Source organism: Paraburkholderia sp. J67 (genome assembly GCF_905220265.1).
Lineage (GTDB): Bacteria > Pseudomonadota > Gammaproteobacteria > Burkholderiales > Burkholderiaceae > Paraburkholderia.
In genome coordinates, this window is record NZ_CAJMZK010000003.1 from 56,600 (window position 1) to 113,609 (window position 57,010).

General features: G+C 64.4%; 49 protein-coding genes, 2 tRNA genes and 1 pseudogene (1 of these 52 only partly in view). 31 read left to right on the forward strand and 21 right to left on the reverse strand.

The annotated features are described in order from the left end of the window. Positions 1 to 1,291, reverse strand: the 5' end (the start) of a protein-coding gene (locus U5782_RS07190; RefSeq protein WP_322043145.1) for a valine--tRNA ligase. The gene continues 1,577 nt to the left of window position 1, outside the view; the window shows 1,291 of its 2,868 coding nt (coding positions 1-1,291); it begins with the start codon at positions 1,289 to 1,291; its stop codon lies beyond the left edge, outside the window. 173 nt (positions 1,292 to 1,464) lie between these two features. On the opposite strand from U5782_RS07190, the gene U5782_RS07195 reads away from it, so the two are divergent. Together U5782_RS07195 and U5782_RS07200 are read left to right on the forward strand one after the other, a co-directional pair. Then, positions 1,465 to 3,846: a UvrD-helicase domain-containing protein gene (locus U5782_RS07195; RefSeq protein ID WP_322043146.1), complete on the forward strand. Its 2,382-nt coding sequence runs from the start codon at positions 1,465 to 1,467 to the stop codon at positions 3,844 to 3,846. A gap of 44 nt (positions 3,847 to 3,890) precedes the next feature. Further along, complete coding sequence (locus U5782_RS07200) at positions 3,891 to 4,688, forward strand: 5'-methylthioadenosine/adenosylhomocysteine nucleosidase (protein WP_322043147.1); 798 nt, start codon at positions 3,891 to 3,893, stop codon at positions 4,686 to 4,688. Between the two features lie 48 nt (positions 4,689 to 4,736). Here U5782_RS07200 and U5782_RS07205 read toward each other — a convergent pair whose 3' ends face one another. The 6 genes from U5782_RS07205 to U5782_RS07230 all read right to left on the reverse strand — a co-directional run bounded on the left by U5782_RS07205 (position 4,737) and on the right by U5782_RS07230 (position 12,729). Next, the gene (locus tag U5782_RS07205) at positions 4,737 to 6,791 is read right to left on the reverse strand and encodes a propionate--CoA ligase (protein ID WP_415914282.1); all 2,055 of its coding nucleotides are present in this window, start codon (positions 6,789 to 6,791) and stop codon (positions 4,737 to 4,739) included. 42 nt (positions 6,792 to 6,833) lie between these two features. Next, entirely contained in the window at positions 6,834 to 7,427 is a 594-nt protein-coding gene (locus U5782_RS07210) for a hydrogenase maturation protease (RefSeq protein WP_322043149.1), read from the reverse strand. Positions 7,428 to 7,750: 323 nt separating this feature from the next. Then, on the reverse strand, positions 7,751 to 8,614 hold the full coding sequence (locus U5782_RS07215; protein ID WP_322043150.1) for an HlyD family secretion protein: 864 nt from the start codon (positions 8,612 to 8,614) through the stop codon (positions 7,751 to 7,753). A 29-nt stretch (positions 8,615 to 8,643) separates the two neighbouring features. Next, complete coding sequence (locus U5782_RS07220) at positions 8,644 to 8,844, reverse strand: DUF1656 domain-containing protein (protein WP_167056474.1); 201 nt, start codon at positions 8,842 to 8,844, stop codon at positions 8,644 to 8,646. After that, positions 8,834 to 11,137, reverse strand: a complete 2,304-nt coding sequence (locus U5782_RS07225; protein ID WP_322043151.1) for an FUSC family protein — start codon at positions 11,135 to 11,137, stop codon at positions 8,834 to 8,836. Before U5782_RS07225 ends, U5782_RS07220 begins: the two co-directional genes overlap by 11 nt. An 11-nt stretch (positions 11,138 to 11,148) precedes the next feature. Then, positions 11,149 to 12,729 carry an efflux transporter outer membrane subunit gene (locus U5782_RS07230; protein ID WP_322043152.1) on the reverse strand — a complete coding sequence of 527 codons (1,581 nt, stop codon included), beginning with the start codon at positions 12,727 to 12,729 and terminating at the stop codon, positions 11,149 to 11,151. A 155-nt stretch (positions 12,730 to 12,884) separates the two neighbouring features. Between U5782_RS07230 and U5782_RS07235 the strand changes: the two genes are divergently transcribed. Both U5782_RS07235 and U5782_RS07240 read left to right on the forward strand, forming a co-directional pair. Continuing rightward, positions 12,885 to 13,823: a LysR family transcriptional regulator gene (locus U5782_RS07235; RefSeq protein ID WP_322043153.1), complete on the forward strand. Its 939-nt coding sequence runs from the start codon at positions 12,885 to 12,887 to the stop codon at positions 13,821 to 13,823. Between the two features lie 203 nt (positions 13,824 to 14,026). Then, positions 14,027 to 14,167 carry a hypothetical protein gene (locus tag U5782_RS07240; protein ID WP_322043154.1) on the forward strand — a complete coding sequence of 47 codons (141 nt, stop codon included), beginning with the start codon at positions 14,027 to 14,029 and terminating at the stop codon, positions 14,165 to 14,167. Positions 14,168 to 14,216: 49 nt separating this feature from the next. On the opposite strand, the gene U5782_RS07245 is transcribed toward U5782_RS07240, so the two are convergent. The 4 genes from U5782_RS07245 to wrbA all read right to left on the reverse strand — a co-directional run bounded on the left by U5782_RS07245 (position 14,217) and on the right by wrbA (position 17,858). Beyond that, entirely contained in the window at positions 14,217 to 15,038 is an 822-nt protein-coding gene (locus U5782_RS07245) for a metallophosphoesterase (RefSeq protein WP_322043155.1), read from the reverse strand. Between the two features lie 40 nt (positions 15,039 to 15,078). After that, positions 15,079 to 16,518: an FAD-binding oxidoreductase gene (locus U5782_RS07250; RefSeq protein WP_322043156.1), complete on the reverse strand. Its 1,440-nt coding sequence runs from the start codon at positions 16,516 to 16,518 to the stop codon at positions 15,079 to 15,081. Between the two features lie 153 nt (positions 16,519 to 16,671). Continuing rightward, a complete protein-coding gene (locus U5782_RS07255; RefSeq protein WP_322043557.1) occupies positions 16,672 to 17,004 on the reverse strand; it encodes a DUF2069 domain-containing protein in 333 nt (110 codons plus the stop codon). A 245-nt stretch (positions 17,005 to 17,249) separates the two neighbouring features. Continuing rightward, positions 17,250 to 17,858, reverse strand: a complete 609-nt coding sequence (gene wrbA, locus U5782_RS07260) for an NAD(P)H:quinone oxidoreductase (RefSeq protein WP_322043157.1) — start codon at positions 17,856 to 17,858, stop codon at positions 17,250 to 17,252. 91 nt (positions 17,859 to 17,949) lie between these two features. On the opposite strand from wrbA, the gene U5782_RS07265 reads away from it, so the two are divergent. Beyond that, entirely contained in the window at positions 17,950 to 19,257 is a 1,308-nt protein-coding gene (locus tag U5782_RS07265; RefSeq protein WP_322043158.1) for a YihY family inner membrane protein, read from the forward strand. A gap of 52 nt (positions 19,258 to 19,309) precedes the next feature. Here U5782_RS07265 and U5782_RS07270 read toward each other — a convergent pair whose 3' ends face one another. The 3 genes from U5782_RS07270 to U5782_RS07280 form a co-directional block, all read right to left on the reverse strand. Next, the gene (locus U5782_RS07270; protein WP_322043159.1) at positions 19,310 to 19,636 is read right to left on the reverse strand and encodes a DUF962 domain-containing protein; all 327 of its coding nucleotides are present in this window, start codon (positions 19,634 to 19,636) and stop codon (positions 19,310 to 19,312) included. Between the two features lie 155 nt (positions 19,637 to 19,791). Further along, positions 19,792 to 20,619, reverse strand: a complete 828-nt coding sequence (locus U5782_RS07275) for an alpha/beta hydrolase (RefSeq protein ID WP_322043160.1) — start codon at positions 20,617 to 20,619, stop codon at positions 19,792 to 19,794. Continuing rightward, positions 20,616 to 21,941, reverse strand: coding sequence for an O-acetylhomoserine aminocarboxypropyltransferase (locus tag U5782_RS07280; protein WP_322043161.1), 1,326 nt, complete (start codon positions 21,939 to 21,941; stop codon positions 20,616 to 20,618). The genes U5782_RS07275 and U5782_RS07280 overlap by 4 nt, the downstream gene beginning before the upstream one ends. Before the next feature lie 373 nt (positions 21,942 to 22,314). On the opposite strand from U5782_RS07280, the gene U5782_RS07285 reads away from it, so the two are divergent. The 4 genes from U5782_RS07285 to U5782_RS07300 all read left to right on the forward strand — a co-directional run bounded on the left by U5782_RS07285 (position 22,315) and on the right by U5782_RS07300 (position 27,935). After that, positions 22,315 to 22,770: a CBS domain-containing protein gene (locus tag U5782_RS07285; RefSeq protein WP_183731290.1), complete on the forward strand. Its 456-nt coding sequence runs from the start codon at positions 22,315 to 22,317 to the stop codon at positions 22,768 to 22,770. Between the two features lie 124 nt (positions 22,771 to 22,894). Then, on the forward strand, positions 22,895 to 24,859 hold the full coding sequence (locus U5782_RS07290; protein WP_322043162.1) for an MFS transporter: 1,965 nt from the start codon (positions 22,895 to 22,897) through the stop codon (positions 24,857 to 24,859). A 106-nt stretch (positions 24,860 to 24,965) separates the two neighbouring features. Next, the gene (gene aroC / locus U5782_RS07295; RefSeq protein ID WP_322043163.1) at positions 24,966 to 26,066 is read left to right on the forward strand and encodes a chorismate synthase; all 1,101 of its coding nucleotides are present in this window, start codon (positions 24,966 to 24,968) and stop codon (positions 26,064 to 26,066) included. Positions 26,067 to 26,210: 144 nt separating this feature from the next. Beyond that, positions 26,211 to 27,935: a tetratricopeptide repeat-containing glycosyltransferase family protein gene (locus tag U5782_RS07300; protein WP_322043164.1), complete on the forward strand. Its 1,725-nt coding sequence runs from the start codon at positions 26,211 to 26,213 to the stop codon at positions 27,933 to 27,935. 51 nt (positions 27,936 to 27,986) lie between these two features. On the opposite strand, the gene U5782_RS07305 is transcribed toward U5782_RS07300, so the two are convergent. After that, a complete protein-coding gene (locus tag U5782_RS07305; RefSeq protein WP_322043165.1) occupies positions 27,987 to 29,660 on the reverse strand; it encodes an electron transfer flavoprotein-ubiquinone oxidoreductase in 1,674 nt (557 codons plus the stop codon). Between the two features lie 177 nt (positions 29,661 to 29,837). Between U5782_RS07305 and U5782_RS07310 the strand changes: the two genes are divergently transcribed. Further along, positions 29,838 to 30,617, forward strand: a complete 780-nt coding sequence (locus tag U5782_RS07310; RefSeq protein WP_322043166.1) for an SDR family oxidoreductase — start codon at positions 29,838 to 29,840, stop codon at positions 30,615 to 30,617. Between the two features lie 49 nt (positions 30,618 to 30,666). Next, the gene (locus U5782_RS07315; RefSeq protein ID WP_322043167.1) at positions 30,667 to 31,107 is read left to right on the forward strand and encodes a thioesterase family protein; all 441 of its coding nucleotides are present in this window, start codon (positions 30,667 to 30,669) and stop codon (positions 31,105 to 31,107) included. Positions 31,108 to 31,168: 61 nt separating this feature from the next. Here U5782_RS07315 and U5782_RS07320 read toward each other — a convergent pair whose 3' ends face one another. Continuing rightward, a complete protein-coding gene (locus U5782_RS07320) occupies positions 31,169 to 31,759 on the reverse strand; it encodes a LuxR C-terminal-related transcriptional regulator (protein WP_322043168.1) in 591 nt (196 codons plus the stop codon). 239 nt (positions 31,760 to 31,998) lie between these two features. Here U5782_RS07320 and U5782_RS07325 point away from each other — a divergent pair, with 239 nt between their 5' ends. The 15 genes from U5782_RS07325 (at position 31,999) to U5782_RS07395 (ending at position 46,332) form a co-directional block, all read left to right on the forward strand. Then, positions 31,999 to 32,706 carry a CoA transferase subunit A gene (locus tag U5782_RS07325; protein ID WP_322043169.1) on the forward strand — a complete coding sequence of 236 codons (708 nt, stop codon included), beginning with the start codon at positions 31,999 to 32,001 and terminating at the stop codon, positions 32,704 to 32,706. 15 nt (positions 32,707 to 32,721) lie between these two features. Then, positions 32,722 to 33,363 (forward strand): CoA transferase subunit B, encoded by a 642-nt coding sequence (locus U5782_RS07330; protein ID WP_322043170.1) that lies wholly within the window; start codon positions 32,722 to 32,724, stop codon positions 33,361 to 33,363. Between the two features lie 302 nt (positions 33,364 to 33,665). Beyond that, a complete protein-coding gene (locus U5782_RS07335) occupies positions 33,666 to 34,541 on the forward strand; it encodes an alpha/beta hydrolase (RefSeq protein WP_322043171.1) in 876 nt (291 codons plus the stop codon). A 100-nt stretch (positions 34,542 to 34,641) separates the two neighbouring features. Continuing rightward, the gene (locus U5782_RS07340) at positions 34,642 to 34,995 is read left to right on the forward strand and encodes a RidA family protein (protein WP_322043172.1); all 354 of its coding nucleotides are present in this window, start codon (positions 34,642 to 34,644) and stop codon (positions 34,993 to 34,995) included. A 168-nt stretch (positions 34,996 to 35,163) separates the two neighbouring features. Continuing rightward, the gene (locus U5782_RS07345) at positions 35,164 to 37,416 is read left to right on the forward strand and encodes a bifunctional (p)ppGpp synthetase/guanosine-3',5'-bis(diphosphate) 3'-pyrophosphohydrolase (RefSeq protein WP_322043173.1); all 2,253 of its coding nucleotides are present in this window, start codon (positions 35,164 to 35,166) and stop codon (positions 37,414 to 37,416) included. Positions 37,417 to 37,502: 86 nt separating this feature from the next. Continuing rightward, positions 37,503 to 37,579 (forward strand) — tRNA-Val (locus tag U5782_RS07350). A gap of 289 nt (positions 37,580 to 37,868) precedes the next feature. Next, positions 37,869 to 39,776, forward strand: a complete 1,908-nt coding sequence (gene thrS / locus U5782_RS07355) for a threonine--tRNA ligase (RefSeq protein WP_322043174.1) — start codon at positions 37,869 to 37,871, stop codon at positions 39,774 to 39,776. A 49-nt stretch (positions 39,777 to 39,825) separates the two neighbouring features. Continuing rightward, on the forward strand, positions 39,826 to 40,347 hold the full coding sequence (infC, locus tag U5782_RS07360; protein ID WP_322043558.1) for a translation initiation factor IF-3: 522 nt from the start codon (positions 39,826 to 39,828) through the stop codon (positions 40,345 to 40,347). A gap of 302 nt (positions 40,348 to 40,649) precedes the next feature. After that, on the forward strand, positions 40,650 to 40,847 hold the full coding sequence (gene rpmI, locus U5782_RS07365; RefSeq protein ID WP_027793434.1) for a 50S ribosomal protein L35: 198 nt from the start codon (positions 40,650 to 40,652) through the stop codon (positions 40,845 to 40,847). Positions 40,848 to 40,877: 30 nt separating this feature from the next. Further along, positions 40,878 to 41,237 (forward strand): 50S ribosomal protein L20, encoded by a 360-nt coding sequence (gene rplT, locus U5782_RS07370; RefSeq protein ID WP_004192938.1) that lies wholly within the window; start codon positions 40,878 to 40,880, stop codon positions 41,235 to 41,237. A 283-nt stretch (positions 41,238 to 41,520) separates the two neighbouring features. Beyond that, a complete protein-coding gene (gene pheS / locus U5782_RS07375; RefSeq protein ID WP_322043175.1) occupies positions 41,521 to 42,534 on the forward strand; it encodes a phenylalanine--tRNA ligase subunit alpha in 1,014 nt (337 codons plus the stop codon). Positions 42,535 to 42,655: 121 nt separating this feature from the next. Then, positions 42,656 to 45,100: a phenylalanine--tRNA ligase subunit beta gene (gene pheT, locus U5782_RS07380; RefSeq protein ID WP_322043176.1), complete on the forward strand. Its 2,445-nt coding sequence runs from the start codon at positions 42,656 to 42,658 to the stop codon at positions 45,098 to 45,100. An 82-nt stretch (positions 45,101 to 45,182) separates the two neighbouring features. After that, positions 45,183 to 45,593, forward strand: a complete 411-nt coding sequence (locus tag U5782_RS07385; RefSeq protein ID WP_322043177.1) for an integration host factor subunit alpha — start codon at positions 45,183 to 45,185, stop codon at positions 45,591 to 45,593. A gap of 133 nt (positions 45,594 to 45,726) precedes the next feature. Continuing rightward, positions 45,727 to 46,125, forward strand: a complete 399-nt coding sequence (locus U5782_RS07390; protein ID WP_322043178.1) for a MerR family transcriptional regulator — start codon at positions 45,727 to 45,729, stop codon at positions 46,123 to 46,125. A 130-nt stretch (positions 46,126 to 46,255) separates the two neighbouring features. Beyond that, a tRNA-Pro gene (locus U5782_RS07395) sits at positions 46,256 to 46,332 on the forward strand. A 103-nt stretch (positions 46,333 to 46,435) separates the two neighbouring features. On the opposite strand, the gene U5782_RS07400 is transcribed toward U5782_RS07395, so the two are convergent. The 3 genes and pseudogenes from U5782_RS07400 to U5782_RS07410 form a co-directional block, all read right to left on the reverse strand. Further along, positions 46,436 to 46,768 (reverse strand): helix-turn-helix transcriptional regulator, encoded by a 333-nt coding sequence (locus tag U5782_RS07400; RefSeq protein WP_322043179.1) that lies wholly within the window; start codon positions 46,766 to 46,768, stop codon positions 46,436 to 46,438. Then, positions 46,761 to 47,088 (reverse strand): annotated as a pseudogene (locus U5782_RS07405) (type II toxin-antitoxin system RelE/ParE family toxin). Before U5782_RS07405 ends, U5782_RS07400 begins: the two are co-directional and overlap by 8 nt. A gap of 184 nt (positions 47,089 to 47,272) precedes the next feature. Then, positions 47,273 to 47,653, reverse strand: a complete 381-nt coding sequence (locus U5782_RS07410) for a hypothetical protein (RefSeq protein WP_322043180.1) — start codon at positions 47,651 to 47,653, stop codon at positions 47,273 to 47,275. 495 nt (positions 47,654 to 48,148) lie between these two features. Between U5782_RS07410 and U5782_RS07415 the strand changes: the two genes are divergently transcribed. The 3 genes from U5782_RS07415 to U5782_RS07425 all read left to right on the forward strand — a co-directional run bounded on the left by U5782_RS07415 (position 48,149) and on the right by U5782_RS07425 (position 51,192). Beyond that, positions 48,149 to 49,087, forward strand: a complete 939-nt coding sequence (locus tag U5782_RS07415; protein ID WP_322043181.1) for a DMT family transporter — start codon at positions 48,149 to 48,151, stop codon at positions 49,085 to 49,087. 503 nt (positions 49,088 to 49,590) lie between these two features. Next, a complete protein-coding gene (locus tag U5782_RS07420) occupies positions 49,591 to 50,157 on the forward strand; it encodes an acyloxyacyl hydrolase (protein WP_322043182.1) in 567 nt (188 codons plus the stop codon). A 177-nt stretch (positions 50,158 to 50,334) separates the two neighbouring features. Beyond that, entirely contained in the window at positions 50,335 to 51,192 is an 858-nt protein-coding gene (locus U5782_RS07425) for a 3-hydroxybutyryl-CoA dehydrogenase (protein WP_322043183.1), read from the forward strand. A 48-nt stretch (positions 51,193 to 51,240) separates the two neighbouring features. Here U5782_RS07425 and U5782_RS07430 read toward each other — a convergent pair whose 3' ends face one another. Both U5782_RS07430 and U5782_RS07435 read right to left on the reverse strand, forming a co-directional pair. Next, positions 51,241 to 52,326, reverse strand: a complete 1,086-nt coding sequence (locus U5782_RS07430) for an aldose epimerase family protein (RefSeq protein ID WP_322043184.1) — start codon at positions 52,324 to 52,326, stop codon at positions 51,241 to 51,243. Positions 52,327 to 52,369: 43 nt separating this feature from the next. Next, complete coding sequence (locus tag U5782_RS07435) at positions 52,370 to 53,632, reverse strand: DNA-binding transcriptional regulator (RefSeq protein ID WP_322043559.1); 1,263 nt, start codon at positions 53,630 to 53,632, stop codon at positions 52,370 to 52,372. Positions 53,633 to 53,945: 313 nt separating this feature from the next. On the opposite strand from U5782_RS07435, the gene xylA reads away from it, so the two are divergent. Continuing rightward, on the forward strand, positions 53,946 to 55,268 hold the full coding sequence (gene xylA / locus U5782_RS07440; RefSeq protein WP_322043185.1) for a xylose isomerase: 1,323 nt from the start codon (positions 53,946 to 53,948) through the stop codon (positions 55,266 to 55,268). 68 nt (positions 55,269 to 55,336) lie between these two features. After that, complete coding sequence (gene xylB / locus U5782_RS07445) at positions 55,337 to 56,827, forward strand: xylulokinase (protein WP_322043186.1); 1,491 nt, start codon at positions 55,337 to 55,339, stop codon at positions 56,825 to 56,827. Positions 56,828 to 57,010 lie beyond the last annotated feature (183 nt).

A 57,010-nucleotide genomic window follows, 5' to 3' on the forward strand; every position in this document is an offset into this window, starting at 1 on the left:
ACGCCGGGATCTGGTGGCCCCACCAGAGCTGGCGCGAGATGCACCAGTCCTGGATGTTCTCCAGCCACTGGTAATAAGTGGTCGTCCAGTTTTCCGGCACGAACTTGATCTGGCCGCTGCGCACCACGTCGAGCGAGGTTTCGGTGATCGACTTGCCCGGATTGAACGTGCCTTCCGGAGCGGGCTTCGTCATGGCGACGAACCACTGGTCGGTCAGCATCGGCTCGATCACGACGCCCGTGCGGTCGCCGCGCGGCACCATCAGCTTGTGCGGCTGCACCGAGTCGAGCAGGCCGAGCGCCTCGAAATCGGCGACCACCTGCTTGCGGGCCTCGAAGCGGTCGAGGCCACGGTATTTTTCCGGCGCGTTGTCGTTGATCTTCGCGTCGAGCGTGAGGATCTCGATCATCGGCAGGCCGTGACGCTGGCCGACCTGATAGTCGTTGAAGTCATGCGCGGGCGTGACCTTCACGACGCCCGTGCCGAATTCGCGGTCGACGTATTCGTCGGCGATCACCGGGATTTCGCGGTCGGTGAGCGGCAGCTTGACCATCTTGCCGATCAGGTGCGCGTAGCGCTCGTCTTCCGGGTGCACCATCACGGCCGTGTCGCCGAGCATGGTTTCCGGACGCGTGGTGGCGACGGTCAGCGTGGCCGAGCCGTCCGCGAGCGGGTAGCGCAGATGCCAGAGATGGCCGTTTTCTTCTTCGCTCGCGACTTCGAGGTCGGACACCGCGGTGAGCAGCACCGGGTCCCAGTTCACGAGGCGCTTGCCGCGATAGATCAGGCCCTGTTCATAGAGGCGCACGAACACGTCGCGCACGGCGGCCGACATCTTGTCGTCCATCGTGAAGTATTCGCGCGACCAGTCGATCGAGGCGCCCAGACGGCGCACCTGGCCCGTGATGGTCGAGCCCGACTTCTGCTTCCATTCCCACACGCGCTCGACGAATTTTTCGCGGCCGAGGTCATGGCGCGAGACCTTCTGCGCGTCGAGCTGGCGCTCCACGACGATCTGCGTGGCGATGCCCGCGTGGTCGGTGCCGGGCACCCACAGGGTGTTCTCGCCGAGCATGCGGTGGTAGCGCGCGAGGCCGTCCATGATCGTCTGGTTGAACGCGTGCCCCATGTGCAGCGTACCGGTGACGTTGGGAGGCGGCAACTGGATCGAGAAGTTCTTGCGGCCGGGCTCGAAGGTCGCGGCGGCGTAGCCTCGACGCTCCCATTCGGGGCCCCATTGGGCCTCGATGGTCTGGGGCTCGAAGCTTTTCGCTAGCGTGCTGTCGCTCATGGGTGGAATCTGCCGAAAAAAGGATGCGGAAACCTTTGATTATAAGGGTAAGCGCTGCCACGCCGGGCCGCCTAGCGGTTCTTGGGGCCGCTCCGGGGCCAGGCCGGACGATCGGCCGCTGGCATTTATAATGGCGGTCTACTCCGCAGCCCCACACGAAGTCCGCCGCTCCCATGCCCGAATTGCTCGCCAATCTCAACCCCGAACAACACGCCGCCGTCACCTTGCCGAACGAACCGGCGCTCATTCTGGCGGGCGCCGGCAGCGGCAAGACGCGCGTGCTGATCACGCGCATTGCGTGGCTGATCCAGCAGGGCCTCGCCTCGCCGATGACGATCCTCGCCGTGACCTTCACGAACAAGGCCGCGCGCGAAATGGTGGCGCGTCTGCAGGCGCTCCTGCCCATCGACACGCGCGGCATGTGGATCGGCACCTTCCACGGCCTGTGCAACCGCATGCTGCGCGCGCACTATCGCGATGCCGGTCTGCCGCAGACGTTCCAGATCCTCGATACGGCCGACCAACTGTCGGCCATCAAGCGTCTGATGAAGGGTCTGAACATCGACGACGAAAAGTATCCGCCGAAGAACCTTCAGTACTTCATCAACAACGCGAAAGAGCAGGGCCTGCGTCCGAAGGACGTCGACGTCACCGACGACTTCAACCGCAAGTTCGTCGAGCTCTACGAAGCGTACGACCAGCAATGCCAGCGCGAAGGCGTGGTCGATTTCGCCGAGCTGCTGTTGCGCTGCTACGAGCTGCTCTCGTACAACCCGCCGCTGCGCGCGCATTATCAGGCGCGCTTTCGCGACATCCTCGTCGACGAGTTTCAGGACACCAACAAGCTCCAGTACGCGTGGCTCAAGCTGCTGGCGGGTCCGGGCAACGCGATTTTTGCGGTGGGCGACGACGACCAGTCGATCTACGCGTTCCGTGGCGCGAACGTCGGCAACATGCGCGACTTCGAGACGGAATTCCGCGTCAAGCATCTGATCAAGCTGGAGCAGAACTACCGCTCGCATGGCCATATTCTCGACACGGCCAACCACCTGATCTCGCATAACTCACGGCGTCTGGGCAAGAACCTGCGCACCGACGCGGGCCACGGCGAGCCGGTGCGCGTCTACGAGGCAGCGACCGATTCGCAGGAGGCGGGCTTCATCGTCGAGGAGATTCGCGCGCTCATCAATCAGGGGCTCGCGCGTCACGAGATCGCGATTCTCTACCGCAGCAACGCGCAGTCGCGCACGATCGAGCACACGCTCGTCAACGGCGGGATTCCGTACAAGGTCTATGGCGGCCTGCGCTTTTTCGAGCGTCAGGAAGTCAAGCACGCGCTCGCCTATCTGCGCCTCATCGACAACCCGAACGACGACACCGCGCTCTCGCGCGTGGTCAACTTCCCGGCGCGCGGCATTGGCGCGCGTTCGATCGAGCAACTGGCGGACGCGGCGCGTCTCTACAACTGCTCGATGGCGGCGGCGATTCCCTATGTGACGGGCAAGGCGGGCACGTCGCTCGGCTCGTTCGCGAATCTCATCGCGAAGATGCGCGCCGAAACCGCGCATATGAGCTTGCCGGAAACCGTCGAGTACACGGTGCGCGTGAGCGGTCTGGCCGAGTTCTATCAGAACGAACGCGAAGGCCAGGACCGTCTCGAGAACTTGCAGGAACTCGTGAATGCGGCCACGGCGTTCGTGAGCGAGGCGGGCTATGGCCTCGACACGCCCGCGCGCTCGATTCCGCTGCGCCCGGGCGCGAGTGCCGTGCCTGAAATCGTGTCGCAGGACGGCGAGATCGAAGTGCTCGACGCGCCCACGCTCATCGATCCCGCGCAGAACCCCGACGTCATGACGCCGCTCGCGGGCTTCCTGTCGCACGCCTCGCTCGAAGCGGGCGACAACCAGGCCCAGGCGGGTCAGGACGCCGTCCAACTGATGACGGTGCACGCGGCCAAGGGTCTCGAATTCTCGGCGGTATTCATCACCGGTCTCGAAGAAGGCCTGTTCCCGCACGAGAACAGCGCGATGGAAGCAGACGGCCTCGAAGAAGAGCGTCGCCTGATGTACGTGGCGATCACGCGCGCCAAGGAACGGCTCTATCTGTCGTTCGCGCAGAGCCGCCTGCTGCATGGTCAAACGCGTTACAACGTGCGTTCGCGCTTCTTCGACGATTTGCCGGAGACGACCCTTAAATGGCTGACGGCGAAGGTCGAAGCGGCCCCGCGCTGGGGCGGGCGCTCGGACAACGCTGGCTGGGGCCGCGACTGGTCCTCGCGCGGCGGTAATGGTGGCAGTGGCGGCCATAGCGGCGGCTCGCGCGAGCGCGACGCCTACGTGGCCGACAAGTCGCCGCCGCCGAAATTCGCCAACGAGCAGCGCGCGGCCGAAACGGGCTTCCGTGTCGGCCAGGACGTGTTCCACACGAAGTTCGGCGAAGGCAAGATCACGGCGCTCGAAGGCAGCGGCACGGACGCCAAGGCTCAGGTGCGCTTCAAGCGCCACGGCGAGAAATGGCTCGCGCTGGCGGTGGCGAAGCTGCAGGCCGTCGATTGATCACAAGATCCAGCACCAGCAATCCGCTACGGGGAATTCACACGATGAACAGCAACACCCGCCCGTTGGGCGTGCTCGCCGCGCTGCCGCAGGAACTGGGCGATCTGATCGCCGCCATGCAGGCCGAATCGGCGGTCGACAAGCGTACCTTTGGGCAGCGCGACTACTACGTCGGCACCGTGCACGGCGTGTCCTGCGTGGTGACGCTCGCGCGTGTGGGCAAGGTGGCGGCCGCCGCCACGGCCAGCGCGCTGATTCATGCATTCGATGTCGAGGCGATCGTCTTCACGGGCGTCGCGGGCGGCGTAGGCGAGGAGGTGCACGTGGGCGACGTGGTGGTGGGCGAGACGCTGCTCCAGCACGACATGAACGCCGAGCCGCTGTTTCCCCGCTACGAGATTCCGTTGCTCGGGCGGGCGCGCTTCGATGCCGACCGCGCACTCGCCAGTGCGCTTGCGGCGGCCTGCGAGCGGTTCGTCGAAGAGCAGGGCGCGGCGCTGGCGGCGCGCTTCAAGGACGCGTTGCCGCGTCTCGCGCAGGCGCTGCCGCGTGTGCATCGCGGCCTCGTGATCAGCGGCGACCAGTTCGTGGCGAGCGCGGCCGCTGTGGGCGCGCTGCGCGAGGCATTGCCCGATGCGCTGGCGGTGGAAATGGAGGGCGCCGCGATCGCCCAGGTCTGCTTCGAGTACGGCGTGCCTTGCGCGGTCGTGCGCACGATTTCCGATACCGCCGACGAACACGCGAGCGTGTCGTTCTCGTCGTTCCTCACCGATATTGCCGGCACGTATTCCAGCGGTATTCTTCGCCAGTTCCTGGCGGCTTACGGCGCTGCCGTTCGCTGAATCGTAGTCCGCTGGACCTCTGCGCCGCGCCTTATGGCGCGGCTGCATTCAGCCCTTGCGCGTCGTGGCCTCTACGGCCTCGCGGATCTGTTGCAAGGCGCTCGCATCCTCGATGGTCGGCAGATCGCCGGGCTCGCGCCCTTCGGCCAGCGCGGCGATCGCGCGGCGCAGCAACTTGCCCGAGCGTGTCTTCGGCAGCATCGAGACGAAATGCACGCGCGCGGGTCGCCCGATCGCGCCGAGCTGACGGTCGACCGTCGTCGCGATGGCTGCGGCGAGCGTCCCGGCGGCCTGCGGATCGGCTGCGGCCGCCGCATCGCGCAGCACCACGAACGCCAGCGCCGCCTGACCCTTCACCGCATCCTCGACCCCCACCACGGCCACTTCCGCCACGGCCGCGTGTGAGGAAATCGCTTCCTCGATCTCGCGCGTGCCGAGCCGATGCCCGGCTACGTTGATGACGTCGTCGGTACGCCCGAGGATCGTCACATAGCCGTTTTCATCCTGAACACCCCAGTCGAAGGTCGAATAGACCTGCTGGCCCGGCACGCTTTCCCAGTAGGTTTTGACGAAGCGCGCGTCGTCGCCCCAGACGGTCTGCATGCAGCCCGGCGGCAACGGGTAGCCGAGCGTGAGGACGCCTTTCGCGCCGCTCGCGCAGGGCTCGCCCGTGTGCTCGTCGCGTAGCACGAGGTCGTAGCCGTAGCAGGGCACGCCCGGCGAGCCGAGCTTTTGCGGCAGGTCTTCCACGCCGCGCTGGATCGCCAGCATCGGCCAGCCGGTTTCGGTCTGCCAGTAATTGTCGACGACGGGTTTGCCGAGCGCGTCCGAGATCCATGTGGCGGTGGGCTCGTCGAGCGGTTCGCCCGCGAGGAACAGCGTGCGCAGGCTGGAGAGATCGGCGGCATGCAGCAGCGCCGGGTCCTGCTTCTTGAGCACGCGGATCGCGGTGGGCGCGGTGAACATCAGATTGATCTTGTGGTGTTCGACGAGGCGCCACCAGATGCCGCCGTCGGGGCGTATGGGCGTGCCTTCGTACATCACCGTGGTCATGCCCGCGAGCAGCGGCGCGTAGATGATGTAGCTGTGGCCCACGACCCAGCCGATATCGGACGCCGTGAACATCGTGTCGCCCGCGCGGCCTTCGAAGATGTACTCCATCGACGCCGCGAGCGCCACGGCGTAGCCGCCGACATCGCGCTGCACGCCCTTGGGTTTGCCGGTCGTACCCGAGGTGTAAAGGATGTACGACGGTTCGTTCGATTCGAGCCATTCGCAAGGCACGTGGGCGTCGTGATATTGCTCGCGCAACGGTTCGTAGTCCACGAGATACGGCGCCGATAGCCGCTCGGGCGCGAGTTGCCGGTCGATCAGCAGCACGTGCGGCGGCGCGTGCTCGGCGCGCGCCATCGCTTCGTCCACGAGCGGCGTGTAGTCGATCACCTTGCCGCCGCGCGCGCCCGCATCGGCGGAGACAAGCAGCACGGGCTTCGCATCGTCGATGCGCGCGGCGAGGCTCGGCGCCGCGAACCCGCCGAACACGACCGAGTGGATGGCGCCCAGGCGCGCGCAGGCGAGCATCGCGAACACGGCCTCGGGAATCATCGGCAGATAGATCAGCACGCGCTCGCCGCGCTTGACGCCGAGCGAGCGCATCACCGCGGCCATGCGGTTCACTTCGGCGTGCAGATCGGCGTAGGTGTAGCGGCGCTCGATGCCGGTTTCGCTCGACACGTAGACCAGCGCGTTTTGCTGCGCGCGCGAGGCCAGATGCCGATCGACGGCGTTGAAGCACAGGTTGGTGCGCCCGCCCGTGAACCAGCGCGCAAAGGGCGGATTCGAGCGATCGAGCACGGTGTCGAACGGCGTTTCCCAGTGGATGCGTGCGGCTTCGCGACGCCAGAACGCGTCGGGCTGTTCGATCGACTCGCGGTGAAAATCGCGGTAGCGCATGACGTCTGTCCTCTCGTGCCGGGTCGCCCGTGGGGTAGCTCGCCAGGCCGGATGCGGCGCTGGAGAGTCGAGGATAGTGCAGCGCAGCGGCGGCGGGCAACGCGGGCGAACCCGCGGGTTTGCCTGCGATATGGGACGGTCAGGCCGTATGCGTTGCCGCGCGGCTCAACGCATGCCGCCAGGGCCAGGCATTCAGGGCAACGCGGCTTCGCTGGGCGCGCGCGGGCGCGGTTGCGCGTGCCAGCGCCGCAGCCAGCGGCAGGCGATCGCAATGGCCGGATCGAGTTGCGCGCTCACGGCGGGGGCGAGCCCCGTGCCGTAGGCGTCGTGCGCGAGCGGCTGCACGCCGACCAGCACCAGTTCGCGCGGATACTGGCCCTTGAGCTGGGCGCAGGCGAGGGCGTCGGCGAAATCCATCCGGTGCAGCCCGACCGGGCGCGTGCCCAGATGCTTCACGGCGTCGTCGCCTTCACGCACGCAGAGCGTGCCGGGCGCGCAGCCGAAATCGGCGGCATTGAAGACGATCATGCGCTGCGCCGACTCCAGCAGCGGCAGCAGCGCGCGGCCCTCGATGCCGCCCGCCACGAACTCGACGTGCGGCGCGCACTGCCAGCCGGCCTTCAGGCGTTCGATCGCGCGCATCCCGAAACCGGCGTCGCCCCATTGTTCGTTGCCGATGCCGAGCACGACAATGCGCGGGGCGGCCTGGATACGCGCTCCGGTGTCTGTCGGCGCGCTGATATACCGCGCGAAGACATGGGGAACGTGCTCGTAGAGAAAGCTCACTCGGCTCACTTGGAGAAGGACAGTAAAGTCAGAATACTCCTAGGTGTCTGCCGTTTTTGTGTTGATACGTGTCAAGGCTGCAGACGGTTAAGCGAGCTGGCTGACGATATTTTGCAAGGCCGGGGAATCGGCTGTCGGCCAATCCCTGGAATATGCGCGAAAGCGTCAAACCAATGTCAGTCATAGCCGCCGCGCGTGCTCGAAGCGCGGGGCAAAAAAATGGAGCGCCCGAAGGCGCTCCGTGTTTTTTCCGCGTTTTGTGATCTATCGTCGGCGAACCGGCCGGTCGTCCGACAGAACCTGCGGGCTGCGCGCAGGCGTATTTACGCGCCCGGCTTGATCACCACCGTGCAGGTCGTGCCCGCCGAGAGAATCATGTTGTCCGGCACCTTGTCGATATGGATGCGCACCGGCACGCGCTGCGCGAGGCGCACCCAGTTGAAGGTCGGGTTCACATCGGCGAGCAGTTCGCGGCTCTGCGGATTGTCGCGGTCGTAGATGCCGCGCGAGATGCTTTCCACATGGCCTTCGAGCGTGCCGCCGCTCATCAGCTTGATGTCGGCCTTGTTGCCCACCTGCACGTGCGGCAGCTTGGTTTCCTCGAAGTAGCCGTAGACCCAGAACGAGTGGCTGTCCACCACCGCGAGCTTGGCCTGGCCGGCGATCGCGTAGTCGCCCTGGAACACCTGGAGGTTCGTGATGTAGCCGTCGACCGGCGAGATCACGCGGGTGCGTTCGAGGTTGAGCTTGGCGGCGTCGAGCGCGGCGAGCGCCTGCTGGTACTGCGCCTGGGCCGAATTCGCCGTGTGCGAGGCGTTCTCGCGGTTTTCCTGCGACACCACCAGGCTGTCCATGTCGGCGCGGCGGCGGGCGTCGTCGAGTTTCATGGTGAGTTCAGCCTTGCGCGCGGCCACGGCGGCTTCGGCCTGCTCGACAGCGATTTGATAGTGCGACGGGTCGATCTGCATCAGCAGGTCGCCCTTGTGCACGAGCTGGTTGTCTTTCACGGGCAGCGCGACCACGGCGCCGGAGACGTCGGGCGCGATGTTGACCACTTCGGCGCGCACGCGCCCGTCACGGGTCCACGGCTCGTCCATGTAATGGACCCACAGCGCGCGGCCGACCAGGATGGCGACGACGAAGATGAGCGCCGTCGCGATAAAGCCAATGATGTTTCGGATAGTCATGATTCTTTCAAGCCGGTTCAACAGCCGGTTCAACGATAGACGGCGAGCCCGATCACGCAGCACACGACCACGAGCAGACTCACGCGGAACAGGGACGGGTGCCAGACGATGCGGTACAGGCCGGTGCGGGCCAGCACGGAATCGAGCACCCAGGTGATCGCCGCGCCCAGGATGAAGAGCAGCACGATCGCCGGAATGTAGGCGTCCAGAAACGCAACGTCACGAGGCATGGTTCGCTCCTTGCGTGTCGTCGGGGCGCTTGCCCGACGGGTGGTTCGTATCCGCGTCGCTGGCTGCGCCGGCATACGCCGCGAACGGCGACTGCGGGTCGATGAGGGCGGTGCGGATGAAATGCAGATGGCTCAGGCAACGCTGCAACGGATGCCGTTCTTCGCGCGGCGCGTCCTCGCGCAGCACGGTTTCGAGCACGCTTTGCACGGCGCCGATGGCGGCGCTGGTCGAGGCGAGCGCGGCGCCGTGGCGGCGGGCGTCCGGGCGCTCGAACAGCGCGCTCAGGCTCTTGAGCGTCGCGCTCGTCTGCACGCGCCAGGGCGTGCCCTTGGCAAAGCGCGGATGCCGGGGCAGTGCGGCCAGTTCCTCGCGCAGGTCGATCGCGGCGTTGCCGATTTCGAGCGTCGAGAACATCCAGCGCAGCGTGTCCTGGCGGAACGCCTCATCGTTGCCCGCGAGCGCGTTGAGCTGGAACATCAGGTCGCGCGCGCCGCTTTCGAAGCGATTGCGCAAGCCCGCGCTGCCCTTGATGCCGGGCAGGCCCTGGAGGCGCGCACGGCATGCATGCACGGCCTGACCGCGCAGGTTGGCCAGCAGCCGGTTGCGCAGCCACGGCGTCGAGGGCGGCAGCAGCACGGCGAAGGCGGCGGCCGAGACGATCATCGAAATGACCAGCGCGAGCGCGTCGTTGATATAGCCGGTCGGGTTGTACTGCATCAGGTTGTCCGGGCCCGCGAGGAAGCACAGGAAGATGCAGTAGCCCACGCCGATACCGACGTACTTCGGCCGCGTCGAGACGAAGGTGCCGAACGCGAGCGCCGGCGCGAGCGCCACGCACAGCATCGGAAAACCGTCGATGTGCGGAAAGACGCCGAACGTCAGGATCATGCCGACGAATGACGCGAGCGCCGTGCCGATCGCCATCTGGCTCGCCATGCGCGTGGGCTGCGGCGAAGCCGAAGCGAGCGCGCAGGTGGCCGCGGCATTGAGCACGAGATTCGTGCCGCTCGGCCAGGCCGTGGCGATCCAGAATGCGCCCAGCAGACCCATGACGATGGCGGCGCGCACGCCATGCACGCTCGCCGCGACCATATTGGTCTTCGGCACGTAGCGGGCGATCCACTTTTCACGCGAGTGCGTCTCGACGGCGAGTGAGGCGTAGGTCGCCGTGTACTCGTTCATCTCGTGGACAAAGCGATAGAAAAGTTCGGTCGCGGTGTCGAAGTCGAGCAACCGCGCGGCCTTGTGGGCAAGCGCCGCGGCGTCGCCCTCGGGCAGTGCCGCTTCGAGTTGTGCGCGCGTGTCGCGCACGCGTTTGGGCAGCGCCGCGCGATATTGCGAGAGCTGCGCCGAGGCATGCGCCGCGTCGGCGGCCGTGAGCACGCGCTCGCCAGCCTTGTCGAAGAGCGGCGAGATCTCGTGGAAATACGGCTCCAGCGCGTCGACCGTGACTTTCGAGCCTTCGCTGCGCAGACGGTTCATCAGCTGGTGCAGCGCGTGAAAGCGCGTCGCGGCGGCCATGAACTCGGTGTTCAGGCGCGCAAGACGGCCCGAGCGCATGCGCGAGTCGGGCGTTTCGAACACGGCGTTGCTGCGGCTCGCTTCGAAGCCGACGATATCGGCCACGAAGCGCGCATTCGTTGCCTCGATCTGCGAGCGGTCGATGCGACCGGCCAGCGACGCCGAGACATAGTCCACGAACGACGAGAAGCGGCGGCGCACCGTCGAGCGCAGCAGCTCGCCCGTGTACTGCGGGAACACCAGCGCGCTCACGGCGCCCGAGATGATGACGCCGATCGAGATTTCGGCCACGCGCGTCATCGCCGACATGAACGCGCCGTCCGGATGCTGCGAGGCCGGAATGCCGATCAGCGCAGCCGTGTAGCCCGCGAGCACGAAGCCGTACGAGCGGAAGTTGCGGTTGCGCGCGGCGCCAGCCGTGCAGATGCCGACCCAGATCGCCGTGGTGGCGATGAAGAGTTCGGGCTGCTGCGCAAACAGGCCGATCAGCGCGAGCATCACGACGAGACCGACGAGCGTGCCGCTCAAGCGGTAGAAGCTCTTGGCGAACACCGGCCCGCTCTGCGGCTGCATGACGATGAACACCGTCGTCATGGCCGTGCGCGGCGAGGGCAGTTCGAGCTTCATCGCAATGCCGAGCGCGATGAGCGCGGCGGCGACGGTCTTGAAGAGATAGAGCCAGACGAGGCCGTCCGTGCGCGCCCAGTCGGCGAAGGCCTGGAACAGGCTTTGGCCGGCGGGCTGCGAGGAGGGGGAAGAGGACGCTTGCATCGTCGTTGGCCTTAGTTGGCGGCTGCGCCGTCATTCGACGACGAGCGCGGCGCCAGCAGCGCAGCGGGCGCGAGCGGCACGGCGCGGGTCTTCTTGCCGTGCGCGGGCAACTGCTCGGCGGGCGTCGGGCTGGCCACGGCGGGGTCGGCCGCCGGGTCGATCAGACCGCCGCCGAGCGCCGCCACGAGGCTGGCGTGTGCGGTCAGACGCTCGGCCTGAATGCGCGCGACGCCTTCCTGGGCGCGCAGCAACTGCGTCTGCGCGATCAGCACATTGACGTAGTCGGTGAGACCGCGGCGATAGCCTTCCTCGGAGAGGTCGTAGTTGCGCTGCGCGGCCGCGACCGAGCGATGCGCATCCTCTTCCTGGGTCGCGAGCGAGCGCATGCGCACGACCTGGTCGGCGATTTCCTTGAGCGCGGTCACGATCGTCTGGTTGTACTGATCCACGGCGATGTCGTAAGCGGCCGACTGCGCGCCGAGCTGCGAGCGCAGGCGTCCACCGTCGAAGATCGGCAGCGACAGGGCGGGGCCGCCCGCATAGCTGCCGCTCATCGACTTCAGGAACTGGAACATCGGGCCGGCGGCGGCATAGCCGCCCATCGACAGGAGCAGGTTGATGTTCGGGTAGAAGTCGGCCTTGGCGACGTCGATGCCGCGCGCCTGGGCGGCCACGGTCCAGCGCGCCGCCACGATGTCGGGGCGATGGCCGATCAGCTCGGCTGGCAATGCCGAGGGCAGGCCTGCCGGTGCGGCGAGCGACAGCGCCGGGCGCTGGATCGCTTCGCCCGCGCCTGGGCCCTTGCCCGCGAGCGCGGCAAGCTGGTTTTTGCCGAGCGCGATGGATTCTTCGAGCGCATCGATCTGGCGTTCGTATTCGGGCAGCGGGGTTTCGGCCTGGCTGACTTCGAGTTGCGTGCCGATGCCGCCCTTCAGGCGGCGTTGCGCGAGTTCGAGCACCTTCTGCTGTTCGGCGAGCGTCTGTTTGGCGATATCGAGCAGCGCGTAGTTCATCGACATGTCGATATACGCGCGCGTGACGTTCACTTCGAGTTCGAGCTGCGCGGCGCGTGCGTCGGCGGCCGTGGCGTGTGCCACGTCGAGCGCGCGTTCGGCATTGTTCTTGTCCTGGCCCCAGAGATCGAGGTGGTACGAGAGACCGAGCGTGGCCGTGTTGTTCCACGAGTTCGAGTTCGCGAGCGACCCCGGACCGTAGTAGATATTGTCGGACCAATGCTGGCGCTGCACGGACATGCTGCCGTTGATTTGCGGCATCAGGGCGGCTTCGGCCACGCCCGACATCGAGCGCGCTTCGCGCACCCGCGCCTGGGCGGCGGCGAGCGACGGATTGCCCGCGATCGAGGCGTCGATCCAGGCATTCAGTTGCGGGTCGTTGTAGCCGCGCCACCAGTCGCTGGCGGGCCATTGGGCGTCCGTGTTGGCCGCGCGGATGGCGGCTCCCGCGTCCAGTTCGCTCGCGTCGACGTGCTTCGCTTGCGGTGCGATTCCCCCGGTACTGGCGCAGCCCGCGATTATCAACGAGAACGTAAGAACCGTGACGGCGGCGAGTCCTTTCGGTACCGGAGACTGCACGATTTACTCCTTTTGTGGCTATAGATTGCTGTGCGTCATTATATTTTTTGCTTGATTGGCGAATAACTGGTAAGGGTGCAAGGCATTCTTACGGGTTATGAGACAATTGATTTTACAAAACGTGTAACAATTCGTCCGTCAAGTAGAGGATTGGTATGGATACGCTTCAAAACATGCGTGTATTCGTGCGGGTGGTCGAAGCGGGCAGCTTCACGGGCGCGGCCCAGCACCTGAATACGACGACGGCTTACGCGTCGCGCGCGGTCTCCGATCTGGAGGCTCACCTGCGCACGCGTCTTCTGAACCGCACGACGCGCCGCATCGCGCTCACCGAAGCCGGCGAGCGTTATCTGCAACGCTGCGAGCAGATCCTGGCCTATGTGGACCAGGCGGAAGCCGAAGCCGGCGACGCGCATGCGCGCCCCTCGGGCAAGCTCAAGGTTCACGCCATGACGAGCTTCGGCCAGCACTATGTGGTGCCGGCGGTGGGGCAGTATCAGCAGCTCTATCCCGAGGTCGATGTCGAGCTCACGCTCGCCCAGCGCATGCCGGACCTGCTCGACGAGGGCTACGACGTGGCGCTGGTGCTGGCCACCGACCTGCCGGATTCGGGCTTCGTTTCGCAGCGTCTCACCAGCGCGTTCAGCATCGCGTGCGCGTCGCCGGCGTATCTGGAGCGCCACGGTGTGCCGCAGACGCCGAAGGATCTTGCGAACCACCGCTGCCTGCAGATGGTGACGCCTGTGTTCCCCGCGTCGCAGTGGCAGTTCGCCGGGCCGTCGGGCACCGAGACGGTGGATCTCGGCGCGGCGACCTTCCAGGTGAACGTGGCCGAAGCGCTGGCGGTGGCCGTGCGTGAAGGGATGGGCGTGGGTCTGTTGCCGATCTATTCGGCGATCAGCGGGCTGCGCAGCGGCGAACTCGTGTGGATCCTGCCCGAGTACAAGTCGCAGGAGATGAACGTGTTCGCGATGTACCCGTCGCGACAGTATCTCGACGCGAAAATCCGCACGTGGGTCGAACTGTTGCGCGAAAAGCTGCCCGCCACGCTCGCGGAAGATCAGGCGGAACTGCGTCAGTTCGCGCGTACTTGAGGACGTACCTGCGCACGCTTGCTCACGTCATCGTGCGTGATCGCCGGAAAGCTTTGGAAATCCCGGAAAGGTGCTGTGTGGGAGCCGCTGTGACAGGCTGTTACAGCTACGCGTTCTCGCAACACTTCTTAACGCACAGGCGGGCGGCGGCTTGATAAGGTAGCGCCACTGCAACGTCAATTCGCCAAAACCCGAGGATTTCCATGGATACGCATCTGATGATCGGCCTGACCGTGATGATGGGCCTGATCGGTATCGCCGCATCGCGCGACCTCCTGCGCATGCGCCGCGCCCAGCTTCAGCCCGCCACGCTGCGCGTGCAGCGCCCGGTGGATCGCCGTTGATCGTATGAGGGTCGTGCGCGCGAACCGCTGCGCCGCCCAGTTTCACGTCTCAAATCTCCACCACGTTGTCCCACGCAAACGCCGGATTTTCCGGCAGACCGCTGCGCCGGTCGCGATAGCCGCGCGGATTGCACACCACGCGCGTGCCGCCCAGCGGAGTGCCGCCCAAGGTGTAATCGAAGCTGGTATGCGTGTGGCCATGCACCCAGAGCGCCACGGGCGCGCCCACCAGCGCGCCGAGATCGCTCACGAATCCCGCCGATACCGGATCGTTCGCATAGCGCGCCGCCAGGCTCTGCCGGTGCGGCGCGTGATGCGTGACCACGATCGTCTTGCCAGCAAAAGGCCTGGCGAGTTCCTGCTCCAGCCATGCGCGCGACTGTGCGTGCAGCGCCAGCGAATCCGCGGGTGTGAAATCGCGCGGGAGCGCATCGAGACTTGCGGGCCACGAGACCTGGATTAACCCCTTGAAGTCGAGCATCACGCGCAACGCTGCCGTCATGGCGGCTTCGCGCGCCGCTTCATCGGCGCCGAACAGCGCGAAGTCGGCCCAGAGCGTCGTGCCGAGCACCCGGAAGCGGCCCGCCGGATCGACCCAGCTCGCGTTGTTCAGGAAGTGCACGTTGTCGAGCGAGTCGGCGGCGTCGCGCATCGCGGTTTCCAGCGCGCCGAGTTCGCCGTCGTAGTACTCGTGATTGCCCGGGACGTAGATCACGGGCACTTGCGGGTCGAAGGTCTCGGCCGCCCAGCGCAGCCCGAGCCCGTGATTGTGAATGTCGCCCGCGAGCACGACGAGGTCGGCCTCGGCATGCGGTATCAGGTCGGGTTCGTCCTGCTCCAGATGCAGATCGGACAGCACACGGATCTTCACGTCGCCTCCCTGTCTTGCGCTCAAGCGCGTTCAGCTGCGGTTAGCCGATCACCTTGCCCGGATTCATCAGATTGAGCGGATCGAACGCCGTCTTGATGGCGCGCATCATCGCGAGTTCGACTTCGCTCTTGTAGTGCGCGTTTTCTTCGACTTTCAGCTGGCCAAGACCGTGTTCCGCGCTGATCGTGCCGCGATGGCGCGCGACGCTGTCGTAGACGATGCGGTTGAGCAGCTTCTCGTTTTCGGCCAGGAAACGCTTCGGGTCGCCGCCTTCGGGCGCCTGCACGTTGTAGTGCAGATTGCCGTCGCCGAGATGGCCGAAGGTCACCATGCGCGCGCCCGGCACGGCACGCGCGATCTCCGCGCCGGTTTCCTCGATGAAATGACCGATGCGCGAGATCGGCACGCCGATGTCGTGCTTCACGTTCAGTCCTTCCTGGGCCTGTGCGAGCGGAATGTGCTCGCGAATATTCCAGAACGCCTGCGACTGCGCGAGGCTTTCCGCCACCACGGCATCTTCCACCAGACCTTCCTCGAGCGCCGCTTCCATGAGGCGCTCGAACAGCGCGCGGCCGTGTTCCTCGCTTTCGTTATCGGAGAGTTCGAGCAGCACGACTTGCGCATGGCGCTCGGCGAACGGGTAACGCAACTGCGGAAAATGTCGGCCAACGAGTTGCATGCAGAAGTCCGACATCAGTTCGAAGCCGGTAAGAAGCGGCCCCGCATAGCGCTGGGCAAGCGCGAGGAAGTCGAGCGCCGCATGCGCCGAGCCGAGCGCCGCGAGCGCCGTGACGCTAGCCGCAGGCTGCGGATGCAGCTTCATGACGGCCGCGGTAATGATGCCGAGCGTGCCTTCCGCGCCGATAAAGAGATCGCGCAGATCGTAGCCCGTGTTGTCCTTGCGCAGACCCCGCAGACCATCCCAGAGCTCGCCCTGTGGCGTGACGACTTCGAGGCCGAGGCACAACTCGCGCGTGTTGCCGTAACGCAGCACGCCGGTGCCGCCCGCGTTGGTCGACAGATTGCCGCCGATCGTGCAGCTGCCTTCGGCGGCGAGCGAAAGCGGAAAGAGGCGCCCGGCTTCCGTGGCGCGCGCCTGGACTTCGGCGAGGATCACGCCGGCTTCGACGGTAATCGTGTTGTTGTGCGCGTCGATCTCGCGCACTCGATTGAGCCGGCGCAGACTCAACACGGCCTGATGGCCGCTCGTGTCGGGGGTCGCGCCGCCCGCGAGGCCGGTGTTGCCGCCCTGCGGCACGAGCGCGACGCGGTGCGTATGCGCGAGCTTGACGACGGCGGCGGTTTCCTCGGCGTTCGCGGGGCAGAGCACGGCGGAGGCGGCGCCTTGATAGCGCTTGCGCCAGTCGGTGACGTAGGGCGCGGTGTCATGAGCGTCGGTCAACACGTGCTGCGCGCCGATGGCGGAGGCGCAGGCGTCGAGGAAGGCTTGCGGAGCGGGGCTGGCGGGGCTTTGGGTCATGGCGGATTGGGATGATTCAAGCGCGGCGGCGGCGCGTACGCTGCGGTGCGGCACACGGAATGCGGCTGCGGTTCGGGCGAAAGACTTAGTGTGACACGCCGGGCGCGCGCCGTGGGTGTGGAGGCAGGCAGCGCGCCCGGGCGTGGTGCATCGTTATGCGGCGTCGCGTTTCGCGCGCCGCGCGGCGCGCTTGAAGGGCGCGACGTAGACAAGCGAGCAGCCGAAGAAGGCCAGCGAAAGCCCGACCTCGATCCAGCCGAGCACGTCGCTGGGTGCGGGATCGGTCATGCCGCGCACGATGCCTTCGGCGAAGTAGAGCAGCACCAGCATCGACGCCCATTGCAGCGTGTAGAGGCGGCGCCGGAACACGCCAGGCAGGGCGATGGCGAGCGGTAGCGCCTTGAGCACCAGTGCGCTGCCGCCGGGACGTAGCGGTGCGATGCGCCATTCCCAGGCAAGGCACAGCGCGGTGAGCGCGGCCAGCATCACGAAAGCGCCGAGGCCGGCGACCCGGCGGCCTGAAACGGGCGCGGACGGTGGAGCGTCAGGGACGCCCTCACGCCGCGAGTTTTGCGATGAAGGTAAAGTGCGCGCCTGCCGGTCGTGTGCCTGGTGGGCGTCGCCGCGTGTGGCTGTGGCCTGCCGGTCGTCGTGCTGCCCGTCCGACGCACGCGGCGTGCGTGCGGCCTCTACGCCGTCTGCTTCGCCTTGCGCATCGAACGGGCCGCCGCTCATGGCCGTTCGCCCTGCGCGAGCGAAAGCGAGGCGCGCGCGAGCCGTGCGCCCAGTGCGACGGCGAGCGCCTTTTCATCGGCGCTCAGACCGTGGCCGCGCCCGTCGGAACGCGCGTGATGCGAAGCGCCGTAGGGCGTGCCGCCGCCGTCCGTCGACGAGAGCGCGCTTTCGGTGTAGGGAATGCCCACGAGCAACATGCCGTGATGCAGGAGCGGCAGCATCATCGAGAGCAGCGTGCTTTCCTGGCCGCCATGCAGGCTGCCGGTGGAGGTGAACACGCAGCCGGGCTTGCCGGCGAGCGCGCCCGCGAGCCACTGCGGCGTGGTGCCGTCGAGGAAGTACTTGAGCGGCGCGGCCATGTTGCCGAAGCGCGTGGGCGAGCCGAGCGCGAGGCCCGCGCATTCTTCGAGATCGCGCAGCTCCGCGTAGGGCGGGCCGTCGTCGGGAATGTCGGGCGCGGTGGCCTCGCAGACCGTCGATACGGGCGGCACCGTGCGCACGCGCGCTTCGGCGCCGCTCACGCTGTCGATGCCCTGGGCGATGGCGCGCGCGAGTTCGCGGGTGGCGCCATGGCGGCTGTAGTAGAGCACAAGAATCGGTTTCATCGGGCCTCGTCGGTGGACGGGATATTATAGGGTCTGGGTTCGCCGCGAGTTTTCCGGGAGCGGCGGCGCACCGTCTGGAGAAGGCTGGACAATGGATGTGTTGTCGAGAGTACGGATCGATCTGCATATCGTGAAGCGCCTGGCGCGCTTCGCGGCGCGGCGCAGCCGCGAGGATCGCATCCCGCAGGTAGCGGGCAGCCTGACGTTTACGACCATGCTGGCGATCGTGCCGCTCGCCACGGTGGCGTTCGCATTGTTCACGGCGTTCCCCATCTTTTCGTCGTTTCAGAACTCCCTGCAAGGCTTTCTCGCCGAACACCTGATGCCGGCGCAGATCAACAGCCAGATCTTCCTCTACCTCAACCAGTTCGCATCGAAGGCCAAGGGCCTCACGACGATGGGCATGATCGTGCTGTTCGTCACCTCGGTCATGACGATGATGACGGTCGAGTCGGCCTTCAACGTCATCTGGCGCGTGCGCAAGGCGCGGCCGTTCGCGCAGCGCGTGCTCGTGTACTGGGCGATCCTCACGCTCGGGCCGATCCTGATCGGCGTCAGTCTGTCGATTTCGTCGTATCTGTTTACACGCTCGCTCGCGATCGCCACCGAGCAGCATGTTTCGATGCTGTTCGACTGGATGTTGATCGGCGCCTCGCTGCCGCTCACGGCGCTGGCGTTCACGATGCTCTATGTGTATCTGCCGAACTGCCGCGTGGAATGGCGCGACGCGGTGATTGGCGGAATCGCCGCGGCCATCGCCTTCGAGCTGGCCAAGCGCGGCTTTGGCTACTACGTGCGGCGCATCCCCACCTACACGGCCGTTTATGGCGCGTTCGCGGCGGCGCCGATGTTCCTGCTCTGGATGTACCTGAGCTGGTTCATTACGCTGGTCGGCGCGATGATCACATCGGCCTTGCCCGAGATTCGCACCGGGCGCTTTAACCGGCCGCGTTTTCCGGGCAGCGACCTGCTCGATGCGCTCGAACTGCTGGCGGGGCTCGCCGAAACGCGCGATGAGGGGCGTCCCGGCCTCACCGGCGAGCAGATTGCCCAGTTGCTGCGTCGCGATCTCGCCACGGTGATGCGCTTGGTGAACTGCCTGGAAGAAGACGAACTGATCGCCCGGCTGGAAAAGGACGGCGCGAAGCCCCATTACGTGCTGATCGCCAATCCGGCGCGTATTTCGGTGGAGCGCATTTATGCGCGCTTCGTGATCGATCGCAAGGAACTGGCCTATCAGCTCAAGTCGAGCGACATCGATGCCGGGATGCTGCTGGCTGCGCTGGAGAACGACAAGCTTACGGTCTCGCTGGCCTCGCTGCTAGCGGCGCGGCGCGAGCTGGCGCGCATGGCCGAAGCCAACGGCCAGCCGCCGGCATTGCCACATCCGGCGGCGTGACGGTTGACGGCGGCTAGCGGCTGAGCGGGATGGATGCGCTACGCGGTTTAAGTCAGAGCGAAATCTTGCCGCGGCAGATGTCCGCGAACATGGCCCAGTCGCCCATCAGGCTGTAGATGGGATGGCGGAAGGTGGCGGGGCGGTTCTTCTCGAACATGAAGTGGCCGATCCACGCGAAGCCATAGCCGCAGATCACGGCGGCGGGCAGCCAAAGCCAGATGCCCGTGGCAATCGCCAGGGCGACGAAGCCGATCACGCCCAGCGAGCCGATGAAGTGCAGCCGCCGCGACATGAGATTGCTGTGTTCGCTGAGATAGAACGGATAGAACTCCGCGAAATTCGCGAAGTGATGCTGTTCGGTATGAGTGGCGTGGGTCATGTCTCCTCCTTATGCGTCGGGGACTGGGGCGGCTACGCAAAGGCGTTCCTGTCGGCCCATTCTCTTGCGAATCGAACGACCGTGCAAGCCGGGAAAACGACCGCTTCTGTGGCGTTTTCCCGGGGCTTGAGCCCATCACGTCATCTCGTATCCGCTCAACCGTTCCCCACCCGCACCGCGAAATCGTAGAGCGCGTCGAGCGTGGCGTCGGGCTGTTCGGTCATCAATGCGTGGCCCGCATCGAGCGTGACCGTATCTACGCGCGTACCTGCCAGCTTCAGCGCGTCGGCGATGCCGGCTGCCGCGCGCGGCGGCGTCATGGCGTCGCGCTTGCCGACGATCAGGCGCGCCGGACAGCGCACCTTCGCTGCGCTCGTCAGGCCATCCGCGTACGCGTTGCAGGCCGCGAAATCGGTGTGAAAGAGTTGAGGCTCGCCCTTGGCCGCGACGCGCTCCATCAAGCGCTGATTCATGCCGCGCAGCCAGAAGCCCGGGCCGGGGCTCGACGGTTTGGCCGCGAGCGTCGAGTGGGACCAGGCATTGACTAGTTCGATGGCTTCGGGCTCGCGCTCGCGCGCGGCTTCGAGCAAGGCGGGTGAGACGGTCATGGGGAACGCGGTGGCGAGCAGTGCGATGGCTTTCGCACGAGCAGGATGACGCGCGGCGAATTCGAGTGCGACGAGCGAACCCATGCTGTGCCCCGCGACGAACGCCTGCTTGACGCTCAGCGCCGCGAGCAGCGTGTCGAGCCAGTCGGCCAGCGCGCCGATGCTCGTGAGCGCTGGCCCGGCGCTGCGCATATGGCCGGGCAGATCGACGGCCAGCACACTGAAACCGTGATGGGCGAAGTAGCGCGACTGGAGTCCCCAGACGCTGTGGTCGTGCTGCGCGCCGTGCACGAAGACGGCGACGGGCCGCGCCGGATCGAACGGCCGGTTACCGGTATAGGCGTAGACGGGCTTGCCCAGGACATCGACGATCATGACGCCTCCTTGCCCGGTACGGCCTTGGGCGCGGCGTTGCTTTTCTGCGAGGCCTTGAGCGCGCGCTTGAGGTCGTCGATCAGATCGTCGGGATCTTCAAGGCCGATGGAGAGGCGGATCGTGCCCGCGCCGATGCCCGCGGCCTTGAGCGCTGCGTCGTCCATACGGAAATGTGTGGTGGAGGCAGGGTGGATCACGAGCGAGCGCGCATCGCCCACGTTGGCCAGGTGCGAGAAAAGCGAGAGCGATTCGATGAAGCGCTTGCCCGCCTCGCGGCCACCGGCGAGATCGAAGCTGAATACGGCGCCTGCGCCGCGCGGCAGCAGGCGCTTCGCGAGCGCGTAATCGCGATGGCTTTCGAGTTCGGGATAGGCGAGCGCTTCCACGGCCTCATGCGCGGCTAGGAACTCGACGATGCGCCGCGTGTTCGCCACATGCCGCTCCATGCGTAGCGGCAGCGTTTCGATACCTTGCAGCAATTGCCACGCTGCCTGCGGATGCAGGCAGGCGCCGAAGTCGCGCAGCCCCTCGCGGCGCGCGCGCAGCAGAAACGGCGCGACGCTGCTTTCCTCGCTGAACACCATGCCGTGAAAACCGGCGTAGGGCTGCGTGAATTCCGGAAATTGCCCCGAGGCCTCGAAATCGAACGTGCCGCCATCGACCAGCACGCCGCCGATGGTCGTGCCGTGGCCGCCGAGAAATTTGGTCGCCGAGTGATAGACGAAATCGGCGCCGTGCTCGAAGGGGCGCAGCAGGTAAGGCGTCGTGAAGGTCGAGTCGACGAGCAGCGGCACGCGATGGTCATGCGCAATCTGCGCGATGGCGGCGATGTCCAGCACGTCGAGCCCCGGATTGCCGAGCGTCTCGCCGAACAGCAGCCGCGTGTTGGGCCGCAGCGCCGCGCGCCAGGCGTCGAGATCGCCGGGCTTCACGAAGGTCGTCTCGATGCCGAAGCGGCGCAGCGTGTAGTCGAGCAGGTTATGCGAGCCGCCATAGAGCGCCGCCGACGCGACGATGTGCGCGCCCGCGCCCATCAGCGTGGCGATGGCCAGGTGCAGCGCAGCCTGGCCGCTGGCGGTGCCGATCGCGCCTGCGCCGCCTTCGAGCGCAGCCACACGCTCTTCAAACACGGCCACCGTGGGGTTCGAAATGCGCGAATAAACGTGGCCTGCACGCTCCATATTGAAGAGGGCGGCGGCGTGGTCGGTGTCGCGGAACGAGAACGACGTGGTCTGATAGATCGGCGTCGCGCGGGCGCCGGTGACGGGGTCGGGCGCAGCGCCGGCATGCAGCGCGAGTGTGTCGAAACGGGGATCGGACATTCTGGCAGCACGGCCGGCGCGAACCGGCGACGGGTCTAAGGTGCAGGAATCGTAACACCGGCCGCGCGGCCCGGGGACACATCGCCGACCCCGCAAGCGCGTTCAAAAAAGCCGTCAATCCCCTGTGGGGCGGGGCTGGGCGGACATTGACGCCTGGCCGTCCGGTATAACCCGTATGGCCGATGCCGCGCGCCGCTGAGCGTGCAGGCGCCTGCTTTTGATCACGGCAGCACGGCTTTTCAGGGCCTTTATGCGTCTTTCGGCCCGCTTTCCCGCGGCTTTTCTTTTGGCGACCTTTCCGCTAGGATCGAAAACAGGTAGGTATCTTTTCAGCATCTCCCCCACGATTGACCGCATTTCCTGGAGACACATCATGCGTGTGAGCGATATTCTCAAGGTCAAGGGCAATACGCTCTACACCGTTACACCCGACACGGCGTTGCACGACGCAGTCAACACGATGGCCGAGCACGACATCGGCTCGCTCGTCGTCATGGAGTATGGCGACCTCGTCGGCATGCTCACGTTCCGCGAGATCATCCTCACGCTGCGCACGAACGGCGGCAGCGTAGGCACCACGACGATCCGCAAGGTCATGGACGACCATCCCATCACCTGTACGCCGGAAACCGAGGTGGACGAAGTGCGCCGCATGATGCTCGAACATCACGTGCGCTATCTGCCCGTCATGGAGAGCCGCTCGCTGATGGGCGTGATCTCGTTCTACGACGTCGCGAAAGCCGTGGTGGAAGCGCAGGGCTTCGAAAACAAGCTGCTCAAGGCTTATATCCGCGACTGGCCCGAAGAAGAACGTCATTCGGCGACCTGATATGCAGGGCGGCGGGCTGCCCGGAGCAACCCGCATGAATTGGCATGAAAAAGCGCGCGTCAGGCGCGCTTTTTCATGTCTGCCGACCGATTCAGATTGATTTCGACCGCATAAAAACGACCCGATGAACGATAGACCGATGCCCGTCGCGCAAGCGGCGCCCGTTGACGAAGCCGGCCACGGCTCGCAGTTCGCGCTGTTGCGCCAGCGCCGCTTTGCGCCGTTCTTCTGGACGCAGTTTCTGGGCGCGATGAACGACAACGTCTTCAAGATCGGCTTCACGTCGCTCGTGACCTATCAGGCCGCGCGCTTCTCCGGCGTCGATCCGAAGACCGTCGCGTTTCTGATCTCGGCGATTTTCATCGTGCCGTTCGTGCTGTTCTCGGCGACCTCGGGCCAGATCGCGGACAAGTTCGACAAGGCCGTGCTCACGCGCTGGGTCAAGACCTTCGAGATCGCGGTGATGCTGGTCGGGGCGGCGGGTTTCTGGATGCATAGCGCGCCGTTGCTCTATGCGTGCACCTTCCTGATGGGCGTGCATTCCACGGTATTCGGGCCAATCAAATATGCGTATCTGCCGCAGAAGTTGACGGAGGACGAACTCGTCGGCGGCAACGGGCTCGTGGAAATGGGCACCTTCGTCGCGATCCTGATTGGCACCATCATGGGCGGGATCGCGGCGGGAATTGGCGCTGGCGATGCCTCAGCGGTTGGCACACCGGTGGGCGCGTGGTGGCTCGGCGGACTGTGCATCGTCATTGCGCTGATCGGCCGCGTAGCCAGCAGTTTCGTGCCGCCGTGTGCGCCTTCGCAGCCCGCGCTGCGCATCAACTGGAACCCGGTTTCCGAGACCTGGCGCAATCTGCGGCTCGCGCACGGCAATCGCACGGTGTTTCTGAGTCTGCTCGGCATCTCCTGGCTGTGGTTTGTCGGCGCGACCTTTCTGGCCTCGTTCTTCAACTTCGCGAAGGACGTGCTCTCAGCCGATCCGGATGTCGTTACGTTGCTGCTCGCGATGTTTTCGCTCGGCATCGGTTTCGGCTCGCTGATGTGCGAGAAGCTGTCGCGCCGCCGTATCGAGATCGGCCTCGTGCCCTTGGGCTCGATCGGCATGAGCGTGTTCGGCATCGACCTGTTTTTCGCGAGCCACGCGCTGCCTGCCGCGCCGCATCTGCTCTCGGTGGGCGAATTCGTCGGCACCCTGGCGCACTGGCGCGTGCTGGCCGACCTGTTCCTGCTGGCGATGTTCGGCGGGCTCTACAGTGTGCCGCTCTATGCGCTGATCCAGAGCCGTAGCGAGCCGAGCCATCGCGCGCGCATCATCGCCGCCAATAACATCCTCAACTCGATCTTCATGATTGGCTCGGCGCTCATGGCGATGGGGCTGTCAGCGGCGGGTGTGGGCGTGCCGGGCATTTTTCTGACCACGGCGCTGCTCAATATCGTCGTCGCGGGCTATATCTACACGCTCGTGCCCGAGTTCCTGCTGCGTTTCGTGGCGTGGGTGCTCGTGCATACGGTCTATCGTGTGCGTCTCGTGAACGCCGCGCGGATTCCGGCCGAAGGCCCGGCGGTGCTGGTCTGCAATCACGTGAGCTTTGTCGATGCGGTGGTCATCATGGCCGAAAGCCCGCGGCCGATCCGCTTCGTGATGGATCACCAGATCTTCCGTTCGCGGCTGCTCGGCTGGCTGTTCCGTGATGCGAAAGCGATTCCGATCGCGCCCGCGCATGAGAACGCGGCGTTGCTCGCAGCGGCCTATGACGCGTGCGCCGCGGCATTGGAGGAGGGCGAGCTCGTCTGCATCTTCCCCGAGGGCAAGATCACGCGCGATGGCGAGATGAATCCGTTTCGCCACGGCATCACCGAAATCCTCAAGCGCCACCCCGCGCCCGTCGTGCCGATGGCGCTGCGCGGCTTATGGGGCAGCATGTTTTCGCGACACGCGGCGTCGGGGCAGGAGCGGCCCGTGCGGCGTGGCATCACGAGCCGGTTGACGCTGGCGGTGGGGGAGCCCGTCGCGCCGGAAGACGTCACGGTCGATGGACTTCAGCGCGCCGTGGTCGAACTGCGCGGCGAGCGGCGTTGACGCTGCGAAAGCTGGCGTCGGCATGCCGCCCTGACAGCCCGCCCGGGCGCGGCTTGGCGCGGGCTGGCATAATGCTGGATTCCCCGAATCACTTTGGACGACTGCCATGTCCGGCAACACGCTCGGTACGCTTTTCACCGTCACCACTTTCGGCGAGTCCCACGGTCCCGCCATCGGCTGTGTCATCGACGGCTGCCCGCCCGGCATGGCGCTCACCGAAGCCGATATCCAGATCGATCTGGACCGCCGCCGCCCCGGCACCTCGCGCCACGTCACGCAGCGCCAGGAAGCCGACCAGGTCGAAATCCTCTCGGGCGTGTTCGAAGGCGTCACGACGGGTACGCCCATCGCGCTCCTGATCCGCAACACTGACCAGCGCAGCAAGGACTACGGCAACATCGTCGAGACCTTCCGTCCTGGCCACGCCGACTACACCTACTGGCAGAAGTACGGTATCCGCGACTATCGCGGCGGCGGCCGCTCGTCGGCGCGGTTGACGGCGCCCACGGTCGCTGCGGGGGCGGTCGCGAAGAAGTGGCTGCGCGAGCGCTTTGGCGTGGAAGTGCGCGGTTATATGAGCGCGCTCGGCGAAATCGAGGTGCCGTTCGTGTCCTGGCAGCACGTGCACGAGAATCCGTTCTTCTCGGCCAACGCCGATGTCGTGCCGCAGCTCGAAGACTACATGGACGCGCTGCGCAAGGATGGTGATTCGATTGGGGCGCGCATCAATGTGGTCGCGAGCGGTGTGCCGGTGGGCTGGGGCGAGCCGCTGTTCGATCGCCTCGACGCCGACATCGCCCACGCGATGATGGGCATCAATGCCGTGAAGGGCATCGAGATTGGCGCGGGCTTCGCGAGCGTCGCGCAGCGCGGCTCGACGCACGGCGACGAACTCACGCCCAATGGCTTCCACGGCAATCATGCGGGCGGCATTCTCGGCGGCATTTCGACGGGGCAGGACATCACGGTGTCGATCGCGATCAAGCCGACGTCGAGCATCCGCACGCCGCGCCGCTCGATCGACAAGGCGGGCGAGCCGGCCGTGGTCGAGACCTTTGGCCGTCACGATCCGTGCGTGGGCATTCGCGCTACGCCGATCGCCGAAGCCATGCTGGCGCTCGTGCTGATTGACCACGCCATGCGCCACCGTGCGCAAAACGGCGACGTCGTGGTGTCGACGCCGAAGATCGCGGCCAGCGACGCCTGATAAGTTGAGGGATTAGAGGGCGCGGCCGGGTGTCGCATGGCCGGCCCGGTTCGCCTTTTTTAAGACTTCGCCAATGTACTGGCGCAGCGGAGCCTTCTACATTGCCTGAATTGGCGCGTTTCGCGCTTTCTTCGGGTAGTTTCGATGAACGCTCCGCTTCCTTCCTCGCTTTCCTCCTCATCCCATTCCGATATCTGGCAGTCCGCGCAGTCGCTGCACGCAGCGGGTGCCTACGAGGCCGCGCTCGACGCACTCGATCGGATGCTGGATGTCTCGCCGGCTGATCCCGGCGCACTCGAACTGGCGGCGCGACTGCTTGCGCACCGCGGCCGGCCCGGCATGCCGCCGATGCTGGCCACACACAGCGCACTTGCCGATGCTCACTTCGCCCTTGGTGCGTGGTTGTTCGAGCGGGGGCGCATCGGGGCCGCGCATCGCGCATATGAGCGTGTGTTGTCGCTGCGCCCGAATGACGCCTCAGCACTCTCCAATTTCGGCGTTGTGCTGATGCGCGAGGCGCGCATGGGCGATGCCGAAGCCGCGCTGTCGCGCGCGTTAGAGATCGATCCAGACCACATTGGCGCGTTGCTCCATCAAGGCCTCCTGAACTGGCGTCGAGGCCGGCTCGTGCAAGCCGAAGGCGCGTATCGCGCGGCGCTCGCGCGCAATGCGACCAACGCATTGGCCTGGAACAATCTAGGGCTGCTGCTCAAGGACATGAACCGGCTGCCAGAATCCGAGGCGGCGTGTCGCCGTGCGCTGTCGCTCAATGAGAATCTGGCCGAGGCGCATAACAACCTCGGCAATGCGTTATGGCAACTCGGGCGCGTCGAGGAATCCATCGACGCGTATCGCCGCTCGCTTGCGCTGCGCCCCGACTATGCCGCCGCGCGCGCGAATCTGGCGTTGCCGCTGCTATGTGTCGGGGACTACGACGCCGCGTGGCCGTTGTATGAGTCGCGGCACGACCCCGCGATCGGACCGGAAGCGATCGCCCGTCCGCCGGTGCCGTATCCGCAGTGGCAGGGCGAATCGCTCGTCGGCAAATCGGTGCTGGTATGGCCCGAGCAAGGGCTGGGCGACAGTCTGCAATTTTGCCGCTACGTGCCGATGCTCAAGGCGCTGGGCGCGGCACAGGTCAGCCTCGCGTGCGCGCCCACGCAGCAGCGGCTGTTCGAATCGCTGGCAGGCGCCGATCAGGTGATCCCACTGAACGGACAAGGCCGCATCGAGCGCCATGACTACTGGTGCCTGATGATGAGTTTGCCGTTGCGCTTCGCCACGACGGTCGCGACGATTCCGGCCCGTGTGCCGTATCTGCACGCGCAGGCGGCCGACGTCGAAACGTGGCAAGCCCGCTTGCCCGCAGGCGCGCTGAAGGTCGGACTCGTGTGGGCGGGCAATCCGCGGGCCGATCAGGCGAGCTCGAATGCGCTCGACCAACGCCGCTCGCTCGATGCGCAGTCGTTCGCTCCTCTGCTGGGCACGCAGGGTGTCACGTTCGTCAGCCTGCAAATGGGCGACTCGACGCGTCCACAGATTGCGAGCCTGCCCGCCGCACTTCGTCCGTTCGATCCAATGGACGATGTCCGCGATTTCGCCGATACGGCGGCCATCGTCGCGAATCTCGATCTGGTGATTACCGTCGATACGTCGATGGCGCACCTGGCCGGCGCGCTGGGCCGGCCAGTGTGGGTGCTGTCGCGTTACGACGCATGCTGGCGCTGGTTCAGGGACCGTGAAGATTCCCCGTGGTATCCGAGCGCGCGGGTGTTTCGCCAGACGCAGCCGGATGCGTGGGACGATGTGCTGCGGCGCGTGGAGCACGCGCTGGCGGCGTTGGCCGCGTCTCATGAAATTCAACGCTAGAAAAGCAAAAAGGGCCGCTCGCGCGGCCCTTCGGAAGGCAGATTTTCAGCCTTACATGTTCGGATAGTTCGGACCGCCGCCACCTTCCGGCGTGACCCACACGATGTTCTGCGTCGGGTCCTTGATGTCGCAGGTCTTGCAGTGCACGCAGTTCTGCGCGTTGATCTGCAGACGATCGCTGCCGTCGTCGTTCTTCACGAACTCATACACCGCGGCGGGGCAGAAGCGCGCTTCCGGGCCCGCGTAGGTGCGCAGGTTCACGTCGACGGGCACCTTGGCATCCTTGAGCGTCAAGTGCGCGGGCTGGTTTTCTTCGTGATTCGTGTTCGAGATGAACACTGAAGAGAGCCGGTCGAACGTGAGCTTGCCATCGGGCTTCGGATACTCGATCGGCTTGCATTGCGAGGCCGGCTTGAGCATCTCGTTGTCGCGATGCTGGTGGTGCAGCGTCCAGGGCACGTTGCCGCCGAGCAGCTTCTGCTCGATGCCAACCATCAGCGTGCCCAGGTACAGGCCCTTGCTCATCCACTGCTTGAAGTTGCGCGCCTTGTAGAGTTCCTCGTACAGCCACGACTTCTTGAAGCCCTCGGGATAGGCCGTGAGTTCGTCGCTCTGACGACCTGCCTGGACGGCTTCGAATGCCGCTTCGGCGGCGAGCATGCCGGTCTTGATCGCGGCGTGGCTGCCCTTGATACGCGAGGCGTTCAGGAAGCCCGCATCGTCGCCGACCAGCGCGCCGCCCGGGAACGCAAGCTTCGGCAGCGACATCAGGCCACCCGCCGTGATCGCGCGCGCGCCATAGGACACGCGCTTGCCGCCTTCCAGATACTTGCGGATCGCCGGATGCGTCTTATAGCGCTGGAACTCCTCGAACGGCGAAAGATACGGATTCGTATAAGCCAGGCCGACGACGAAACCCACCATCACCTGGTTGTTGTCGATGTGATACAGGAACGAGCCGCCGTAGGTATCGCTTTCGAGCGGCCAGCCAGCCGTGTGAATCACCAGACCCGGCTGATGCTTCGCGGGATCGATCTCCCACAATTCCTTGATGCCGATGCCGTAAACCTGCGGATCGGCGTCCTTGCCAAGCTTGAACTTCTCGTTCAGCTGACGGCCCAGATGCCCGCGCGCGCCTTCGCAGAAGAGCGTGTACTTCGCGTGCAATTCCATGCCGAGCTGGAAATTCTCGGTCGGCTCGCCGTCCTTGCCGACACCCATGTTGCCGGTGGCGACGCCCTTGACCGAGCCATCGTCGTTGTACAGAACCTCAGCCGCGGGAAAGCCCGGGAAGATTTCCACGCCCAGCGCTTCAGCCTGCTGACCCAGCCAGCGCGTCACGTTCGCGAGACTGATGACGTAATTGCCGTGGTTCTTGAAGTTGTCGGGCAGCGCCCAGTTCGGCACGGACTTCGCGCCCGTTTCCGACAGAAACAGGAACTTGTCTTCCGTTACCGGCACGTTCAGCGGCGCGCCTTGCTCCTTCCAGTCGGGAAAGAGTTCATTGATCGCACGCGGATCCATGACCGCGCCCGAGAGGATATGCGCCCCGATTTCAGAGCCTTTTTCCAGCACGCACACGCCGATCTCGGCGCCTTTTTCAGCCGCCAGTTGTTTGAGGCGGATTGCCGCCGACAGCCCAGCCGGGCCGCCGCCGACGATCACGACGTCATACTCCATCGACTCGCGTGGGCCGTATTGCTCCAAGAGACTTGTGGGGGTCATTAAAGCTCCTCTTGCCATTAGAATGCTTTTTTCGGGTTCGTATTGTCGGGTAACGTTCCCCTTGCCGCAACCCGACAAACCCGTATTAGCACGATCGTTCTATTTTGTGCCAGAATGCCCGGCTCACTGCCCATGGCGTATTCCGGCGCCCCGTCATCCCTTGAACAGGAAGCGAAAATGGGCCGTTCGATCAATCTGGAAGGAAAGGTGGCGATGATCACCGGCGCGTCGAGCGGGCTCGGCAAGCGTTTCGCCCAGGTGCTCTCGCAGGCAGGCGCGAAGGTCGTGCTGGCGAGCCGGCGTGTCGAGCGGCTCAAGGAACTGCGCGCGGAAATCGAAGCCGACGGCGGCGCCGCGCACGTGGTGTCGCTCGACGTCACGGATTACCAGAGCATCCGTTCGGCGGTCGCGCATGCGGAAACCGAAGCGGGCACCATCGACATCCTCGTCAACAACTCGGGTGTGTCGACCACCCAAAAGCTCGCCGACGTCACGCCCGCCGACTTCGAGTATGTCTTCGACACCAACACGCGCGGCGCCTTTTTCGTTGCGCAGGAGGTGGCCAAACGGATGATCATGCGCGGCAACGGCGGCGCCTCGAAGCCCGCGTACCGCATCATTAATATTGCCTCGGTGGCGGGGCTGAGCGTGCTGCCGCAGATCGGCCTTTATTCGATCAGCAAGGCGGCCGTCGTGCACATGACGAAGGCGATGGCGCTGGAGTGGGGCCGTCACGGCATCAACGTCAACGCGATCTGTCCCGGTTATATCGATACCGAGATCAACCATCACCACTGGGCGACCGAGCAGGGGCAGAAGCTCGTCTCCATGCTGCCGCGCCACCGGGTGGGCACGCCCGCCGACCTCGACGGCCTGCTGCTATTGCTCGCCGCCGATGAGTCGGCCTTCATGAACGGCTCGATCATCACCGCCGACGATGGTTTCGGCCTGACCTGAGCCCCGCGATTTTCCTTAACGTATCCGAGTAACCCGAAGTCGAAGTGCAATGAGTGAATACCACCCAGTTTTTGAGATGACCATGCCGATCCGTTGGGGCGACATGGACGCGTTCGGTCACGTGAACAACACGGTCTATTTCCGCTACATGGAGCAGGTGCGGATTTCCTGGTTCGAGCAGCTTGGCGTAGCCGGCGAGAGCCGCGAGGCGGGCAACGGGCAAGGGCCCGTGATCGTCAACGCGTCGATGGAGTTCTTGCGGCAACTGCACTATCCGGGCGACATCGTCTGCACGATGACGGTGGGCCAGCCTGGCCGCAGCAGCTTCGACACGGGTTTCGAGCTGCGCCGCGTGGACGATCCCGACACGGTCTACGCGCGCGGCAACGCGCGCTGCGTCTGGATCGACTATGAAGCGGGCAAGTCGGTGCCGATTCCGGACAACCTGCGTGCGACCATCGAAAACGCGCCGCTCGTCAAGGCGCGTTGATCTCCGCGATTGCCTTCCTTGTGGCGCTTTCTTGCGCCACTTTCTTGCGCCACGGCATCGCTCACTGCCCCAGCAAGCGTTGCAGCAGTTCGGTGGCGTTGCCCGTGTCGTACTTGCGCATCAGCCGCGCGCGGTAGACGTCCACCGTGCGCGGGCTGATGTCCAGAATCCGCCCGATCTGCTTGCTCGTCTTGCCCGTGACCAGTTGCGCGGCGATTTCGCGCTCGCGCGGCGTGAGCTCCACGGCGACGCGCCGCGTCGCGCTCAGATCCTCGAATGTCCACACGCCCGCCGCATGGGGCGCCGCTCGATCGAGCGAGCGGCCCGTCACGTGGCACCAGAACAGTTCGCCGTTCGCGCGCTTCATGATGCGGTCGTCGGCGTAGCTGCCTTGCGCCGTCATGATGGGCGGAATGCGCTCGCCGATGCGCTCGAACTCGTCCGCCGACGGATACAGCACCTGAAACGACTGCCCGAGCAGCGCCTCGCGCGGGCAGCGGAAAATCGCGCAGACCGCTTCGTTGCAGTCTTCGATGATGCGCGCGCGGGCGATCACGAGACCGATGGGCGCGAGATGGAAGGCGGTCTGGTAATCGAGCGCGGGGGGCGGCAGGGCGGCGGAAGTGGCAGCGGGTGTCTCGGATTCGGGCATGGCGGTTGATACGGGTATGGCTTTATGTAGTTTTGCGTATTGTGCCGCATTGCCCGTCCAGCGTACGCTTGCCAACCATCAGAGGACTACGCGGGGTGCGCGCCGGGTTCACGGCAGCGCCACCCGGGCATGACTAGAATGTGGCATCCGGGCGTGCGCCACGCTCGCGTGGCAGGCTGAACAACAAGATTGATCGAACGACGCATCGACGTATTTCCATTCGAGGAAGGGACACACTGATGAACAAAGTCTATGGAAGCGCGGCTGCCGCGCTCGAGGGCATCGTCAAGGACGGCCAGACCTTCGCGGTCGGCGGTTTCGGGCTGTGCGGCATTCCGGAGGCGCTGATCGGCGCGCTGCGCGATTCGGGCGTGAAGGGCATTACGTGCATCAGCAACAATGCGGGCGTGGACGGCTTCGGCCTCGGTCTGCTGCTGGAAACGCGCCAGATCAAGAAAATGGTCTCGTCCTATGTGGGCGAGAACAAGGAATTCGAGCGTCAGTATCTGTCGGGCGAACTCGAGCTCGAATTCACGCCGCAGGGCACGCTGGCGGAAAAGCTGCGCGCGGGCGGTGCTGGCATTCCGGCATTCTTCACCAACACGGGTTTCGGCACGCTGATCGCCGAGGGCAAGGAAACGCGCCAGTTCGGCGACAAGCACTACGTGCTGGAGCACTCGCTCACGGCCGACGTCGCACTTGTGAAGGCGTGGAAAGCCGACAAATCGGGCAACCTGATCTATCGCCGCACGGCGCGCAACTTCAACCCGATGTGCGCGATGGCGGGCAAGATCACGGTCGCGGAAGTGGAAGAGATCGTTGAGAACGGCGAACTCGATCCGGATGCGATTCATACGCCGGGCATCTTCGTGCAGCGCATCGTCCTCAATGCGCAACCGGAAAAACGCATCGAACAACGCACCGTGCGCGCCGCGGCGAGCGCATAAGAAGGGAGACCGATCATGGCATGGAATCGTGACGAAATGGCCGCACGCGCGGCGAAGGAACTGCAGGACGGCTTCTATGTGAACCTGGGCATCGGCCTGCCGACGCTCGTGGCCAATCACGTGCCGCAAGGCGTGGAAGTCTGGCTGCAATCGGAAAACGGCTTGCTGGGCATCGGCCCGTTCCCGACCGAAGACCAGGTGGACGCCGACATGATCAACGCGGGCAAGCAGACCGTGACGACGCTGCCCGGTTCGTCGATTTTCTCCTCGGCGGACTCGTTCGCGATGATTCGCGGCGGCCACATCAACCTCGCGATCCTGGGCGCGATGCAGGTGAGCGAGAAGGGCGACCTGGCCAACTGGATGATCCCGGGCAAGATGATCAAGGGCATGGGCGGCGCGATGGACCTCGTGGCCGGTGTCGGCCGCGTGGTCGTGCTCATGGAGCATGTGGCCAAGGGCGACCAGCACAAGATTCTCGAAGCCTGCACGCTGCCGCTCACGGGCGTGGGCGTGGTCGATCTGATCATCACCGACCTCGGCGTGCTTGAAGTAAGCGACGCGGGCTTGAAGGTGACCGAACTCGCGCCCGGCGTGAGCGTGGACGAGATCAAGGCCAAGACGGGCGCACCGCTCGACGTGAGCGCGGTGAGCTGAACGTGGCAACGCGTTAATCGCTGAAAGTGGCATGTCACAGGCGGGTGGAACTTCGGTTCCGCCCGTTTTGTTTTGACGGTTATGACGATTTCTATGGAACCATTCTGGCGCGTTTGCGTGCGCCTGAAACCTCGGCCAGACGGCATAGGCCAGATGGCCGATGGCGCAGACGCCGTGTCCGCGTCCGGTCAGGGCTCGGGCGGCGCCAGAGCCGCCGTGCGGTGGCGCGCCCTCCGGTCCCGCCCCGCAAAGCCGTTTACAATGGCCCCACGCTTTTGAACGCTTTCAGCGAGGATCCAGCGATGACCGTTTCGTCTGCCGTGCCGCGTCAGCATGACGTCCAGTGTCTCAGCCCTTCGGGTCTACACCGCCTGGCGTATACCGAGTGGGGCGATCCCGCCAATCCGCGCGTGCTCGTCTGCGTGCATGGCCTCACGCGTTCGAGCCGTGATTTCGACCGCGTGGCCGCCGCGCTGGCCGATACGTATCGCGTGGTTTGTCCCGATGTGGTGGGACGCGGCTTGTCTTCGTGGCTGGTCGATCCGCGCGGCTATGGCGTTGCCCAGTACGTCGCGGACATGGTCACCTTGATTGCGCGCACCGGCGTCGGGAAGGTGGACTGGTTCGGCACGTCGATGGGCGGCTTGATCGGCATGGCGCTCGCCGGGCTGCCCGACGCGCCCATTGGCCGTATGCTGCTCAACGATATTGGTCCGCATATCGAACCGGCTTCGCTCGATCGCATCGGCGAATATGTGGGGCGCGACGTGTCGTTCGGCTCGTTGCAGGAGGGGATCGACAACGCCGCGTTGCTCGCGGCGTCGTTCGGCCCGCTCACGGCCGATGAGTGGCGCGAGATCAACACGCCCTTGCTGCACGAGGTCGATGGCGCATGGCGCTACCGTTACGACCCGCGCATTTCCGAGGCCTTCAAGGGCGTGACGCCGGAGCAGAACGAGCAGGGCGAGCAGTTCCTGTGGCGCTCGCTCGCGGCGTTCAAGGGGCCGGTACTGGCGGTGCGAGGCGAGCTTTCCGATCTGCTTTCGCGAGAAACTGTGGCGAAGATGGAGGCGACAGGTCAGCAGCTTTCGAGTGTCGAAATCGCTGGCGTCGGCCATGCGCCTGCCTTCCTTGCGCCTGACCAGATCGAGATCGCGCGCCGTTTCTTCGCCGCATAGCCGGCCGGCGCGTCATAATAATGGGATTGCCCGGCGCCACGGTGGTGTGCGACGGGCGCTTTGGGACTCACCCGGACCCTCAACCTCAACAGGATTTTTCATGGCAGTCATTCGTCACCACGTCGGCCCGCGTCTTTCGGAAACCGCCATCCATAATGGCACGGTCTATCTGGCTGGCCAGATCGCCGAAGACACGAAGCAGGACATCGCCGGTCAGACGCGTGAAGTGCTGGGCCACATCGACCGCCTGCTGGGCGAGGCGAACAGCGACAAGTCGCTGCTGCTGTCGGTGCAGATCTACATCGCCGAGATGAAGGATTTCCCCGGCATGAACGCCGAGTGGGACAAGTGGGTGGCGCAGGGCGCCACGCCGCCGCGTGCGACCGTCGAAGCGAAGCTTGCGAATCCGGAATGCCTCGTCGAAATCGTCGTGGTGGCTGCGCAGCGCGAATAAGCGCACCTTACGCGTGACGGGCCGCGTGACGACGTCCCGCGGCCTCGCTCCACGACGGCAGCGCAGCGAGAGCCGCGCTCCGTTATCGCCAGCGATCGTCGTTGGACCGCATTACCGTTGTTTCACCGTAGTTTGCAGCCTGGCCGGTACGCCGGCGGGCGATGTCTCATGAGCAGCGACACTGTACCCCCCGTTCCCGCCGAAGCCTCTTCCTACGACGCGCTGCCGTCGCTCGACGACACGCTCGCGTTCGTGCGCGAGCACGCCGGCGATGCGCGCCTGTCCACGGGCGAGCCCCTCGTCGAGCACGCACAGGGCACGGCGTCGATCATGATCCGCCTGAACGTCGATCCGCCCGCGGTGCTGGCGGCGGCGCTCTTCAACATCGCCCAGCATCTCGACAATCCCGAGGCGACGCTCGAGGCGCGCTTCGGCGCCGAAGTCACGAAGCTGGTCTTCGACGTGCGCAAGCTGCTGCGTCTGGGCACGGTCAGCCTGCGCGCGGCCGCGCAAAACGCCGCGCCCGAGAGCGGTCGCGAGAGCCGCGATGCGCAGGCCGCGCGTCGTGCCCAGGTCGAGTCGCTGCGCAAGATGCTGCTCGCCTTCGCGCAGGATATCCGCGTGGTGCTGATCCGCCTGGCGTCGCGCTTGCAGTCGCTGCGGTTTTATGCGGCGGCCAAGGTCACGCCTGCGCCCGAGATTTCGCGCGAGACGCTGGACATCTATGCGCCGCTCGCCAATCGACTCGGCATCTGGCAACTGAAGTGGGAGCTTGAAGACCTCGCGTTCCGCTTCGAGGAACCGGTGACCTACAAGCGCATCGCCAAGCTGCTCGACGAGAAGCGCGTGGAGCGCGAGAGCTATGTGGCCGATGCCATCGCGCGGCTGCGTCACGAACTGGCCAGTGCGCATATCGACGCTGAAGTGAGCGGGCGTCCCAAGCACATCTACAGCATCTGGAAGAAGATGCGCGGCAAGGAGATCGACTTCGCCGAGCTGTACGACGTGCGTGCGTTCCGCGTGATCGTGCGCGACATCAAGGATTGCTACACGGTGCTGGGCATCGTGCACAACCTCTGGCAGCCGGTGCCGCGCGAATTCGACGATTACATCTCGCGGCCCAAGCCCAACGGCTATCGCTCGCTGCATACGGTCGTGGTCGGCGACGACGGGCGGGCGTTCGAAGTGCAGATCCGTACTCAGGAGATGCATCAGTTCGCGGAATATGGCGTGGCCGCGCACTGGCGCTATAAGGAAGCGGGGGCGAAGGGCTACGGCGGCCAGTTCAGCGCGAGCAGCAGCTATGACGAGAAGATCGCGTGGCTGCGCCAGTTGCTGGCGTGGAAGGACGATGTGGCCGATGGCCGTCAGCCTTGGGAGCAACTGCGCCAGGCGACGCTCGACGACGATCACATCTACGTGCTCACGCCTCAGGCGCGCGTGATCGCGCTGCCGCAGGGCGCCACGCCGCTCGATTTCGCGTATCACCTGCATAGCGAACTGGGTCATCGCTGCCGCGGTGCGCGCGTCGACGGCGCGATGGTGCCGCTCAACACGCATCTGCAAAATGGCCAGACCGTCGAGATTGTCGCGGTGAAGGAGGGCGGCCCGTCGCGCGACTGGCTCAACCCGCAACTCGGCTATCTGCAGAGCCACCGCGCGCGCCAGAAAGTGCGCGCATGGTTCAACGGGATCGAAGCGCAGGAGAACATCGCCAACGGCCGCGCGATGGTCGAAAAGACCTTGCAGCGCGAGGGGCGCACCTCGGTCAATCTCGATCAGCTCGCGGCCAAGCTGGGCTTCAAGTCGACCGACGAGTTCTTCAGCGTGGTCGGCAAGGAAGAGTTCAGCCTGCGTTACGTCGAGCAGGCGCTCAGCGACGCGCCGGCCCCCGAGCCCGAGGAGGAAACGCCCGAGCAGTTGACCAAGCGCGCAAGCGGCTCGAACGTCACGCATGGCGGCTCGTCGGGCGTGCTGGTGGTGGGCGTGGATGCGCTGCTCACGCAGCTTGCGCGTTGCTGCCGTCCGGCGCCGCCCGACCCGATCTGCGGTTTCGTTACGCGCGGCAAGGGCATGTCGATCCACCGCAGCGATTGCGCTACGTTCCAGCGCATGGCGCGCCGTTCGCCCGAGCGCGTGCTTCAGACTACCTGGTCCGCCGATGTGATGGGCGGGCGCGGGCAGTCGGTCTATCCGGTCGATATTTCGATCGAGGCCACCGACCGCCAGGGCCTGCTGCGCGATATCTCCGAAGTGTTCGCACGGGAGAAGATGAACGTGATCGGCGTGAAGACGCAGTCGCGTCGCAACGCGGCCTATATGCAGTTCACGGTCGAGGTGTCGAGTTCGGCGCAAATCCAGCGCGCCTGCGTCCTGCTGGGTGAAGTGGGCGGTGTGGTTCGCGCGTTCCGCAAGGGCTGAAGGTCCTCGGGTGCGGCGATGTTTTTGTCGCACCGCAAAAAAGCACTTGCCAACTCCGCGAAAGTGTCATATAGTCTTGCTTCTTCAGGCTCGTAGCTCAGCTGGTTAGAGCACCACCTTGACATGGTGGGGGTCGTTGGTTCGAGTCCAATCGAGCCTACCAACGAAATCGAAGTCGCGGTGTGCGTGTTGGCATCGGGGCTTCACAGCAGTAAGGCGCTTGGCGCTCAAGGCGAATACGGTTATGACACCGCGAACGTTGACCGAAACTACTTCGGAGCGACGCTAGTCGAGGACCTCTTTCGCCCTGCAATCTGGTTTGAAAAGTGAATGCGGCCCCTCGAAAGCGGGGCCGCATTTTTTTTCGCCGCGAAATTTTATCGGGTCGCCATAGCGGCGATCTCCCCCGAACACAATACGATGTGCCGCATGCGGCGCTTCTGGAGAAAAACATGGTTGCGATACGTCTGCCCGACGGTTCGGTTCGACAGTACGATCACCCCGTCACGGTCGCCGAAGTGGCGGCTTCGATTGGTGCCGGCCTCGCCAAGGCGGCGCTCGGCGGCAAGCTCGACGGCGAGCTGGTCGACACGTCGACGCTGATCGATCACGACGCATCGCTGGCCATCGTTACGGAAAAGGATGCCGACGGTCTCGACATCATCCGTCACTCCGCGGCTCACTTGCTCGCCTACGCGGTGAAGGAGCTGTACCCGGAAGCGCAGGTCACGATCGGCCCGGTCATCGACAACGGCTTCTACTACGATTTCGCCTATAGCCGTCCCTTCACGCCCGAAGATCTCGAAAAGATCGAAAAGCGCATGCAGGAACTCGCGAAGAAGGACGAAGCGGTCACGCGCCGTGTCGTTTCGCGCGACGAGGCGGTGGATTACTTCAAGAGCATCGGCGAGAAGTACAAGGCTGAGATCATCGAGTCGATTCCCGGCGATCAGGACATCAAGCTGTACTCGCACGGCGGCTTTACGGATCTGTGCCGTGGCCCGCACGTGCCGTCCACGGGCAAGCTCAAGGTCTTCAAGCTGATGAAGGTCGCGGGCGCCTACTGGCGCGGCGATGCGAAGAACGAGCAGCTGCAGCGCATTTACGGCACGGCCTGGACGAAGAAGGAAGATCAGGAACTCTATCTTCACAATCTCGAAGAGGCTGAGAAGCGCGATCACCGCAAGCTTGGCAAGCAGCTCGACCTGTTCCACATGCAGGACGAGTCGCCGGGCATGGTGTTCTGGCACCCGAAGGGCTGGACGCTCTGGCAGCAGGTCGAGCAGTACATGCGCGCCCGTCTGCGCGTGGCCGGCTACGACGAAATCAAGACGCCGATGATCATGGACCGCTCGCTCTGGGAAGCGTCGGGCCACTGGCAGAACTATCGTGAAAACATGTTCACGACGGAGTCGGAAAAGCGCGACTACGCGGTCAAGCCGATGAACTGCCCGGGCCACGTCCAGGTGTTCAACCACGGCCTGCGCTCGTACCGCGATCTGCCGCTGCGTTACGCGGAATTCGGCTCGTGCCACCGCAACGAGGCGTCGGGCGCACTGCACGGCCTGATGCGTGTGCGCGGCTTCGTGCAAGACGATGCGCACATCTTCTGTACGGAAGACCAGATCATCGCCGAGTCGATCGCCTTCAATACGCTGGCGATGAGCGTCTACAAGGATTTCGGCTTCGAACACATCGACATCAAGCTGTCGCTGCGTCCGGATTCGCGTGCGGGCACGGACGAAACGTGGGATCGCGCCGAACAGGGTCTGCGCGACGCGCTGAAGGCCTGTGGTCTGGAGTGGGAAGAGCTGCCGGGCGAGGGTGCGTTCTACGGTCCGAAGGTCGAGTACCACATCAAGGATGCGCTCGGCCGTTCGTGGCAGTGCGGCACGCTCCAGCTCGATATGGTGCTGCCGGAGCGCCTTGGCGCCGAGTACGTGTCGGAGGACAACAGCCGTCGTCGTCCGATCATGCTGCACCGTGCAATCCTCGGTTCGATGGAGCGTTTCCTCGGTATTTTGATCGAGCACCATGCTGGTGCAATGCCGTCCTGGCTCGCGCCAGTACAGGCCGTTGTGATGAATATCGCGGAAAGTCAGGCCGAATATGCCGCTAATCTGACCCAATCGTTGCAAAAACAAGGGGTTAGAGTGCAGGCGGATTTGCGCAACGAGAAAATTAGCTATAAAATACGCGAGCACACGCTTGAGAAGGTCCCGTACCTGCTGGTTGTCGGTGACAAAGAGCGTGAAGCACAAACGGTAGCCGTGCGTGCCCGTGGCGGTGTCGATCTGGGTGTGATGCCCGTCGACGCATTCGCTGAGCGTCTGGCGCAGGACGTCAAGACGTTCAAGTAAGCCACCTGGCAGCGCGGCTCGTTTTTTTAATTTTTAGAGGAAACGTAACATCGCTACGGATAAGTCGCATCGCATCAACGGTGAAATCTCTGCACCCGAGGTGCGTCTCGTCGGAATCGACAACGAGCCGCTCGGTATCGTAAAGCTGGCTGAAGCGTTCCGCATGTCGGAACAGCAGGACGTCGATCTGGTTGAAATTGCTCCCCAGGCTGTGCCGCCCGTGTGCCGCCTGATGGACTACGGCAAGTTCAAATACCAGGAGTCCAAGAAGCAGCACGAGGCCAAGCTCAAGCAGAAGGTCATCCAGGTCAAGGAAGTCAAATTCCGCCCGGGTACCGATGACGGCGATTACAACGTCAAGCTGCGCAATCTCGTCCGCTTCCTCGATGAGGGCGACAAGACGAAGATCACGTTGCGTTTCCGCGGCCGCGAAATGGCCCACCAGGAAATCGGCATGCGTATGCTGGAGCGTCTGCGCACCGACCTCGAAGAAGTCGGTCAGGTCGAGCAGATGCCGAAGATGGAAGGGCGCCAGATGATCATGGTGCTCTCGCCGAAGAAAAAGAAGTGATGCGGCGCGCAGTGGAGTGATCTACACTGCGCGACGTTTCAGGCAGTTCTCAGGTGTCTTGTGCGCTTAAGCGCAAGACATGCAGCAGGTTCCGGAAATGGCGCCCGCGCGCTGCACGCAAGTGCAGCTAACGGGCGTTTTTCCTGAAAGCGGCGGCGAGTTCGTCTTTTTTGAACGCGCAGGCTGCAAAACAAGTGGAGTGGGTTTCGAAGGGCGGTAAGAGGGCAAAAGCGCAGGGTGTCAAAGCCATGCGTGGGAGCCAGCCGCACACCCATGTCCATCAAATAATTGGAGTTTTTGTCATGCCCAAGATGAAGACCAAGAAGAGCGCCGCAAAGCGCTTCGTGGTTCGTCCGGGTGGTACCGTCAAGCGCGGTCAAGCCTTCAAGCGTCACATTCTGACCAAGAAGACCACCAAGAATAAGCGTCACCTGCGTGGTGCAACGGCCGTTCATGATTCCGATCTGAAGTCCGTTCGCGCAATGCTGCCGTTCGCGTAATCCTCAACCGACAACTCATAGGAGCAACTCATGCCTCGAGTCAAACGTGGGGTTACCGCACGGGCCCGCCACAAGAAGATCATCAACCTGGCCAAGGGTTACCGCGGCCGTCGCAATAACGTCTATCGCATCGCCAAGCAGGCGGTCATGCGCGCAGGCCAATACGCCTACCGCGATCGCCGCAACAAGAAGCGTGTGTTCCGCGCACTGTGGATCACGCGTATCAACGCGGCGGTGCGTCAGCACGACATGACCTACAGCGTGTTCATCAACGGCCTGAAGAAGGCTTCGATCGAACTCGATCGTAAGGTTCTGGCTGACATGGCTGTGTTCGACAAGGCTGCATTTGCTGCGATCGTCAAGCAAGTGAAGGCCGCCGTCGCTGCCTAACTTAGACAACTAAGTCAGGTATTGCGCAGGTTCGTTGCAGCAGCATCCGGTTGTTTCGGTGATGCTGCAACAAAAACGGGGCTCCTCACCGAGCCCCGTTTTTGTTGGTGAAGCGCTTCCTGCGCGCTTCATGTGCGGTCGCCTGGTTGCACGCTGCGTGCCGCCACTTCGCGCCGCTTCATGTGGTGCCTTCATGTCGTCGTGAACGCGCGTCACACTCGCGGACGGCCATGTGTAATGCACCGCTCAAGTCTCAAACACTGACGCTGAAAAGATGGGATCAATGGACCTGGACCAGATTGTCGCCGATGCGCAACGCGCCTTCGCTTCCGCCCCCGACGTCAACACGCTTGAAAACGAGAAGGCTCGCTTTCTGGGCAAGTCGGGCGCACTGACCGAACTGCTCAAGGGCCTTGGCAAGCTCGACCCGGAAACGCGCAAGACCGAAGGTGCGCGCATCAACGCCGTCAAGCAGCAGGTGGAAGCCGCGCTCAATGCGCGCCGCCAGGCGCTGGCTGACGCGCTGCTGAACCAGCGTCTCGCCGCCGAGGCGATCGACGTCACGCTGCCGGGCCGCGGTACGGGCACGGGCAGTCTGCATCCGGTGATGCAGACGTGGGAACGCGTCGAGCAGATCTTCGGCTCGATCGGCTTCGACGTGGCCGATGGTCCCGAGATCGAAACCGACTGGTTCAACTTCACCTCGCTCAACAGCCCGGAAAACCATCCGGCGCGCTCGATGCAGGACACGTTCTACGTGGACGGCAAGGACGCCGATGGCCGTCAACTGCTGCTGCGCACCCACACGAGCCCGATGCAGGTGCGTTATGCGCGTACGCACACGCCGCCGATCAAGGTGATCGTGCCGGGCCGTACGTACCGTGTGGACAGCGACGCTACCCACTCGCCGATGTTCAACCAGGTCGAAGGCCTGTGGATCGAAGAGAACATCAGCTTCGCGGATCTGAAGGGCGTCTACAGCGACTTCCTGAAGAAGTTCTTCGAGCGCGACGACATCCAGGTGCGTTTCCGCCCGTCGTACTTCCCGTTCACGGAGCCGTCGGCGGAAATCGACATGATGTTCGAACACGGCAAGAACGCGGGCAAGTGGCTCGAGATCTCGGGTTCGGGCCAGGTGCATCCGACCGTCATCCGCAACATGGGCCTCGATCCGGAGCGCTACATCGGCTTTGCATTCGGTAGCGGGCTCGAACGCCTGACGATGCTGCGCTATGGCGTGCAGGATCTGCGCCTGTTCTTTGAAGGCGATCTGCGCTTCCTGCGTCAGTTCGCCTAAGAACCCGCGACGTCGAAGCGACACATTCGCTAGCAGAGCGCGAGGCGGACGCAGCACCTGAAGACGGTGCGCGAGAACCCGCCTTCGCGACGGTCACAATCTGTCTGGAACGTAAAACCCCATGCTATTTCCCGAATCCTGGCTGAGAAGCTTTGTCGATCCGAAGCTCACGACCGACGAACTCGCCCACGCGCTCACGATGGCCGGCCTCGAAGTCGAAGGCCTGCGCCCGGCGGCGCCCCCCACCACGAAGATCGTCGTGGGCCGTGTGCTCGAAGTCGTGAAGCACCCGGACGCCGACAAGCTCAACGTCTGTCAGGTCGACGCCGGTACCGGCGCGACGCTGCAAATCGTGTGCGGCGCGCCCAATGTCGCGCCCGGCATCAAGGTGCCCGTGGCACTCGTGGGCGCAGAATTGCCGCCCGCGGAAGAGGGCGGCAAGCCCTTCGCGATCAAGCTCTCGAAGCTGCGTGGCGTGGAAAGCCAGGGCATGCTGTGCTCGGCGCGCGAGCTCAAGCTCTCGGAAGACCACAGCGGCCTGATGATCCTGCCGGAAGAGACGCTTATCGGCCAGGACATCCGCGACACGCTGAACCTCGACGACACCGTCTTCGAAATCAAGCTCACACCGAACAAGGCCGATTGCCTCTCGGTCTACGGCGTCGCGCGCGAAACCGCTGCGATCACCGGTGCGCCTCTCCAGGCGCCCGTGTATCCGAAGGTCGATGTCAAGCTGAACGAAACATTGCCCGTGAAGATCTCGGCGCCGGACCTGTGCGGCCGCTTCTCGGGTCGCGTGATCCGCGGCGTGAACGCGCACGCGAAGACGCCGATGTGGATGGTCGAGCGCCTCGAGCGTTCGGGCCAGCGCAGCATCTCGGCGCTCGTCGACATCTCGAACTACGTGATGCTCGAACTGGGCCGCCCGTCGCACGTGTTCGATCTCGACAAGATCCACGGTTCGATGGACGTGCGCTGGGGCAAGAAGGGCGAGACGCTCAAGCTGCTCAACGGCAACACGGTCGAAGTCGATGAAACCGTTGGCGTGATCGCCGACGAGCGCGAGATCGAAAGCCTCGCGGGCATCATGGGCGGCGACAGCACGTCGGTCACGCTCGACACGAAAAACATCTATCTGGAAGCGGCTTTCTGGTGGCCGGATGCGATTCGTGGCCGCTCGCGCCGCTACAACTTCTCGACCGATGCGGGTCATCGCTTCGAGCGTGGCGTCGACTGGTCGACGACCGTCGAGCACATCGAGCGCATCACGCAACTGATTCTCGACATCTGCGGCGGCGAAGCCGGCCCGATCGACGATCAGACCGTCAACGTGCCCAAGCGCGCGCCGGTCACGATGCGCGTCGCGCGTGCGAACCGCATCATCGGCGTGAAGATTGGCGCCGATGAGATCGCACAGATCTTCACGCGTCTTGGTCTCACGTTCGAACGCGACGGCGACGAAAGCTTCAGCGTCACGCCGCCGCCGTACCGCTTCGACATCGAGATCGAAGAAGACCTGATCGAAGAAGTCGCGCGTATCTACGGCGTCGAAAAGATTCCGGCGCTGCCGCCGGTCGCGCGCAGCGAAATGCGCGCGACCAACGAAACGCGTCGCTCGATCCACACGATCCGTCACGCGCTGGCCGCACGCGACTACGCCGAGACGATCAACTTCAGCTTCGTCGACGCCGAATCCGAGCAGGACTTCGCGGGCAACAGCAATCCGGTGAAGCTGCTCAACCCGATCGCAAGCCAGCTTTCGGTGATGCGCACGACGCTGTTCGGCAGCCTCATCAACGTGCTGCGCCACAACCTGAATCGCCGCGCGGATCGCGTGCGCGTGTTCGAAGCGGGTCGCGTGTTCCTGCACGACCCGTCGATCAAGGCCGGCGAGATGACGGTGGAAGGCTTCGCACAACCGAAGATGATCGGCGCGCTCGCGTATGGTCCCGCGCTCGACGAGCAGTGGGGCGCGCAAACGCGTGGCGTGGACTTCTTCGACGTGAAGGGCGATCTCGAAGTGTTGTTCGCAGGTCTGGGCATCGCGAAGACGCCGCGTTTCGTGAAGGCCGAACACCCGGCGCTGCATCCGGGACGTAGCGCGCGCGTGGAAGTCGATGGTCGCGCAGTGGGCTGGATTGGCGAGTTGCATCCGCGCTGGATGCAGAAGTACGACCTGCCGCACGCACCGATCCTCTTCGAAGTCGAGGCCGATGCGCTGATGGCCCGCGAGCTGCCGACGCCGACGGACGTCTCGAAATTCCCGCCGGTGCGACGCGATATCGCAGTGGTCGTCGATCACAAGATCGAGGTCCAGGCGCTGCTCGACGAGCTCCACAAGGGCATGCAAGAGGAGCCCGCACGGATTGTGCAGAGGGTTGCTTTGTTCGATGAATTTCGTGCAAAATCAAACACTTCCGGACTTGGCGCGGACGAGAAAAGCCTTGCCTTCCGGGTGACCCTGCAAGATACTGGCGGAACCCTTCAGGACGAGACGGTCGATGCGGCCATCAAGTCCCTGGTGGATCGCCTGGCTCGAGTGTATGGCGCCCGGTTGCGCGGATAAGCTCCACGGCTCATCACGTATCCGACATTGGCTTCCGGTTAGTGCAGTACTGGCAACCGGAAGCGCGCCATTTCAAAGATAGATGAACGAAATGAACTCGAGTGATTTCGAAGCCCTTCTTGCGGCACAGCGTAGCGCCATGATTCGCGACATTCCTGCCCCGTCGGCAAGCGCCGCGAACGACACGCCCACGCTGACCAAAGCTGAACTCGCGGAACTGCTGTTCGACAACGTCGGACTCAACAAGCGCGAAGCCAAGGACATGGTCGAAGCGTTCTTCGAAGTGATTCGCGACGCGCTTGAAGGCGGCGACAGCGTGAAGCTCTCGGGCTTCGGCAATTTCCAGTTGCGCGACAAACCGCAACGCCCGGGCCGCAACCCGAAGACCGGCGAAGCGATTCCCATCGCCGCGCGCCGTGTGGTCACGTTCCACGCGAGCCAGAAGCTCAAGGCGCTGGTGGAAAGCGGCGCAGAGGCAAGCTTCCCGCGCTAATCGACCGATCAAGGCATCATGCGCGGGATGACCCGCGCGCGCCCGCACGGGTGAATGGCAGCGGGCGTGACTGGCAACAACGGACTCTGGCGGCGACGCCAACTTGCGCAACCACCACGACGGCAACCCGGCGATGACATCGACAATCGAAAAGGTCGTCTTGCCTCCGATACCCGCCAAGCGCTACTTCACGATTGGTGAAGTGAGCGAGCTCTGCGGGGTGAAGCCCCATGTGCTGCGATATTGGGAGCAGGAGTTCACGCAGTTGAAGCCGGTGAAGCGCCGTGGTAACCGGCGCTACTACCAGCATCATGAAGTCCTGTTGATCCGGCGCATTCGCGAATTGCTCTATGAACAGGGCTTCACGATCAACGGTGCGCGCAACCGGCTCGACTCGCATGGTGCAGCGGTGGAAGAGGCCGCACATGGCGAAGCCGAAGAGGTGGCGGTGAGCGAAGGCAACATGGCGAGCGTCGATGTCGATCAGTTGCGCAAGGAGTTGCTGCACGTGATCGATCTGCTGGGGCGTTGATACGCGTCGAGCTTCGCGAGCTTGTCCAGATCGCTTTCATCGTGCTGCGAGTCGCTTGTGAAGATTCTTTTGATGAATTCCATTTAGGGCATTCAAATCGGCAAAAGGGTCTGTTATAATTTCTGTCTCTCGGGGCGTAGCGCAGCCTGGTAGCGTACCTGCATGGGGTGCAGGTGGTCGGAGGTTCAAATCCTCTCGCCCCGACCAGAATAGAAAACCCGCACGGTGTTAAAGCCGTGCGGGTTTTTTCTTTTTGCGCTGCGGCTGGGACACAGCGAGATCTGCTATCTGATCGCCATTAGCCGCTTCCTTATACGAGCGAGATCCTCAACGATTTGCCGCACGCGGCTGCGTACTTGCGTAGTGTCGAAAGTGAAGGCGAGTGCTTCTCGCTTGCGAGGCTCGCTTCGAGGCGAGATACAGCGGACGTCGTCGTACCCATTCGCGCGGCAACTTGCGCCTGAGTCAGTCCAGCCTCCTTGCGCGCAGTGAGCAGGGCGTCGAGAGCCGAAAACTCTTCTTCCAATGCCTCATAAGCAGCCCGGAATTCCGGGTCCTGCATCATTCGTTCGGTGTCGGCCTTGGTGTGCGGCACCGGATCGTATCGATCGTCGATTTCGGCGTGGTGTTTCAGCTTAGCCATTATCCAAAACCTTTTTCAGGCGCTGACGGCCTATGCGTAACTCGGCCGCCGGCGTTTCTTGTGTCTTTTTCACGAACGAATGCAGGACCACGATGCGGCGGCCGATCTGGGTGCAGTAAAACACTCGTCCAATGCCTTCACGACCACGCGGACGCAATTCGAACAGGCCATCACCCATCGCGCGCGAATGCGGCATACGCAGGTCGGCTCCGAATTTTTCCATGATGCCCAGAAGCCGCAGATAATCCGCGCGGATGCCGACTGGAAGAGAGAAGACCTCGTTTTTGACACGCTACGCTGTAGTACGCAATCGTCCACATGTCGACCAAATATTAGCAAATTTGCGAAATTCGGGCAAATTTGCCATAGGGCCGCCGTGCTTGCAATGAGCGAACGCAATGAATTGGTATCCGGTTGGTAGATGAGGACGATTTCCGCCGCCCAGGCGCGTCACAGTCCCAATGCTTCTCGACGCCGCCCCCGACAAGCGCCGTCAGAGCACCCTCATCGCGCCTCGACAAACTCCACGATCTCCCCGCTATCGCGCTTGAGATACAGGTCGCTGCCCTTCATGCGCACGTCATTGCACGAGTACGGAATCTTGCTGCCTTTGCTGCAAATCTTGCCGTCCTGCGCCTGCCAATCGCCGTGATCGGCGAATCCCTTGCTCGACTTGAAGTCGTAATCGCCGCTATTGCCGTACTGCACGTGCCACATGCTGCCGTCGGCGAGTTTGATGTCGAACGCCTTGCCCGTCAGGCGCTGCTGGATATCGGCGGCGCTGGGCGTGGTGGCGTCGGCGGGAAAGCCGCTGTTCTGGGCGAAGGCGATCGCAGCGGGTAGCAGGGTGGAAAGCAGAAGCAGGTTGCCAAACCGGATTTTCATGTCGTTCTCCTTGAGCGCTGCGCCGGAGGAGCGTCCAGCGCGGATGCGGCGGACGGGGCGAGACGATGCCGAGAAGCTGACCGGCGAGCAGAGCGGATCGGCATGCGACAGGGCGCCTGAAATGCGCCGCCCGCGCTGCCGACGCCTCAATCTACGCCGGCGCACAGACACGTTATGTGGCCTGGCGCACATTTCGCGGGGCGCGCGTTGACACTGTTAACGCTTTGAATTCAACAGGTTAGCGCCGTGTAAGCCGTGAATGATTGCGCAAGAATCGGCTGTTAGTTTTTCTCACATATCGACGAAAATCATTCGCTAGGAGAGACGCGCCGCGCACCTTACGATTAGCGCATTCCTCCGGTGCCTCTGTCACGTTCCGCATCTCGTCGCCATGACGGCGTTTGCGGGTGTTTCGCGTTCGCCTTTCATGCGTTCTTCGCAGCTGTTGCGGGCATGCCCGGACGCCACAACAAGGCTTTTGCCAGCGTCATCCCCATGAATCCGATCCAACTCGCCCAGCTCATTTTTCTCGCTTCCCTATGGGGCAGCTCGTTCCTCTTTATCCGCATCGGTGTGACCGACCTGGGCGTGGCGCCCTTGATGGCGCTGCGCGTCGGCATCGGCGCGCTGTTCCTGTTGCTCGTGCTGTTCTCGCGGCGCTCGCCGCGCGAGGCCATCGCCACCTTGCGCGAGCGCGCGTTGCCGCTGCTGGTGGTGGGCGTCCTCAATTCGGCCGCCCCGTTCTGCCTGTTTGCCTGGGCGGAACTCACGCTTTCGGCGGGCGTGACCTCGGTCATCAATGCGACGACACCGCTCTTTGGCGCAGTGGTCGCCTACGTCTGGCTCAAGGATCGTCTCACGGGCGCGCGCGTGCTCGGTCTCGTGATTGGCTTCCTGGGTGTGCTGGCGCTGGTCTGGGATCAGATCGCCACCCGCTCGGGTGATGGCGCGAGCACGTCGGCGACGTTGCTGGCGGCGGGCGCAGCGCTCCTCGCATCCGCGCTCTATGGTGTGGCGGCCAGCTGCACCAAGCGACACCTCACGGGCGTCGATCCCTTGACCGTCGCCGCCGGCACCATGACCGCTTCGACCATCGTGCTCGCACCGTTCGCGCTGGCCACCTGGCCGCACGCTGCGGTTTCGCTGCACGCGTGGGGTGCAGTGCTCGCGCTTGGCGTCGCCTGTACGGGCGTGGCGTATTTGCTGTTCTTCCGCCTGATTGCGGCAATCGGCCCCGCGCGCACGATCACGGTCACCTTCGTGATCCCTGTGTTCGGCATCCTCTGGGGCGCGCTGTTCCTCGGCGAGCGCGTGTCGATCGGCATGATGGAGGCGTGTCTCACGATTCTCCTGGGCACTGCGCTGGCGACCGGTTTCATCAAGCATGTGCCGGGCTTCGGGCCGCGTGCCAATCGCGCGGCAGCCAAGCAGTAAATCTGCCTTTTCTCGTGGCATGAATCGTTGCTCACACATCGATGTGTGAGCAACGATTGCGAGTTGTTTGTATGTCTCTTTCGCGTCACCTCCCTTCGCCGCATACGACCTTCCCCAGGTCCGCTTGATTCTCCGGCCGACATAATCCCCGACACTGATCATTAATAACTCCCCGCGATTATCTGCATGCGATTCGAGAGTGATTCACATTGCAGGCCTCGTGAATTCCACTGAAAGCATTAAGTCAGCTTGCGGCCCGCTGCGCTTGCGTGCGCGGGCGAACAACGGATTTGTTAAATCGCGCCTACACTGGCTCTTACGTCGTGCGATTCATTTGCAAACCGGCCTAATTCGCGCGTTGCACTGATCGAAGCCGTCTTGAATCGCGATGGAATCCGCTGTGCCCAGTCATGCGCCATGCGGCGCAGTGGAAACCGGTATCGAGGGAGAGCCGGCCGTGCGATGGCCGCGTCGTGAAGTGTTGTTTGCTTCCGGGGATATTCATGACACAAAGACAAAGGGTCTGGCAGGCCCGGGTGGCGCGTTGCGCCTGCGCGGCGGCGCTCATCCTGGGTGCGGCGGCGGCGCACGCGGATCAGTTCGGCGTTCAGTTCGGTGCGGGTGTCGCGGATCACGATGTGAAGAAGCTCGATCTCGGCCTCGTCTGGGATCCTGGGCTGCAATGGTGGCATGTCGCGGGTTTCCATTTCACCGTGGTGGGCGAGTTCCACGCGGCCTACTGGAAACTCGACGAAACGGCCGCAACGCAGCCGAATATCTGGGAGTTCGGTGTGACGCCGGTGTTCCGTTTCATCAAGGACACGGGCTGGATCCGGCCTTTCCTGGAAGCCGGCGTGGGCATCCGTCTGCTCACCCACGTGGAACTGACCCCCGACCGCACCATGTCCACGGCGTTCCAGTTCGCGGACATGGTGGGCGTCGGCGCGCAGTTCGGCGAGCACCAGAACTATCAGGCGGGTTTCCGTTTCCAGCACATCTCGAACGCGGACATCAAGACGCCGAATCCCGGCCTCAATTTCAGTCAGATCTACCTGCAATACAACTTCTAGTCCGCTCTGGAGTCCGTGCTGGGGGGCGCCGCCGGCCCCCCCGTCGCGCCGATACCCCTCCTGCCGCGCAACCCGTTACACTCTCTGCGTATGATGCAGTGCACCAAGTGCGCGGCATCACCGGTTTTTCCATAGACGATGTACCGGCGTCGCAGATAAAGGAGTGAGGAGCAAGGCATGGCAATCGAAACGGTTGGGATCGTGGGAGCGGGCACGATGGGCAACGGCATCGCGCAGGCGGTGGCCGTGGCGGGCCTGAAGGCGGTGATGGTCGACGTGACGGACGCGGCGCTGGCCAAGGGCGTGGCAACGCTCACCCATAGCCTCGAGCGGCTCGTCTCGAAGGGCAAGCTCGACGCCGGCGTGCGCGACGCGGCGCTCGCGCGCATCGAGACCTCGACGGACTACGCGCGCCTGTCCAGCGCCGATCTCGTGATCGAAGCGGCAACCGAAAACGCCGAGCTCAAGACGCGCATCCTCAAGCAGATCGAGGCCGCTGCGCGTCCCGACGCGATCATCGCGTCGAACACCTCGTCGATTTCGATCACGGCGCTTGCCACTACGCTGGCCGAGCCGTCGCGCTTCATCGGCATGCACTTCTTCAACCCGGTGCCGATGATGCCGCTCGTCGAGGTCATTCGCGGCCTGCAGACGCGTCCGGACGTGGCGGAATCGGTGCGCGAACTCGCGCAGCGTCTGGACAAGACGCCGATCGCCGTGAAGAACGCGCCCGGTTTCGTCGTCAACCGCATTCTCGTGCCGATGATCAACGAAGCGTTCTTCGTGCTGGCCGAGGGCGTCGCGAGCGCCGAGGAAATCGACGCGGGCATGAAACTCGGCGCGAATCATCCGATCGGGCCGCTCGCGCTGGCCGATCTGATCGGGCTGGACGTGTGCCTGTCGGTGATGGACGTGTTCCTCAAGGACTTCGGCGATTCGAAGTATCGCGCCTGCCCGCTGCTGCGCGAGATGGTGGCGGCGGGGCAACTCGGCCGCAAGACCGGCCGCGGCGTCTACTCGTACGACAAGGCGTAACAGGCATTTTGCGAGGCAGGATGCAGGCGGGCTCGCCTGCATCCGCATTCACGCGCGCACGCTCACCTTGTACTGTGTGACCTGGCGGTAGGTGCCGCCGGGCCGCAGCACAACGTCGTCGCATTCCGGCGCCGCCATATTGATCTGATTCGGAAAGCCTCCCGCTTCGAGGCACAGGCCCGCGTGTTTCACGCAAGGCGCGCCGTGGCGGCCTGGCTGGCCCGCCAGATAATTCCCCGTATAGCATTGCAGGCCGCGCTGATCGGTCGCGACCGAGAGTTCGCGCCCGCTGCCCGGCTCGTAGACGCTTGCCACCTGACGTAGCGCGGGCCGCCGCCCGGGCTGTTCGCCCCCACGCAGCACATAGCAATGGTCGATGCCGCCCGCGCGCGCCAGTTGCGCGTGCGGCCAGTCGAGCCGCGCGCCCAATGGCGCACCCTGGCGGAAGTCGAAGGCGCTGCCCGACACATCCGCCATGCCGATGGGGATCATTTGCTCGTCGACTTCCAGGAACGCGTCCGCGTCGATCGTCAGGATATGGCCGCGAATGTCGGCGCCAGGCTCCCCGCTGAGATTGAAATAACCGTGGCTCGTGAGGTTGAGCGCGGTGGGTGCATCGGTTGCGCCCTCGTAGGCGATCGTGAGGGTGCCGTCGTCGTCGAGCGTGTAGCGCACCTGCACGCTCACGTTGCCCGGAAAGCCGCCGTCGCCTTCGGGCGAGTCGAGGCGCAGCAGCAGCGCGCCGCGATCCTCTTCGACCTGCCAGAGCGCGCGGTGAAAGCCATTCGCGCCGCCATGCAGCAGATTGCCATTCTCGTTGCGATCGAGCGCGTGCTCGATACCGTCGAGCGCAAACCGCGCACCGGCGATGCGGTTGGCCCAGCGCCCGACCAGTGCGCCCATGTAGGTCGTGGCGGTGGCGTAGGCGACGGGCGTGTCGTGGCCGAGCAGGATATCGGCGAGCCGTCCCGCGCGGTCGGGCGCGTGCCAGGACACCAGCGTTGCACCGAGGTCGCTGATCGTCAGCTTCATGTCTTGCGCGTTGCGCAGCGTGTAGAGCCGGCAGGCATCGCCGCCGGGCAGCGTGCCCCAGGATTCGGAACTGATCGGGCTCATGTGCAGAGGGCTGTTCATGTGGCGTGGGTCGTGTAAGTCGGTGGGCCGGGGTCAGTTCAAGTCAGGTCGAGGCGACGCGTGCGCTGGCCTGGCCGCCGGGCGAGGGCGGCGCCACGCTGTCCTGATACTCGCGCGGCGTGCAGCCCAACTCGCGCCGGAACACCGCATACATGTACTGCAATGAGGTGAATCCGCAGCGGATCGCCACTTCGGCGCTTGCGGCATCGCGGCTCGCGAGCATCGCCTTCGCGGCATCGAGCTTGTGGCGCAGGATTTCCTGATGGACGGTGCACTGCAACTCGCGCCGGAAGTATTCCTCCAGCGAGGAGCGCGAAACGCCCACGTAATCGGCGACCTGTTCGGTCTTGATACCCTGGCACGCGTACTGGCGGATGAAGTGGCGCGCGCGCATGACGTGCGGGCTCGACAGCGGTTCATGCCGGGTCGATTCCAGCACGTTGATGCCGACGGGCGGCACCAGAATGCGCCGACCCGGAAACCGCGCGCCGCCCAGCATCTGATGCAGCAGGTGAGCGGCCGTCTTGCCCATTTCCTCGGTGCCCTGGATCACCGACGAAATCGGAATGCGCGTGAGGGTGCGCGTGAGCGGATCGTTGTCGATGCCGATGATCGCCACCTGCTCGGGCACGGCAATGCCGTGCATGAGGCAGGCTTGCAGCAAATGACGCGCGCGCGCATCGGTCACGGCGATCACGCCGACCGGCTTGGGCAGCGCATGCAGCCACTCGCTCAACTGTTCGATCGCCTGATTCCACGACGGCGCGCTGGTGGCGAGACCGCGATAGAGCGGCGCCGCCATGCCTTCTTCGCGCGCGAGCGCCTCGAAGGCCAGTTCGCGCTCCTGCGCCCAACGGTTTTCTTCGGCGACGGGCAGGCTGTACATCGCCAGATGCGGCAGGCCCGCACCGATCAGATGGGTCCAGGCAAGCGAGACGAGCTTGCGGTTGTCGGTGGCGATATAGGGCAGGTCGGCCGGATAGTGCGCGGCGTCTTCGAACGACGAACCGACCGCCACCACGGGGAGCCGGCAGCCGCGCAGCGCATCGGCCACGGCGGGGTCGTCGAAGTCAGCGATAATGCCGTCGCCGTCGAAGCGCTCGATGCCCGCGAGCCGGCAACGAAAGTCTTCTTCGAGAAACAGATCCCATGCCACGCGCGTCGAACGCAGATAGTGGCCGATGCCAGCGATGATTTCGCGGTCGTACACCTTGTTCGCATTGAACAGCAGCGCGATGCGATGGGTCGGGCGCGAGCCCTGTGAGGCTGGCTGTGAAGCGATTTGTGAAGCAGAGGCACGGTTCATGGCGGGTCGCGCGTTCGTCTGCGTTTCGAATGCGGCGCGCGCCGATGGCATGGCTGGCATTGCGCGGTCGCTCCTTTTAAGTGCCCGGTTATTTTAGGCCCGGTGTGGCGCGTGCGCTTGGGCAAAGCGGGAGATTGGCGAGAAACGTTACGCGTATCGCGCAATTTCGCAATTGCCGCTTGGCCTGCGAGACGGGCAGTATGGCTTCACCTTGCCGCATGCATATCGTGCGCCGCAACAAAGGGAAGTCCAAATCTAAATGGGACCCAGGGTAAGCGCTGACGCACTCAACCGGGTCGACACTGGAGACGCCATGTCGTATTTCGAAGCCATTCCCGCGATTCGCTACGAAGGCCCGCAATCGGACAATCCGCTTGCCTACCACCACTACGACCGCACGAAAAAGGTCCTCGGCAAGACGCTCGAAGAGCATCTGCGCATTGCCGTGTGCTACTGGCATACGTTCGTGTGGCCGGGCGTCGATATCTTCGGGCAGGGCACCTTTCATCGGCCGTGGCAGCAACCCGGCGACGCCATGCAACGCGCGCACCAGAAAGCCGATGCGGCCTTCGAGTTCTTCACCAAGCTAGGCGTGCCGTACTACACCTTCCACGACACCGACGTCGCGCCCGAGGGCAAGGATCTTAAGGACTACAAGGAAAATTTCGCGCGCATCGTCGGCTACCTCGGCGAGAAGCAGCAGGCGAGCGGCATGAAGCTGCTGTGGGGCACGGCGAATCTGTTCTCGCATCCGCGTTATGCGGCTGGCGCGGCCACGAACCCGAACCCCGAAGTCTTTGCTTATGCCGCGACCCAGGTCTGTCACGCGCTCGACGCGACCCACAAGCTGGGCGGCGAGAACTACGTGCTGTGGGGCGGCCGCGAAGGTTACGAAACGCTGCTCAATACCGACCTCGTGCGCGAGCGCGAACAGTTCGCGCGCTTTCTCTCGATGGTGGTGGAGCACAAGCATCGCATCGGCTTCAAGGGCGCGCTGCTGATTGAGCCGAAGCCGCAGGAGCCCACCAAGCACCAGTACGACTACGACGTCGCCACCGTGCATGGTTTCCTCACCCAATACGGATTGCAGAACGAAATTCGCGTGAATATCGAAGCCAATCACGCGACGCTGGCGGGGCATTCGTTCCATCACGAAATCGCGATGGCCTATGCGCTCAACGTGTTCGGCAGTGTCGATGCGAACCGTGGCGATCCGCAGAACGGTTGGGACACCGACCAGTTCCCCAATAGTGTGGAGGAACTCACGCTGGCGTTCTATGAAATCTTGCGCCACGGCGGATTCACGACGGGCGGCATGAATTTCGACTCCAAGGTGCGCCGCCAGAGCAGCGATCCCGAAGACCTGTTCTACGGCCATGTGGGCGCGATCGATGTGCTGGCCATCGCGCTGGAGCGTGCCGCCGTGCTGGTGGAAAACGACCGGCTCGAACAATTCCGTCTCCAACGTTATGCAGGTTGGGATACGGAGTTCGGCCGCAAGATTCTCGCGGGCGGTTACTCGCTCTCGTCGCTCGCGAGCGATGCCGTTGCACACGGTATGAACCCGCAGCATGTGAGCGGCCAGCAGGAGCGACTCGAAGGCGTCGTCAATCAGGCGATCTACGGCCTGCGCTGAATGCGGCTGTGACGGTAACCGGCGCCAGCAAGCAGATGGCGCCGGACCGCAATAAAAAGGATGGAGACATGTTCATCGGTATCGACCTCGGCACGTCGGGCGTGAAGGCGGTGCTGCTCGATCGCGCGGGCGACGTGCTCGGCAGTGCGAGCGCGCCGCTTACGGCGAGCCGTCCGCAGCCACGCTGGTCCGAGCAGGCTCCGCAGGACTGGTGGCGTGCCACGCAAGGCGCGCTGCACGATCTGCTCGATACGGTGCGCCGCAACGGCATCGACACGAACCGCGTCGAAGCGATTGGCCTCACCGGGCAGATGCACGGCGCGACGCTGCTCGATGCGCAGGGCGAGGTGTTGCGCCCGGCGATCCTCTGGAACGACGGTCGTTCGGATTCCGAATGTATCGAACTGGAGCGTGACGCGCCGGAGTTGCACGCCGTGGCGGGCAATCTCGCCATGCCGGGCTTTACGGCGCCCAAACTGCTGTGGGTCAAGAAGCACGAGCCGGAGATTTTCGCGCGCATCGCGCACGTGCTGTTGCCGAAAGACTATTTGCGCTGGCTGCTCACGGGTGTATTTGCGACTGACCCTTCGGATGCGGCTGGGACGCTGTGGCTCGATGTGGCGAAGCGCGACTATAGCGATGCGCTGCTATCCGCTTGCGGGCTTACGCGTGCGCAAATGCCTGAAGTCTTCGAGGGCAATGAAGTCACCGGCAAGCTGCGCGCCGATCTCGCGCGCGAGTTCGGCTTGCGCGAGATTCCTGTGGTCGCGGGCGGCGGAGACAATGCCGCGGGCGCAGTAGGCGTCGGCATCGTGCGCCCCGGCGACGCGATGCTTTCGCTCGGCACCTCGGGTGTGTATTTCGCGGTGTCGGACGGCTTTCTGGCGAATCCCGATTCGGCCGTTCATAGCTTCTGCCATGCGCTGCCGCACACGTGGCATCTGATGTCGGTGATGCTCAACGCGGCGAGCTGCCTCGATTTCACCGCGCAACTCACCGGTCATGAGAGCGTGGCCGCACTGCTCGCCGACGCACAAGCCCACACGAACACCGATATCGATGCGCGCCGACCGTGGTTTCTGCCGTATCTGAGCGGCGAGCGCACGCCGCATAACAACGTCAACGCCAAGGGTGTGTTCTACGGCATGACGCCGCAGACCTCGCGCGCCGATCTCGCCAACGCGACGCTCGAAGGCGTGGGCTTCGCGCTGCTCGATGGCATGGATGCGCTACACGCGGCGGGCCTCGTGCCCGAGACGATCACGGTGATCGGCGGCGGCTCTCGCAGCGCGTACTGGACGCAGATGCTTGCCGATATCAGCGGGCGCGCGCTCACGCTGCGCGCGGGTGGCGAGGTGGGGCCGGCGTTGGGTGCCGCGCGCCTTGCACATCTCGCCGTCGAACCTGGTGCATCGCTCGATACCGTGTGTCCGCAGCCGCCCGTGCTGGCGGTGCGCGAACCCGATGCTGCGCGCCATGCGTGGTATCGCGACGCGCGGCGGCCGACGTTTGCGGCGCTTTATCGCGCGCTTGAACCGGTATTCGCACGTAACGCCTGACGCTTGGTCCGCATTCACACGATTCACACGACCCGCAACACCACGTAGCACCTGCAAGACCCGAAGCACCCAGCCGTACCGCGCCCGACACCGCGCTGCCACGTTCCCGCTGGCGCGCGCGGATTCGTGCGCGCGCTTGACCGCTAGCCACATCGACATTCAATAACGTTCACGACGCGCTGC

Bases quoted from the DNA above. Each gene is read 5' to 3' on its own strand.
- U5782_RS07285 (WP_183731290.1), top strand. From the start codon at position 22,315: ATGCGTGTGAGCGATATTCTCAAGGTCAAGGGCAATACGCTCTACACC.
- xylB (WP_322043186.1), top strand. From the start codon at position 55,337: ATGTTCATCGGTATCGACCTCGGCACGTCGGGCGTGAAGGCGGTGCTG.
- U5782_RS07215 (WP_322043150.1), bottom strand. From the start codon at position 8,614: ATGACTATCCGAAACATCATTGGCTTTATCGCGACGGCGCTCATCTTC.
- U5782_RS07390 (WP_322043178.1), top strand. From the start codon at position 45,727: ATGACATCGACAATCGAAAAGGTCGTCTTGCCTCCGATACCCGCCAAG.
- xylA (WP_322043185.1), top strand. From the start codon at position 53,946: ATGTCGTATTTCGAAGCCATTCCCGCGATTCGCTACGAAGGCCCGCAA.
- U5782_RS07235 (WP_322043153.1), top strand. From the start codon at position 12,885: ATGGATACGCTTCAAAACATGCGTGTATTCGTGCGGGTGGTCGAAGCG.
- U5782_RS07415 (WP_322043181.1), top strand. From the start codon at position 48,149: ATGAATCCGATCCAACTCGCCCAGCTCATTTTTCTCGCTTCCCTATGG.
- aroC (WP_322043163.1), top strand. From the start codon at position 24,966: ATGTCCGGCAACACGCTCGGTACGCTTTTCACCGTCACCACTTTCGGC.
- U5782_RS07200 (WP_322043147.1), top strand. From the start codon at position 3,891: ATGAACAGCAACACCCGCCCGTTGGGCGTGCTCGCCGCGCTGCCGCAG.
- U5782_RS07400 (WP_322043179.1), bottom strand. From the start codon at position 46,768: ATGGCTAAGCTGAAACACCACGCCGAAATCGACGATCGATACGATCCG.
- U5782_RS07290 (WP_322043162.1), top strand. From the start codon at position 22,895: ATGAACGATAGACCGATGCCCGTCGCGCAAGCGGCGCCCGTTGACGAA.
- U5782_RS07385 (WP_322043177.1), top strand. From the start codon at position 45,183: ATGAACGAAATGAACTCGAGTGATTTCGAAGCCCTTCTTGCGGCACAG.
- U5782_RS07420 (WP_322043182.1), top strand. From the start codon at position 49,591: ATGACACAAAGACAAAGGGTCTGGCAGGCCCGGGTGGCGCGTTGCGCC.
- U5782_RS07345 (WP_322043173.1), top strand. From the start codon at position 35,164: ATGAGCAGCGACACTGTACCCCCCGTTCCCGCCGAAGCCTCTTCCTAC.
- thrS (WP_322043174.1), top strand. From the start codon at position 37,869: ATGGTTGCGATACGTCTGCCCGACGGTTCGGTTCGACAGTACGATCAC.
- U5782_RS07275 (WP_322043160.1), bottom strand. From the start codon at position 20,619: ATGATCGTCGATGTCCTGGGCAAGCCCGTCTACGCCTATACCGGTAAC.
- U5782_RS07220 (WP_167056474.1), bottom strand. From the start codon at position 8,844: ATGCCTCGTGACGTTGCGTTTCTGGACGCCTACATTCCGGCGATCGTG.
- U5782_RS07240 (WP_322043154.1), top strand. From the start codon at position 14,027: ATGGATACGCATCTGATGATCGGCCTGACCGTGATGATGGGCCTGATC.
- U5782_RS07425 (WP_322043183.1), top strand. From the start codon at position 50,335: ATGGCAATCGAAACGGTTGGGATCGTGGGAGCGGGCACGATGGGCAAC.
- U5782_RS07340 (WP_322043172.1), top strand. From the start codon at position 34,642: ATGGCAGTCATTCGTCACCACGTCGGCCCGCGTCTTTCGGAAACCGCC.
- U5782_RS07250 (WP_322043156.1), bottom strand. From the start codon at position 16,518: ATGACCCAAAGCCCCGCCAGCCCCGCTCCGCAAGCCTTCCTCGACGCC.
- pheT (WP_322043176.1), top strand. From the start codon at position 42,656: ATGCTATTTCCCGAATCCTGGCTGAGAAGCTTTGTCGATCCGAAGCTC.
- U5782_RS07430 (WP_322043184.1), bottom strand. From the start codon at position 52,326: ATGAACAGCCCTCTGCACATGAGCCCGATCAGTTCCGAATCCTGGGGC.
- pheS (WP_322043175.1), top strand. From the start codon at position 41,521: ATGGACCTGGACCAGATTGTCGCCGATGCGCAACGCGCCTTCGCTTCC.
- U5782_RS07225 (WP_322043151.1), bottom strand. From the start codon at position 11,137: ATGCAAGCGTCCTCTTCCCCCTCCTCGCAGCCCGCCGGCCAAAGCCTG.
- wrbA (WP_322043157.1), bottom strand. From the start codon at position 17,858: ATGAAACCGATTCTTGTGCTCTACTACAGCCGCCATGGCGCCACCCGC.
- U5782_RS07270 (WP_322043159.1), bottom strand. From the start codon at position 19,636: ATGACCCACGCCACTCATACCGAACAGCATCACTTCGCGAATTTCGCG.
- rpmI (WP_027793434.1), top strand. From the start codon at position 40,650: ATGCCCAAGATGAAGACCAAGAAGAGCGCCGCAAAGCGCTTCGTGGTT.
- U5782_RS07300 (WP_322043164.1), top strand. From the start codon at position 26,211: ATGAACGCTCCGCTTCCTTCCTCGCTTTCCTCCTCATCCCATTCCGAT.
- U5782_RS07330 (WP_322043170.1), top strand. From the start codon at position 32,722: ATGGCATGGAATCGTGACGAAATGGCCGCACGCGCGGCGAAGGAACTG.
- U5782_RS07335 (WP_322043171.1), top strand. From the start codon at position 33,666: ATGACCGTTTCGTCTGCCGTGCCGCGTCAGCATGACGTCCAGTGTCTC.
- U5782_RS07305 (WP_322043165.1), bottom strand. From the start codon at position 29,660: ATGACCCCCACAAGTCTCTTGGAGCAATACGGCCCACGCGAGTCGATG.
- U5782_RS07325 (WP_322043169.1), top strand. From the start codon at position 31,999: ATGAACAAAGTCTATGGAAGCGCGGCTGCCGCGCTCGAGGGCATCGTC.
- U5782_RS07195 (WP_322043146.1), top strand. From the start codon at position 1,465: ATGCCCGAATTGCTCGCCAATCTCAACCCCGAACAACACGCCGCCGTC.
- U5782_RS07320 (WP_322043168.1), bottom strand. From the start codon at position 31,759: ATGCCCGAATCCGAGACACCCGCTGCCACTTCCGCCGCCCTGCCGCCC.
- U5782_RS07410 (WP_322043180.1), bottom strand. From the start codon at position 47,653: ATGAAAATCCGGTTTGGCAACCTGCTTCTGCTTTCCACCCTGCTACCC.
- U5782_RS07315 (WP_322043167.1), top strand. From the start codon at position 30,667: ATGAGTGAATACCACCCAGTTTTTGAGATGACCATGCCGATCCGTTGG.
- U5782_RS07280 (WP_322043161.1), bottom strand. From the start codon at position 21,941: ATGTCCGATCCCCGTTTCGACACACTCGCGCTGCATGCCGGCGCTGCG.
- U5782_RS07255 (WP_322043557.1), bottom strand. From the start codon at position 17,004: ATGCTGGCCGCGCTCACCGCGCTGTGCCTTGCCTGGGAATGGCGCATC.
- U5782_RS07435 (WP_322043559.1), bottom strand. From the start codon at position 53,632: ATGAACCGTGCCTCTGCTTCACAAATCGCTTCACAGCCAGCCTCACAG.
- rplT (WP_004192938.1), top strand. From the start codon at position 40,878: ATGCCTCGAGTCAAACGTGGGGTTACCGCACGGGCCCGCCACAAGAAG.
- U5782_RS07310 (WP_322043166.1), top strand. From the start codon at position 29,838: ATGGGCCGTTCGATCAATCTGGAAGGAAAGGTGGCGATGATCACCGGC.
- U5782_RS07265 (WP_322043158.1), top strand. From the start codon at position 17,950: ATGGATGTGTTGTCGAGAGTACGGATCGATCTGCATATCGTGAAGCGC.